This window comes from Mediterraneibacter hominis, from assembly GCF_014287475.1.
GTDB lineage: Bacteria > Bacillota > Clostridia > Lachnospirales > Lachnospiraceae > Mediterraneibacter > Mediterraneibacter hominis.
Genome location: NZ_JACOPF010000001.1, coordinates 1,787,818 through 1,845,488, shown reverse-complemented (window position 1 = coordinate 1,845,488; position 57,671 = coordinate 1,787,818). Strand labels below are relative to the sequence as shown.

The following is a 57,671-nucleotide window of genomic DNA, read 5'->3' as shown; positions in this document are numbered from 1 at the left end:
TGTGAAAAGGAGTCCTCTGTGCGGCAGAAATTTTGAATACTTTTCGGAGGATCCTTATCAGGCGGGAAAAATGGCAGCAGCCTATATACGTGGAATACAAAGCCAAGGTGTATACGCATGCCCTAAGCATTTCGCGGTAAATAATCAGGAATTACACAGAATGTCTGTGAATTCTGTTTTAGATGAGAGAACCTTAAGAGAAATCTATCTGACAGGGTTTGAGATTGCTGTCAAAGAAGGCAGAGCTAAGTCAATTATGACAAGCTATAATAAAATAAATGGCGTGTATGCAAACGAAAATTCATATCTGCTCAAAAAGATTCTTCGGGATGAGTGGGGATTTAACGGAATTGTAGTAACAGATTGGGGAGGCTCTAACGACCACGCAAAAGGGGTAAAGGCCGGCTCCAATCTGGAAATGCCTTTCCCGGGGCTGGATTCGGCGCGGCAGTTGGTTCAGGCAGTGGAAGAAAAGAAAGTATCTATGGAAGAAATAGATTTTTGTGTAGGGGGGCTTCTAAAAGCAGTAACAGAACTGTCTGGAAAGGAAGGCAGAAAAAAAGGTTTTGAGGCGGCACAACACCATGAATTGGCGAAGAAGGCGGCAAAGGAAAGTGCAGTACTTTTAAAAAATGAAGCGCACATTCTGCCGCTTCAAAAAAATACGTTGGTGGCTATAATCGGTGATTTTGCAGAGAATCCCAGATACCAGGGCGCAGGGTCATCTCTGGTCAATCCTACGTTTCTGGAAAATATCAAAACAGTAGTAAAGGATTATGAACTGGAGGTTTTGGGGTTTGCGAAAGGCTACAGACGGACAGGAAAAAAGGATGAAAAGCTGAAAGCGGAAGCTCTTGCACTGGCAGAAAAAGCTGACATTGTACTCTATTTCTTCGGGCTGGACGAAATAAGCGAGGTAGAAGGAAAAGACAGAGATCATATGAGACTTCGGCGGAACCAGACTGCATTATTAGAAGAACTTTGTAAAGTGAACTCTAATATTGTAGGCATATTAAGTGGAGGCTCCGCCATTGAGCTAGAATGGGAAGGCTGTTGTAAAGCGATTTTGCATGGATTTCTGGCGGGACAGGCAGGCGCGGGAGCTATACTGGATATTCTGACGGGCAGGACAAATCCGTCGGGAAAACTAAGTGAGACATACCCGATTCGCTGTGAAGATACTCCGGCTTATTTCTATTTCCCAGGCAAGGAATATTCGGCTGAGTATAGGGAAGGGCTCTATATAGGATACCGCTACTACGATACGGCAAAGATTCCGGTGTGCTATCCTTTTGGCTATGGACTGTCTTATACGACATTTTCCTATTCCGATTTACAGGTAAATACGACTGGAATTACATTTACAATTACAAACACAGGAAAATATGACGGGGCTGAAATCGCGCAGTTGTATGTCGGTCTGCCGGATAGTAAAATATTTCGCCCATTTAAAGAATTAAAAGGCTTTACAAAAGTATATTTAAGGGCAAACGAAAGTAAAAAGGCAGAGATACCATTTGATGACAAGACATTTCGATATTGGAATGTAAAAACGCAAAAGTGGGAAACAGAGGAAGGGATATACCGGATCATGGTAGGTGCCAATATAGAAGATATACGATTGGCAGGAGAATACAAAGTCCAGGGAACGACAGAGGAATATCCATATAAAAAAGAGGAGTTCCCTTCGTACTATGCTGGAAAGATACGTCATGTGGAGGATGCAGAATTTGAAAAGCTGTTAGGTTTTTCGCTTCCAGACAGCAGGTGGAAAAAAACGCTGGGCATCAATGATACTATTTCCCAGATGTACTATGCAAAGAGCATATGGGCGCGGCTGGTCTGGAAGTGTCTGGATCACAAAGAGAAAAGCAGCACAAAGAGAGGAAACCCCAATTTAAACATTCTGTTTGTTTATAATATTCCCTTTCGTGCTCTGGCGAAGATGACAGAGGGAATAGTCAGTATGGGTATGGCAGAAGGGCTTCTACAAATTGTAAATGGACATTTTTTTAAAGGCATAAAGAAAATAATTAGAGAATTTATAAAAAACCATAGGAAAAATAGGGAATATGAAGCATATTTAAAGGCTGCGGCAAAAGCACAGACAGGGGGCATAAAACTGGAAGAAGATGCCAAAAAATAGCAGAAAGTTGGGGAAGAAGCAAGTATGAGAGGAATATCAGGATGGTGGAAAGAGAAGTGGAAAGCGTTTGAAAGAAAATATCCTCGATTTTCAAAATGGCTGTATCAAATTTTCTGCTTTCTTGTGTTTAGCATGGGAGTGACGGTATTTCAATATCTGGTTTTTACCTTTATGCCGGGCATATTGGGGAAAGAACTGGCAGGAATAGAATTCATGTGGCCACAGATACCAGTGGATATCTGCAATGTAGAATTTACCTGGAGCCTTTTGGGATACAATATTCTTTACGACACGTCGGGGGCCGTTATGATCGGCGGGGGGCTTGGATATTTTATCAGTTATGAGACTGGTTCTTTCCTGGCACAGTGTATAAATTTTCCGTTACAGAGGAATATTACCTTTAAAAGTAAAGGAAATGTTTTTTACCAGGCGTTTTGGTATTTTTTTTCTTGGATTGTAATTTCGCTTATCTGTAATGGGTTTAATAATCTGTGGATGCCGGTTGCGGCTGTGTATGTATCGCCGGCAGTCTATAATATTTTAGTGACGGTGATTACCGGCGGCGTATCTATGGTGATTTTCTTCTTTGTATTTAAAATTATTTTTCCAGAGGGGAAAAAGAGATAAAAAGCATAAATAAAAAGAGGCTGCAGTTCTAGGGGAATTTCCCTAAAAGAGCTGCAGCTTCTTTTCACATAGGGAATAGCTCTGGCATATACTGTTTATATAATGTCTGAATGGAAGTGTGAAAGTATGAATCATAAACTGCCGTATTACATGGCATATCCCATGCCGTTTGCGTATGATGACGACAAGATTGAACAAAGAGACATGGACTATATGAAAAGTATGTACCCAGATATTCCCAAAAAAATTCTGCCTTACGTAGAAGAAGAATGTGATCGGCAAGAGTACGACAACAGTATGATATATGATGAATATCCGGATAAATTACAGCTGCGTATGATGTGCAGCCGCATTTATGAAAAAGTAATGAAAAATGAAAAACTATTTTACGGTACAGAATATGCTGAGATGGTTTCCAATGAGAGGCAAAAAGAACGTCCGCACCAGGGACCGCCAATGCCGCCTCCGAGGCCAGGACAAAACTGGCTGCGGGACATGGTAGAAGTGATGCTTTACCAGGAACTTTTCAGACGCCGTTGTGACAACCGCAGATGCAAGCGCAGATTTTACTAAACAAAAAAAATATGATATACTTACAATCAATGGTAAAATGCATATAAAAGGATGGAATACATATGAAGAGTAACCTTATCTTTATTGGAATGCCGGCGGTGGGAAAGAGTACGGTTGGCGTTGTGGTAGCGAAAAGGCTTGGCATGCAGTTTGTTGACACGGATTTATTGATACAGGAACAGGAAAAGAAACTGCTTCGTGAAATTATTGAGGAAGTAGGAGAAGAAGGCTTTTTAAAAATAGAAAATCAGGTCAATAAAAGTGTAAACGTGGAGAATTCGGTGATATCGCCGGGAGGAAGCGTTATCTACTGTGAGGAAGCCATGCAGCATTTTAAAGATATCGGTATTGTCGTATATTTACAGGCTTCTTATCAAACAATAAAAAGGAGGATACGAAACCCGAAAAAAAGAGGGGTCGTGCTGAGAGAGGGCCAAACACTGCGCAGTCTGTACAATGAGAGAGTAAAATATTTCGAAAAATATGCGGACATTGTAGTATGTGAGGACAGATGCAGGATTGAAGAAACAATCGAGAATGTCCTTGACAAGATTGCAAAATGTAAAAAATAGCCTGAAACGGTTACATTAGCAAAAATGATTTTACAAATGCCGTTTTTGTGGTATAATGTCACAGTGTATTATGAAATAAGACTGATAAGAGTTTACCTAAAGGGCATACCGTAATTTATTCCCTACGGGATAGCGGGCTTCGCTCGACAAGGTATAAGCAGATATAAAGAATAAAACGGGAAAATAGAATATACGACTATAATTTATAATATCGAATAATCGAGGTGCGAAATGGAGCAATATATTATCAAGGGCGGCAATCCGCTTGTTGGGGAAGTGGAGATAGGCGGCGCCAAGAACGCGGCTCTCGCGATTCTGGCCGCGGCGATTATGACGGATGAGACCGTTTTGATTGACAACCTGCCAGATGTAAATGACATCAATGTCATGCTGGAGGCAATCAGTGGAATTGGAGCGACAGTTCAGAGGATTGACAGGCACACAGTGAAGATCAACGGAAGTGCTATCGGCAATTTTAATATCGAATATGACTATATCAAAAAGATAAGAGCCTCCTATTATTTATTAGGGGCGCTGCTTGGAAAATATAAAAGAGCAGAGGTTGCACTTCCGGGAGGATGTAATATTGGAAGCCGGCCGATTGACCAGCACTTGAAAGGCTTTCGGGCATTGGGGGCGGATGTAGACATAGAGCATGGGAAGATTGTCGCGGATGCAGAACAGCTTCGAGGAACGCATTTATATTTCGATGTAGTTTCAGTGGGAGCTACGATCAACGTTATGATGACCGCTGCAATGGCAGATGGGATTACCATTATGGAAAATGTGGCAAAGGAACCTCATGTTGTAGATGTCGCGAACTTTTTAAACAGCATGGGTGCGAATATCCGCGGGGCAGGAACAGATGTTATTAAGATACGCGGAGTGAAGTCTTTGCATAAGTCAGAATATTCTATTATACCAGATCAGATCGAAGCAGGGACATTTATGTTTGCGGCGGCCTGTACAAAGGGTGACGTGACAGTATTGAATGTGATTCCTAAGCATTTGGATGCAACAATTTCAAAATTGATAGATATTGGATGCGAGGTAGAGGAATTTGACGACGCTGTACGTGTAGTGGCGACAAAAAGACTTAAGAGTACGCAGGTGAAAACACTGCCGTATCCAGGATACCCTACCGATATGCAGCCGCAGATTGGTGTGGCGCTGGCGTTAGCGGATGGAACCAGCACGATTACAGAAAGTATTTTTGAGAATCGTTTTAAATATCTGGATGAATTGGCGAGAATGGGTGCTGTTATTAAAGTAGAAGGAAATTCTGCGACAATAGAAGGTGTAGAAAAATTTTCGGGTGCAAGAGTAAGCGCACCGGATCTTAGAGCAGGGGCAGCTCTGTGCATTGCAGGACTTGCTACAGACGGTATTACAGTTATTGATGATATAGTTTATATCCAGAGAGGATATGAATGCTTTGAACAAAAATTGCAGAGCCTGGGCGGTATGATTGAGAAGGTGTCCAGTGAAAAAGAAATACAGAAATTTAAATTGAAAATAGGCTGAAAAGTTAATAAATAGCGGGTCTTACCCGATAAGGCAAATCATAAGCGTGCAGCATTAAACTGTGTAAATTCAGTATTATGCGGCACGTTTTATTGTATTTAGGAAGCTGCGTTCCCTATACGATAAAATCCTTCGCAAGACGCACACTGCGTGCAAGTGGGAACTGGCCGTTGATACAGCCGCACTTCGTCCGGCGGGCCGCGCGAAATGTCAGTCTATTACAGAGTATTGACTTTTATATACTGAAATGGGACAATCTATAACAAGGTATATAGACTAAAGAAAAATTTACGGGGAAAACAAATCGGAGGAAAAACATGAAGGGTGGAAGATACAACAGGCAGAGGCGCGAAGCAATGCGGCGAAGGAGAGCAAGGCAAGTCAGGAAACAGATAGCAGTGATAGGAGGAATTGCGATACTTCTTGTGCTGACGGTTGTTATTGTCAGTATAAATCTGTATAAGGATTCAAAAGAGAAAAAGCAGCGCGCCCTTGTAAAAGCGGCTGTGGAGGAATGCTATGCGGCGTTTGCGGCGTCAAAGGAGGAGGACGTTCCTGCAGCCGAAATAGAGAAAGAGCAGGCAGACTTTGCCAAGTGGTTTGTAAAGCATTATACAGACCAGACAGAGGGAGCGCTTTTGAAAAAAGCAGAAAAGGGAGAACTTACACAGAAAGATATATATGAAGCAACTGGAGAAACATTACAGGTGCTTACAGATAGGAAAAAGGGATGGCTTGATGATGAACAGACGGCGAAAGAACATCAGATTTACATAAGGGAAGGCAGAGAAAAAAAGCAGGCAGAAGTGACGATAGCTGGGGACATCTGTTTTGCGGAAGAAGGCTTTGTGCTGGATCATTATGATGAGACAGATGGGTTGGAAGAATGTATATCACCTGAAATTTTGGATATTACAAATCAGGCAGATGTATTTTACTTAAATCACGAATATTGTGTAAGTGAGAGAGGGACACCGCTTGAGGGAAAGCTCTATACATTTAGGGCAAAGCCGGAGCGCATGGAGCTTCTAAAGGAAATGGGGACAGACATAGTTTCGCTTGCGAATAATCACGTTTATGATTATGGGGAAGAAGCGCTTTTGGATACTTTGGATTATCTGGATGAAGATAATTTGCCTTATGTAGGCGGAGGGCGTAACAAAAAGGAAGCGGATCGTCCGGTTTACTTTATCGTAAATGGCATGAAGATTGGTTTCGTAGCGGCGACAAACGCGGAGATTGTATACTATACGCCTGCGGCAACAGAAAGCTCGCCGGGGGTATTAGAGGCATATGACACAACAGAGTATAACCAGATTATTAAAGAAACGGCAAAAGAGTGTGATTACCTGATTGCATATATTCACTGGGGGCCGGAAGATACAAATCAGTATGCAGAGTACCAGACAGAGCAGGGAAAAGAATTTCTGGCTTCAGGGGCGGATATTGTAGTCGGCGGGCATCCTCATGTATTGCAGGGGATTGAGTATGTGGATGGAAAGCCCATTATTTACAGTATGGGAGATTTTTGGTTCAATGATGAGACAAAATATACAGGGCTTTTAAAATTAGATATTACGTATGATGGTCTTGCGGGGATGTCCTTTGTGCCCTGCCTGCAGACAGGGTATACAACCCAGTACATAAGCGATAAGGCAGAACAGAGAGAAATGTACGATTTTCTGCAAGGCCTGTCACCAAATGCAGAAATAGATGATGAAGGAAGAATAACACAGAAAAATTGAGCTGGCACTGCGGAAAGTGACGAAAACGATCCGCGTAAGAGGGAGTATATTGCAACGTTCGTCAGGGCTTCGCCGGAATTCCTCACTTTTGCAACACACTCCCTCTTGCGCTTACACTTTTGTCAATTTCTGCAGTGCCATCTCAATTCCGCGTACGCTTCATTTCTCTATCGGCAGTTGCCGAATGAAAAGAAGCAGACAAACTTCTGTTTACATGCAAGCATGACACAGAGTTTGTCTGTTCTTTTCGCACTGCTTGTTGCTTCGTTAACTTTATATTTCTTTCATTTTATCTCCTAGTTTGGCAAGTGTATCTGTCCAGAGGCTATATATATGTAGGAGTTTTTCGTAATAAGTGCTGCGTGTTTCATCTGGAAGGGATAGTTCTTCTTGTTTGTGGATTGTGAGGATTTTATTATATCCCTGCCATAGTCCAACAGCGTTGGCGGCAAGCGCGGCAGCTCCTAAAGAGGCAGCGTCTTGATCGATATTTGTTTTCAGAACAGGCATATGATAGATATCAGCAAATATCTGGCGCCAGAGAGCACTTTTGCTTCCACCTCCACAAATTAACATTTCATTTTGTACATTTACTTGTTTCAATAGAATATCAAGTGCCTGCCTAAGAGCCATTGCTACACCTTCCATAGAGGCGCGTACCATATCCTCTCTTGTGTTTCCAAGAGTAAGCCCCATAAATCCACCGTTTAAATTAGGGCTAGGCTCTTGTGCACTACCTCCTGCCAGACTGGGATTAAAAAGTACACCATTTGCTCCCGGAGGTACAGACGCAGCCATTTGATTCATAATATCATAGGCGGCTACATCATTTTTTAAGTCGCGGCAAAGATTATCTCGTATCCATCGAAAAGAATTTCCAGCTGAGAAGATAGATACAGCAGAAGTATAATACCCTTTTTTCGCATGTGCGAATACGAAAGGCCTGGTTGAGACATCGATGACAGGTGTTTGAGAGGTAACGGCTATCCAACTGGAAGAACCAAGAGAAGTATAGATAACACCTTCTTCCATTCCACGAGCACCCAAGGCCATGCAAGTATTGTCTACTCCACCACATGCTACAGGAGTTCCTTTTGCAAGCCCGCTTTCCAAAGCTGCCTCAGAAGTAACATAGCCGATAATAGAATCAGATGGAAGTATTTCTGGAAAAATGTCCTGAGAAATACCTGCCGCTTTGAAAAAATCTGGTTCATATTCCCATTTTTTTAAATTAAATACTCCGAAACCAGAGGCATAAGACGGATCTGTACAGATACGTCCGGTAAGGCGGTAGTTTACATAGTCTTTGGAGCCGAGTATTTTAGATATCTCTGCAAAAATGGCAGGTTGATGTTCCTTCATCCACATAAGCTTTAAAATAGTATAACATTCCTCTGGATCTCCGTTACCTGTGGCAGAATACCATTTGTCGTACGGAAGATCATGAAAGAATTTTTGGATTTGGTCATCTGCACGCATATCACACCAGATTGGGACCTGTTTCAATAAAAGCTTTCCATCTTTATCCAGAGGGACAGCAACAAGACTGTGGCCTGATAAGGATACGCAGGCAATTTCTTCCGGCAGGCATTGACTATGTGCGAGAAGTTTTTTTGTCGCGGCGCATACATTGGTCCACCAATCTATAGGACGTTGTTCGCAGAACTTTTCTTTAGGAAAATAGGTTTCATATTGGTTGAATATTTCAGCATGTGAGATTCCTTCAGCATCAAAGAGAGATGCCTTGATCCCTCCAGTTCCTAAATCATATGCAATCAACTTATCTTTTTTCATAAATAAAATTCCTTTCTTCGTGATTATAATTGCTTGTATAAAGCTTCACTGGAAAGGTAGTCTGTAGAATAATTTCCAATCTGTTTTCCATCTTTAAAAAGGACGATTCGGCTGCACATTCCGATAAGCTCGGAAATATCGGAAGACAGAATTAATATAGATGCGTCCTTTAATGCAAGAGCATTTAAAATATTGTATAATTCCAATCTGCTTATGGAATCCAGATTTTTAGTTGGTTCATCATATATATACAATTTGGACTCGTTAAAAAGAGACCGGGCAATCAATAGTTTTTGTTTGTTACCAGAGCTTAAAAAACGTGTCGGAGTATGTACGGTGGCATTGTGAATACCAAGTCGTGTAATATAGCTTTTGGCATAACGCTTTTCTTTAGATGCAGAAACGAAATACTTTTTACGTGCCTTACGAAAATTAGAGGCTGTAATATTGAAAGGAATTCCTTGCGTAAGGAATAAAACCTCATCACTACTTTTCTCGGGTAACAGCCCGACATCCTTTAGATGTTTCACTATATAAGTTGACAGTGCTTTTCTCTGGGGTTTTGTAAGCCCGGTAATTCCAATAATTTCTCTTTCGTGTAGAGTGAAACAAATATTGGTGAGGGGGCAATCTGTACCTTCCACTTTAAGAAGTGTTTTGCCCTTAGAAAGAACAAGCCTGGGATAGCGGAAGTTCATATTTAAGTTTGTTATATGTGTAATAAATTCTTCCGATTCGAATTGATTCTTTGTAAAATTGGCTGTAATAGTTCCATCTGTAATAATAGAAACCTGGTCGCAATACCTTCGTATCTCCGAATAATTGTGTGTAATTAAGAGAATAGCTGTATTCTGCTCCTTTAAATTCATAAGAATATCAAAAATACGTGTTGTTTGTGTGTAATTCAAAAATGTAGAAAATTCATCTAAAATTAGCACTTTGGGATGGCAGATTAAAATACGCAGCAGTTGCAGAAGACGTAAATCTGCTTCTTCTAGTTCCCCTGCTCTTTGCCATAAATGAAAATGCAGATGATACATATCTAAAATTTTTTGACAACATTGTTCCATCTCTTTTTTAGATGGGGTGAATATGCGCTTTCCCCATATCAATTCTTCATTGCCGCAAATGAGATTATCACGCACGGAAAGTTCAGGGAAAATATGAACCTCCTGTGTGAGCATATATATACCATTTTTCTGAGCAGAAAGAGGACACGTGATGTTCAATTCGCGGTCGTCTAAGAATATCTGTCCGGATGTTTTGGGCCGTAAACCGGCGAGAACCTGGGCAAAGACAGTTTTACCTTCTCCATTATTGCCTATAATTCCATGTATTTCTCCGGAACATGCCGAAAAATGGATACCATCAATTAAAGTACGATCTGCCACCATTGTTAAATTTCGGGTACATAGAGTAAAATCTGTCATAGAATCCACCACTTTACTTTTTATAGCTTCCAGTTTTCTAAGTTATAGGAAGTATATACACCTATCTGATGTTCGAGATAATAGTTTTTATATTCGGCTGTGATAGTATCATTTGTAATAATAATATCAGGAAAATCTAAATCTCCGATTTTGCGGAAAGCGCGTTTTCCAAATTTAGAACAATCTATTCCGAAGATAATTTCTTTACATTTTGGAGTAATTGTACGAATTAACTCCTGGACAGATAAGTCCGAAAGTGTGTATCCCGCATCAAAGTCTACTCCATCCACAGAAAAAAAACATTTGTCCAGATAAATATTATGGAGTTCAGCAGAAATATCATCTGGATAAGAATAAAATCCGTTAGTGACAAGATGGCCGCCTAAAAATAGACACTGTATATTTGGAACTGCACTTAAAACTCCTGCTACCCAAAAATTATTTGTTAATACATTGATATTATTACGAGTGAGGAGTGCTTTTGCTATATAGTAAGAAGTTGTACCAGGACCTAAGAATATCCATTCACGTTCCTGAATGAGTCTGGAAGCTATTTCGCCGATTTCTTCTTTATCCTTATCATATACTGGCGCTGCTCCGGTAAAAGTCAGGGTGTTGTTTTCTTCTTCTTGTGCCGCGTTTAAGGTAGCGCCGCCATGGAAACGTGTCAGAAATCCTTCTTTTTCTAACTCCTCTAAATCATTTCGAATAGTTGCATCTGTAACTTCTAAAAGACTACTGAGAGTAGAAACGTCAATTTGCTTACAGTCAGCCAGAATTTCTTTGATTTTCCGGAGCCGTTCTATTTTAAACATGAAGGTGCCTCCATTTCGAGTATTTATAGTTACATAAATTATAATATCACAGGAAGTCGAAAATAACAATATACAAATGAAAAGAAACAAAAATGAATATGGAAAATATGAACAAAAATAGTCTGAAAGAAAAATAAATAAGACATATTTTTGAAATTAAACAAAAATAAAAGAAAATAAATAAAAATAAATGAAAAAATATTATAGACAAATACAAAAAACCATGATATATTATTATCAAAATAAAAAACGAGCTCGGAAAAAAGGTAGTCTGTAATAAAAAAGAATGAAAGGAAAAGAAAAAGTTATGAAAAAAAGGAAATTAATCTCTATGGGTTTAACGGTCTGTATGTTAGCAGGACTTATTGTCAGCGGGTGTGGAAAGAGCGAAGGTGAAGAAAAGGGAAAAGAAGGAGACTCTGAAGGAAAATATAAGATTGGTTTTGCAAATGCATCTATATCAAACAGTTGGCGTGTAAAAATGCGGGATATGTTAATGGAAGAAGCGGATAAACTTGGAGTAGAGATTGTAGAAACAGATGCAAATGACGATGCGAATACCCAAAACAGTAATATCGAGGCGATGCTGCAGCAGGACTTAGATGCAATTTTGATTACTCCATGTGTAGAGGATGCGGTAAATCCAGGAATTGAAGCAGCTTATGAAAGTGGAATTCCGGTAATACTTTTTGACCGTACCTGTACAACAGAAGATTATACACATTTTGTGGGATACTCAGATGAGAAGAATGGAGCGGCATGTGCACAGATGTTAGTGGATGCTTTGGAAGAAAAGAATGGAGAGGCGAAAGGGAAAATCATTGCGCTGGACACAATTGCGGGATCGAGTACAGACAATAATCAGAAAAAGGGACAGGATTCAGTATTTTCGCAGTATCCAGATATAGAGATTATAGAAAGACAGTATACCGATTTTGAAGCCAGCAAAGCAAAGACATTTATGGAAGACTGCTTAAGTAAATACGGTGAAGGAGAAATAGATGGAATTATTTCGCAGGATGGGGCTGTAACACTTGCGGCAGTAGATGCGATTGAAGAAGCCGGAAGAATGGAGGAAGGAATTCTGATTGTCAATGCAGACGGCATTAATGGAATCGCTAAGATGGTAAAAGAAGGAACCTGCGTAGGATTTACACAGTTCCCGTGTGCGGCAAGCGTGGACGCACTACATATGGCAATTGATACAATAGAAGGAAATGATCCGGAAGAAAAGGATATTATGATGGATTCAATCATTGTTACACCGGACAACGTAGACGAATATTTAATTCCAGATGGAGATGACTATGATTGGACTTACTAAGAGTTAAATCGGGAGGGCTTATAAATGAAAGTAGGATTTTGTGTTGTCAATTATTCAGAAAAACCTGTAGAAGAAGTAGTAAAATTAGCGGCCGCTAATGGATATGAAGCAGTAGAGCTTCCGGCATATAATGAGAACGGACAGATAGACGTAGATGAAATGCTGAAGGGAAATAATGCAAAAAATTTGAAAAAAATGGTGGAAAGTCACGGTATGACTATCGCCTCTTTGTCTAACCATCCAGATTCTGCGTTGATTATGGGGCCTTACAGCAAAGGAATGGATACGATCTGTGCAGGAACCAAAGAAGAAAAAATTAAATTTGGGACAGAGAGCATGATTAAAAGTGCACAGCTTGCGAATGTGTTAGAGGTGCCGGCGGTAGTCGCATTTTCCGGTATGGAAAATTATGGACATATTAATGATTGGCCAGAGCCAGATGGCTGGAAGGATGAGGAAGAACAATTTGCCGAAAAATGGGGCTATGTGTTTGACAAGTATAAAGAATATGGGGTAAAAGTGGCGTTTGAGCCACACCCCAATAATATTGTATATGATACGCAGTCTACTCTTAGATTACTGGAGGTAGTAGACTATCACGAAGCATTTGGGATTAACCTAGATCCGGCAAATATTTTATTCTCCGGTATCGATCCGCAGCGGTTTGTATATGAATTGGCAGACAGAATTGTGCTGGTACATGCAAAAGACTGTGAAATTATTCAACACCAGCTTGCCAAAGGTGGTCTGAATATGTATATGCAGGACAGATGGGGAAGAAAGGATCGCTCCTTCCGTTTCAGAATACCCGGCTGGGGAGATGTAAACTGGAAAGGCCTAATCAGTGAACTGTATTTAAATGGATATGACGGAGTATTTAATTATGAACATGAAGATGTTATTATGAGCCGTGCAGACGGAGTGAAGAAAACGATTGATTATTTGAAACCGCTTATGATCAGTGCGCCATATGAGGGCAGAAGTGACAAATTATTTACGAAATAATCGGGAGGATAAGATGATGAAAATGATGAGAGCGCAAGTTTTGACAGAACCATATAATTTTGATTTAAAAGAAGTGCCGATTCCAGAGATTACAGATGATGAAGTGTTGGTAAAAGTAAAATACTGCGGAATCTGTGGTTCTGACTGGGGATCCTATACAGGAAAATATGCGGATGAGGTAGCGTGTATTCCGCTGACAACAGGGCATGAAGTATATGGAACGATTGAGGAGGTCGGAAAAAATGCAAAAGGGTTAAAAGTAGGTGACAGAGTTACATATGATATTTGTAAACCGTGCGGAACCTGTTACCACTGTCGAATTGGAGAGCCACTTTTGTGTCAGGATTTTAAGCAAATAGGAATTCATATGGATGGGGGATTTGCAGAATATGTAAAAGTACCGTGGAAAAATATTTATCTTGTACCAGATGAGGTTTCCGATGAAAAGGCAGCATTTGTAGAACCACTTACTGCCTGCTTAAATGCTTCCAGGAAGATGGACTGCGTTATGGGAAGAAGCGTTGTTGTAATCGGAGCAGGGCTCGGAATCATGCATGCACAGCTTGCAAAATTGCGTGGAGCAGCGCCCGTCATCGTGATTGACGCTAATGCGGATCGTTTAAAAATGGCAAAAGAGGTTGTTGCGGATTATACAATCAATGTAAAAGAGGTAGATCCGATTGAAGAAGTTATGCGTTTGACAAACGGAGTCGGAGCCGATTTTGTACTGGAGGCAGTAGGAAGCTCAAAAACATATGAACAGGCATTTAAGATGATAAGAAGAGGCGGCAAGGTAGAAGCATTCGGCATCTGTGCGGATGATGATTACGCAAGCCTTCCACCGGTATCCTTTGTATTGGAGGAGAAAAAAGTCAGTGGAAGCTGTGCGGGAATCGGATATGACTGGGGAGATGCACTTACACTTTTGAAATATAATCGTGTAGATCCAATGCCATTGATTTCTATGATTGTACCATTAGAAGAGTTGGAAGATGCTTTAAAAGAAATACGCAAAAATCCTAAATTAATAAAAGTTTTAGTAAGCCCGCTCGTAACAGAGCGTACGGTCCTCTACGAATAAAACAGGGAATAGACTGGAGGAATTAAAGTGGGTAAAGAAACTGCAAATATAGCTGGGAAATCCAGCGTTATAAAGAGAATATTAAGGAATCCGATAAGCGGACCATACATTGCATTAATTTTGTTATTTATTATTTCTTCTATCGCGTCGCCGGAGATATTTCCGACCTTTTCCAATGTGGCGAATATCTTAAGACAGGCATCTGTTATGGGAATGGTCAGCATTGGGATGACGGTTGTTTTGCTGGTTGCGGGTATCGACTTGTCGGTTACATATATTATGGCGATCTGCGCTTGTGTTATGGCAAATATGATGGAGAAAAGCGCAGCGGCAGGAAATAATGGAATGGCGATAGGTGCATTGATCTTCGTTCTTTTGATTGGATGCCTTGTAGGACTGGTAAATGGCAGTATTATCGTACTGCGCGGAGCAGAACCTTTTATCATTACCTTGGGTACTGGTCAAGTAATTAAGGGAATCACTTATATTTATACCAAAGGAGCTCCGGGCGGGACTGTTACAGAGTTTTGGAAAAATTTTGGCTCGGAATCTTTTCTGAATTTGATACCCTATGCAGTACTGCTGTATGCGGTTATGATGGTTGTGTTTATGATACTGCTGCACAAGACAGTATATGGTCGGCACATATATGCAATCGGAAGCAATGAAGAAGCGGCAAGGCTGACAGGCATAAAAGTAAAAATTAATAAAATTATAGCATACGTATTGTGCGGATTTACCGCGGCATTGGCAGGGGTTATGCTGCTTGCCAGAGTTCGTGTAGGAGAGCCAAATGGAAGCTCTGGATATGACATGGATGCGATTGCGGCGGTTGTTATTGGCGGAACAGCTATGTCAGGAGGTCGCGGAAACCTGGCGGGCACCTTGGCCGGTGTTTTGATTATGGCAATCATGAATAACATTCTGAATCTAGTAGGAGCGGATCCGAATCTCCAGATTGTCATCAAAGGCTTGATTATCCTGGTAGCTGTCTTGATTCAGCGTAAAGATGATTAATGCTTTAGGAAAAGGAGAGTGACGGTATGAGTGAATATGCATTGGAGATGCAAAACATTACAAAAACGTTCTCGAAAGTAATCGCGCTGAATCAAGTGAATTTGAAAGTGCGTCCGGGAGAAATTCACGCATTGATCGGCGAAAACGGAGCAGGCAAATCTACTTTGATGAAAGTATTATCAGGAGTATATAAACCGGATGACGGGAAGATTTTGCTGAACGGTAAGGAAGTGGCGATGCACAATCCTAAGGACGCGATAAAAAAAGGTGTGGCAATCATTTATCAGGAACTAAGCCTGGTTCCGGAATTGAACGCGATACAGAACCTAATGTTAGGCCAGGAAAAAAATACCTGTGGATTTATTAAAGGAAAAGAAGAAAATCAATTCGCAAAAAGTTATCTGGATTATGTAAGTCATGGGGCGATTGACAGCTATACAGTACCGGTCAAACATTTAAGTGTAGCGCAGCAACAGATGATAGATATTGCAAAAGCGTTGTCCTATAATTCTAAGATTATCGTTATGGATGAGCCGACAGACAGCCTGACAAACAGGGAAATAGAAATTTTATTTGAGTGTGTGAGAAAGTTAAAGGAAGACGGCATTACAGTGATTTACATTTCACATCGTCTGGAAGAATTGTTTGCGCTGTGTGACAGAGTGACGGTACTCAGAGATGGACAATATGTGGCGGATGAGAATATCGCAGATATTGATAAGGATTGGCTTATCAGTAAAATGATAGGCAGGGACTTAAAGGATACTTTTCCGCCGCGTCATAGAAGTGACAGCCGAGAAGTCGTATTGGAAGTAGAAGGGCTTACCGGAGAATGGTTTCGGGACATTTCCTTTAAACTTAAAAAAGGAGAAATATTAGGATTGACCGGTTTGGTTGGCGCTGGGCGTACGGAGGTGCTGCGGACTATTTTCGGGGCAGATAAAGCAAAAAGCGGTACGGTAAAAATATGCGGGGAAAAAGTAGATATTCACCATCCAAGTAAGGCACTGAAATATGGACTTGGATTTGCAACAGAGGATAGGAAGGCCCAAGGATTGTTTTTGAATCAGAGTATTGAGAAAAACATTACAATGGCATCTTTGAACAAAATTTCCAAGGCCGGATTTCTAAACAAACCAAAAGAAATAAATATGTCGGCCTCATATTTTAAGAGCTTGAATGTAGCTGCCCCGGATACGAAAAAGTTGTGTAAATATCTTTCAGGTGGAAATCAGCAAAAAGTAGTTCTGGCGAAATGGCTTGCCTCAGAGTGTAAAATTTTGTTTTTAGATGAACCGACAAGAGGAATTGACGTAGGCGCAAAATATGAAATTTATCAGCTTATGGATCAGCTTGTGCAGCAGGGTGTAAGTATCGTCATGATATCGTCCGAGATGCCGGAAGTTATGGGGGTTGCGGATCGCGTTGTGGTGATGCATGAAGGAAACATGACGGGAGAAGTTATGCAGAAGGAATTTACAGAAGAAGGGATTATGAAGCTGGCAAGCGGAGAAAGAAAAATCGGATAAATTATACAGAACAAAAAATAGAAAGCATAAGGAGAAAAAAGATGGGATATAAAGAGACATTATTAAGTCCTATAAAAATAGGAAATAAGGAATGTGTAAACCGCTTCTTTGCGCAGCCGATGGAATGTGTGGATTCAGACGAAGAAGGAAACCCGTCTGATTTAACATATCAGCGATATGAAAATCTTTATAAAGGTGGTTTTGGGCTAGTTGACTTAGAAGCAATTACAGTTACAAATGAGAGCCGTGCGCGAAAGACGCAGCTTGAGATAATGCCGAGAAACGAAAAGGCGTTGGAAAGATTTATCAGGAAATTGAAAGAAGTAAATCCTCATACATTGATTGTGTTTCAACTTACACACTCTGGAGAAATAAGTGAACCAGATTTTTCTAGAAGGGTATGTGTAAAGCCTATGTATGGCTTGGGCGGCGATCTTCTTTCAGAAGAAGAAGTGGAACATATAATGGATCAATTTGTTTTAGCTTCTAAAATAGCTCAGGCAGTCGGGGCAGATGGGATCGACATGAAATTATGTCACGGATATCTGGGTTCTCAAATTATTCGTCCATTTAATGACAGAGACTGGAAATATGGCGGTTCCTGGGAAAGAAGATCTGCTTTTGCTTATGACCTGATGGAACGGATCCAAAAGGGAGTAAATGATAAAGACTTCCTGATTGGTTCAAAGATGTCCATGTGGGAGGGGCATCCAGGTGGATTTGGTTCTGCTGGACCGGAATCTCCGCTTATGGATATGACAGAGCCTTTAGATTTAATTAAAGGACTGGAAGAAAGAGGAGCGAGCTATTTTATAGAGTCGCTCGGGAATGTACATAGTGCAATGAATTATATGGAGGCACTGAAGGACGCACCGGAACTGTCCTATTTGCATATTTATTTTGCGAATATGATGAAGAAAGTGTTAAAACCAGAAACCGTTGTCATTGGTTCTCATTTCTCACCATTTAGGGGGAAAAAGAACAAGCTGTTGTCAGTAGACCCGGAAAAATCTTCTCTGTTTGCAATGGGCGCACATTGTATCGAAGAAGGCATGATGGATATGGTAGGCTTGGGAAGACAATCGTTTGCAGATCCGTTTACACCAGCAAAACTTGCGGAGGGCAGGGAAGACGAAATTCATTATTGTACACAATGTATGAATTGTGAAGAACTAATGATACGGCAACAGCCGGTGGGATGTGTAGCATATAATAGGCCCTATGCGCAGCGCCTGGTTGAAACAAGGAAGAAATATGGAAAATTAACAGAATTACATACTTGATATTCAAAATAGACATAGGCCTGAAAGAATGTGTTTAAACTGGCAGAAAGTTATGCTTGATTTGTATTTTTTAGATGGGAAATTTCTTACTGGCTGTAAGGAATATGAACCATAAATTTATTGTAGTAGAAAGGTGATAGATAAAGATGGAAGAAATAAGGAAAGATGTGTTGAGTAAAAGCGATATTGCCTATATGATGGATCCAAGTGTCCTGAAACTAGATACGACACTGGAAGATGTAGAGGCAATGGTAGAGCTGTGTAAAAAATATAACTGTGGGAGCTGCTTTTGCTGGCCGTGTTACTATCCGCAGCTAGTAGAACTTTTAAAAGGGACAAACACGAAGTTTGGCACATCCCTTGCGTTTCCTTCTGGACAGGAGGCAACGGAGACAAAGGTACAGATGGCAGAATATTTTATGACAATGAAACCGGCAGAAAATGATATGGTAATGAATGTGGGCTGGCTGAAATCTGGAAAATATGATCTGGTACTAGAAGATATTAAAGCAGTGAGAAAGGCCACAGAAGGAACATCCCTTAAAGTGATTATCGAAGCTATGCTTTTAACAGACGATGAAATCAGAAAGGCATGTGAACTGGTTATTGAAGGCGGTGCTGATTATGTAAAGACAGGAACAGGATTTTCAGCAGCACCTTCGACTCTGCATCATGTAAAAGTGATTAAAGACTGCGTTGGTGATAGAGTAAAGATCAAGGTCGCAGGAGGTGTGAGAAGTCTTGACACGTTGCTGAAAATGTATAAATTAGGGGCATGCAGATTTGGAATTGGGTGTAAATCAGCAGAAAAGATTCTCGCGGAAGCAGATGAACTTGGAGGAGATATCAATATAAATGATATTGTAATTGATGAATCTGAATTATAAAATAGATATTGACATTTTCTATCATACAGTGTAAAGTTCCTATTGAACCAAATAAAATGAAATAGTGTAAACTTTCTCTTATTCAGAGCAGTGGAGACACAAAGGGTCTGGGAAGCTGCGGCAACCCCTTCGTATTAAGGAAGGTGCCAACCTGAGCGAGTAATCGAACAATAAGAGGATTGTTATGAAATATCGACAGTCCGCTTTTGGCGGACTGTTTTCGTTTGGCACAGGCAGGTCATGTCTGGTATGTTTAAAAGAGCTAAAGAAACTGCCTGTATCCAGAGGAAAGCAGGATGCGCAAAAGAGAAAGTGCAGAAAGGAGCTGTATATGGAAAAATTATTGTTTACATCTGAATCAGTGACGGAAGGGCATCCGGACAAAATGTGCGACCAGATTTCAGATGCGATTCTGGACGCGTTGATGGAGCAGGATCCAATGAGCCGCGTGGCGTGCGAAACATGCTGTACGACAGGTATGGTGATGGTGATGGGAGAGATTACAACAAATGCGTATGTAGATATTCCCAAAATTGTGAGAGATACAGTGCGTGAAATCGGCTATACGAGAGGGAAATATGGCTTTGATGCGGATACCTGCGGCGTCATCACTACGATTGACGAGCAGTCGGCGGACATTGCCCTCGGAGTAGACAAAGCGTTGGAGGCAAAAGAGCATACAATGGCGGAGGATGACATTGAGGCAATCGGCGCCGGAGATCAAGGAATGATGTTTGGCTATGCCTCCGATGAGACAGAAGAATATATGCCTTATCCGATAGCGATGGCGCATAAGCTGGCCCGACAGCTTACCAAAGTGCGCAAAGACGGAACCCTGCCGTATCTGCGTCCGGATGGAAAGACCCAGGTGACAGTGGAGTATGAGGAGGATGGAACTCCAAAGCGTCTGGAAGCGGTAGTTCTTTCTACACAGCACGATCCGGATGTGACACAGGAACAAATTCACGAAGATATTAAAAAATATGTATTTGATGCGATTATTCCGGAAAATATGATAGATAAGGATACAAAGTTTTTTATCAATCCAACGGGAAGATTCGTGATTGGAGGGCCACACGGAGACAGCGGATTGACGGGGAGGAAAATTATTGTAGACACATACGGAGGAATGGCAAGTCACGGTGGCGGAGCGTTCTCTGGAAAAGACTGTACGAAAGTAGATCGGTCCGCAGCGTATGCGGCGCGGTATGCGGCGAAAAATATCGTGGCAGCAGGCCTGGCAAAGAAATGTGAGATACAGCTATCCTATGCAATCGGGGTGGCACAGCCGACTTCTGTGATGGTGAATACATTTGGAACTGGAACTGTGCCGGACAGAGATCTGGTAAAACTTGTGAGGGAAAATTTTGATCTTCGTCCGGCAGGCATTATTAAAATGCTGGATTTACGCCGGCCGATTTATAGACAGACAGCTGCCTATGGACATTTCGGCAGAAATGACTTGCAGCTGCCATGGGAAAAACTGGATAAGGCAGACGCACTGAAAAGATATATCAAGGAAATTTAACGTAACAGTTCAGCCATACAGTTTGCGGGAAGCATAAAACATGCCTGCATGTTTTTGCGAGCGTACATCTGTATGAGCTTAAGCGCCCAGCAATGAGTAAAACGGTGGCGGCAGCCACGATAAGCACGTAGTGCGGTTTTGCGAATGGCGCGGGCTGAACTGTTACAATTTAACCAACCGGCGTTTTATGAATATTGAATTTGGCACATCTGGTATGCTATACTAAACACGTTATATAGTGAAAGCAGGTGCAGATTTCGAAAAGCAGGCACCTTACCGGCGCCTGCTTTTTACTTATAGTATACCCTAAAGGGCATACCGTAATTTATTCCCTCCGGGATGGCGGGCTTTGCCCGATAAGGTATGGGAAACTTTGTTCCCTATACTATACAATAAAGCCCTTCGGTGAATGTGTACTGCAAGTGGAAAATGGCTGCTAATGCAGTCGCTGCGGCGAGGGAAAGGAGCCGGATATGAAATTAAAGACGAAACTGATTATTGCGTTTATGACGGTGATGATACTTCCTACTATTTTTACAACCGTTGCAATGTATACATTTGCGCCGCGCAAGGTAAATGAAATACAACAGGTGTATCTGCTGATTGTTTTTCTGACGGCGGCGCTTCTTATCTACTGGATTTATCGTACGGTGTCGGTGCCTTTGGCAAAGCTTCAAAAGGCAGCGAGAAATATAAAAGAAGGAAACTTAGACTTCGAGATTAAAAGGGAAGCGGACGACGAGATTGGACAGCTTTGCCAGGACTTTGAGGAGATGCGGCTGCGGCTGAAGGCGAATGCTGAAGAAAAGGTGGCGTATGACAGAGAAAACAAAGAATTAATCAGCAATATTTCCCATGATCTGAAAACACCGATTACGGCGATTAAGGGATATGTGGAAGGAATTATGGATGGAGTGGCAGATACGCCGGAAAAAATGGACAGATACATCAAAACCATATATAATAAAGCGAATGAGATGGATCTGCTGATCAACGAGCTGACGTTGTATTCTAAGATAGATACGAACCGTATTCCATATAATTTTACAACGATTTCAGCAGAAAATTATTTTGGAGACTGCGCTGAGGATTTACACATGGAATTGGAGGCAAAAGGGGTGGAGTTCACATACCGTAATTATGTGGAGGTGGATTCTAAAGTGATTGTAGATCCGGAGCAGCTTAGGCGGGTCATCAACAACATCGTCTCAAATTCCCTGAAGTATATGGATAAACCAAAGGGAAAGATTACAATGAATTTAAAGGATGTGGGAGACTTTATCCAGGTAGAACTTGGAGACAATGGAAAAGGGATAGCGGCAAAGGACTTGCCGTATATATTTGATCGATTTTATCGGACGGATGCATCTAGAAATTCGTCAAAGGGAGGAAGCGGAATCGGGCTTTCTATTGTCAAAAAGATTGTAGAAGAGCATGGCGGAAACATCTGGGCGACCAGTGAAGAGGGCATTGGAACGACTATGTATTTTGTAGTAAGAAAATATCAGGAGGTACCGATGGATGAGTAAACGCATTTTGATTGTGGAAGATGAGGAAAGCATTGCAGAGTTGGAAAGGGACTATCTCGAATTAAGTGGTTTCGAGGTAGAGGTTGCGACGGATGGAGAAGGAGGACTGAAAAAAGGGCTGGAAGAAGATTTTGACCTTATTATTTTAGACTTAATGCTTCCGGGGGTAGATGGATTCGAAATCTGTCGTCAGGTACGTGACCAAAAGAATACACCGATTATCATGGTTTCGGCCAAAAAAGATGACATCGATAAAATCCGTGGACTGGGTCTTGGGGCGGACGACTATATGACAAAGCCGTTTAGTCCTAGTGAACTTGTGGCGCGTGTAAAAGCGCATCTTGCAAGATACGAGCGTCTTATCGGAAGTAATGTAGAAGAAAACGAGATTATTGAAATCCGGGGGCTTAAAATTGATACGACAGCGCGGCGTGTATGGGTGAATGAGGAGGAACGTAACTTTACGACAAAAGAGTTTGATCTTCTTACTTTCCTTGCAAAACATCCGAATCATGTGTATACAAAAGAAGAACTGTTTCGGGAAATATGGGATATGGAATCAATTGGGGATATTGCAACGGTAACTGTGCATATTAAGAAAATCAGGGAAAAGATTGAGTATGATACCTCACATCCACAGTATATTGAGACGATCTGGGGCGTGGGATACAGATTTAAGGTATAATGGACGGAAGGAAATACAGCGATACGAAATACGGAAAGCAAAAACGAAGTATCAGAAAACTAAGATTTACTACCATGCAGAAAGTCGCGCTGGGATTTTTCGGGGTTATTTTTCTCGGTGGGGTTTTATTATGGCTGCCAATCTGTAATCAGAGGCCTGTCGCATTCTTTGATTCTTTGTTTACATCGGTTTCCGCAGTGTGTGTGACAGGGCTTGTGACAGTGATTCCGGCAGAACAGTTTACTCTGCTGGGAAAAATCATTTTAATGCTTTTGATTCAGATTGGCGGGTTGGGGGTCATTGCGTGTACAATGGCATTTTTTCTTGCACTTAGAAGAAAAATTACCATGAAAGACCGGGTGATGATACAGCAGGCATACGGGCTGGATACGCTGACAGGACTTGTGCGGTTTGTAATTCGAATTTTAAAAGGAACACTTTTGGTGGAAGGAATCGGAGCTATCTTGTTCTCTATAAAATTTGTGCCGGAATACGGGCTGTATAGAGGAATTGGCTATGGGATTTTCCACGCTATATCTGCATTCTGCAACGCGGGAATCGATATATTAGGGAACAACAGTTTTATAGATTATGTTAGTTCGCCACTTATGAACTTTACGACAATGTTTTTGATCGTCATGGGCGGTTTGGGCTTCCCAGTATGGCATAATATTCGAGTAAATACGCAGAAAGTATGGAGAGGAAAGGAGCCAAAAGGCAGACTGTGGAGCAGACTGGGACTTCAGAGCAAGATCGTGCTGTCTATGACGGCAGCGCTGATTCTCCTGGGTACCGTTGGATTTTTTCTTTTAGAGTATAATAATCCGGAAACGATGAAGGAGTTTAGTGCAGGGCAGAAGCTTATGGCGTCTGCTTTTCAGTCTGTCACAACTAGAACCGCCGGGTTTGCCGCTGTGCCGCAGTCCGAGCTTACGGAAGGTTCCAGGCTTTTGGGGTGTATTTTGATGTTTATCGGCGGTTCTCCGGCAGGGACAGCAGGCGGTGTCAAGACGACAACGATGGCGATGCTGCTTTTGACAGCGCTGTCTGTATTGCGGGGAAGAAAAGATACAGAGTGCTTTGGAAGAAAAGTAGATGATACGATCGTAAGATCTGGAATCACGATCACGTTGGTGACATTTTTATTCTGGCTGATAGGAATTGTGGTGATTACGGTATTGGAGTCGGGCAGAGATTATCTGAATATCATGTATGAAGCGACATCAGCGATCGGAACAGTGGGACTGTCTGCGGATCTGACGCCTTCACTTACGAGGGGAAGCCAGGTAGTGCTGATGATGCTGATGTATATCGGCAGAATAGGGCCGATGACAATGGCTCTGGTTTTTGCAGGGAAGGCAAGGGCAGGCGCGCAATTTAGAGAGCTGCCGGAAAAACGGATTATGTTAGGATAGGAGTATAGAAAGTATGAAGAAGCAATTTGCAGTGTTTGGGCTGGGCAGCTTTGGCTGGAGTGTTGCCTTGACGCTGGAAAGCCTCGGGTGTGATGTTTTGGTGGTGGATAAGTCTTATGAGAAAATACAGGAAATTTCCGATCAGGTGTCCTATGCTATGAAGGCAGACGTGTCGGATCCGGAGGCAATGCAGGCGCTGGGAGGCCGAAATCTGGATGGGGCAGTGGTTGCTGTATCAGAGAGCTTGGAGGCAAGTATCATGGCAACGATGCTCAGCAAGGAGATGGGTATCCCATATGTTTTGGCAAAAGCGAAGGACAGGCTGCAAGGGACGATTCTGGAGAAGGTCGGTGCGGATTCTGTCGTCTATCCGGAGCGGGAGATGGGAAGCCGGGTGGCGAAAAATCTTGTATCCGGTACGTTTTCTGATTGGATCGAGCTTTCCTCAGAATACAGTATGGCAGAAACAGTGATCCCGGCAAAATGGGCAGGAAGAAGCCTTTCTGAATTGAAGATCAGAGAAAAATATGGAATTAATGTAGTTGGAATTATTCAAGATGAGAAGGTGAATGTGATGTTCGATCCACAGGAGCCTCTCCCTGTAGATGGCATCTTGATCGTAATAGGAGCAAATTCTGTATTGGAAAAATTCCATACAGAATGATGTTAAAATAACAAAAAAGAGCGATGGATCAAATGCAGACAACTGTAAATGAACAAGGAGACAAAAAGGACAGTGATAATCACAAGTACAGGAAATCAAAGAGTAAAAGATCTGGTACAGCTTCAGAAAAAGAGCAGGATACGGAACAAAGAAGGTGTTTTTATCGCGGAAGGGCTTCGGATTGTGCGTGAAATGTCAGCAGAACGTATAAAAAGCCTGTATGTGTCGGAGAGCTGGTGGAAAAAACATAAAAAAGAGACAGACGGATTGGGAAAGAAAGCAGAGATTCTTTCAGATGCGGTGTTTGCCTATGTCTCTGACACAAAAACACCACAGGGCATACTGGCAGTTGTACGTCAGATGGAATATGGATTTGCAGATATTACGGGGGAAAAGAAACAGAAAAAGGCACATATCCTTGTACTGGATAATCTACAAGATCCAGGAAATCTGGGCACGATTTTTAGAACCGCAGAGGCTGCCGGTGCGACAGGTATCTTGCTGAGCAGCGACTGTGTGGATATATATAATCCAAAAGTGATTCGCTCTACGATGGGAGCCATCTGTAGAATTCCTTTTTATTATGCAGAAGATTTGTGTGCAGAGATTGCAAAGATAAAGGAGAAGAAGATACATGTATATGCCGCCCACTTAAATGGAAGGCGTTTCTATGATGAGGAAGACTATACAAAGCCTTGTGCGTTTCTGATCGGAAATGAAGGAAACGGATTGAGAAAGGAAGTAGAGGACTGTGCGGACTGCCAAGTGCGGATTCCGATGGAAGGGAAGGCAGAGTCACTGAATGCGGCAGTTGCCGCAGCAGTCCTGATGTTTGAGACAGGAAGACAGAGAAGAAAGGAAAGAAAATGTTAGATAAAAATATTTTAAAGTCGCAGACGGAGTTGGTTATCTTTGATATGGATGGGTTAATGCTTGACACAGAACGCTATTTTTATCTTGGCATAGAAGAGGCATTTTCCAGAGAAAATATACAGGTCAATATGGAAGAATATAAAAAAACACTTGGAACTGTAAATAAAGTGGAAATGCAGAAGTTCAACCAAAGTGCATATGCAGATGAAGAGATAGATAAGATGAAGGAAGATGTGGTTGCCCGTCTCCGTGAAAAGCTATGTCAGGATGGAGCTCCGGTGAAAAAGGGCCTCAAGGAACTGCTGGATGCATTGAGAGCAAGAGCGATAAAACGAGTAGTTGCGACGTCAACTCCGCGGGTATGGGCAGAGAAATATCTTGCGTCGGCAGAAATAGAAAAAGAATTTGCATATATCGTCACAGGAGAAGAAGTAAGAGCTGGGAAACCTCAGCCGGATATTTTCTTAAAAGCGGCAGAAAAAGCAGGTGTCGCACCGGAGAAGTGCCTGATATTGGAAGATTCTTATGCAGGTGGTCTGGCAGCGAAACGTGCGGGTATACCGTATATTATCGTACCGGATATCAATCCTCCTTCAAAAGAGATTAAAGGCAGCGCTCTTTTTGTGGCGGAGTCATTGTGTGAGGTGGCTGCATTATTCAAATAAATAAAAAAGCACAAGGGAAAACCATGCTTTTGTGGTCGCCCTTGTGCATAACAGATATATTGGGTACTGCTTGCGGAATGAGAAAGCCGGCAGCACGAAAAGATATTGTGATATGTAGAAGGCTAAATATTTCGTGCCACTTCGTATCCTTCCCAAATAGCATTGCGGATATTACGTACCTGTTTTGCGTCTCCCAGCAGATAGATATGTGCATAGTCAAACTGACAATCATCAAATACCGGCTTTATAGAACGATAACCGATCGACAAGATCGTTTGATCACAGGATAATGTTTTAACTTCGCCGTTTTTATCTGTTACTGTAATACCGTCTTGCGTTACCTCAGATAAATAAGCGTCCCGAATGATTTTTACATTGTTGTAAGCTAACAGATCACGCAGCATCCATTCATTCATCGGAGGGAGCATTGGACCAGACTTCAAGATATCCGATAATCCTTCTACAATAGTGACATTCTTTCCCTGCATAGCGAGATGAAGTGCGGTTTCACAGCCTACCAGCCCGCCGCCGACAAGGATCACGTTTTCTTTTGCAGGAACCTTTCCCGTTAAAATATCCTGAGCCAAAACAGCATTTTCAACACCGTGTACATTTGGAATAATCGGTACAGAGCCTTCTGCTGCGTAAATTACGTCAGGCTGTATTGCGTCGACGGCATCCTTATCAGCCTCTGTATTGGTAAGGACTTCAACGCCGAGACGCTTCAATTCCTGCTCATACCAAGCTACGAGATTTAAGTCATCTTTTTTGAAACTTGGAATACCCCCAATAATCAGAGCGCCGCCGATTCGGTCTTTTTTCTCAAATAGAGTGACCTTATGACCGCGCAGGGCGCTGACTCTGGCTGCTTCCATTCCGGCCGGTCCGCCTCCGATAACGACAACCCTTTTGGATTCAGCAGCTTTGGAAATTCCTTCGATTGTTTCACGTCCACATTCGGGATTCACCGCGCAGCTTCCCATACCATGCTCCAAAAGACGACCGAAACAGCCGTCGTGACATCCAAGGCAAGGACGGATCCTTTCTTCATGTCCTTCTCTTAGTTTATTGATATATTCTGGATCAGTCAACAAAGGTCTTCCGAGACCGACACCGTCAATGATGCCTTCCTGTAAAGCCTTTGCAGCCATGATTGGATCGTCCATCCGTCCTGCTACTATGACAGGAACTTTTGCAACTTCTTTCAGCCTTTTCGCCAAAGGCAGGTACATGCCCTTATTGAAATACATAGGCGGATGCGCCCAATACCAGGAATCATAGCTTCCGGCATCTGCGTCAAAGGCATCATAACCTGCTTCTTGGAGCATTTGTGCAACTGTCAGCGCCTCTTCGACGTCGCGCCCTTTTTCAGTAAATTCTTCACCAGGGAGCCCGCCTTGACGCAGCTCTTTAATATAACTCTTGATGGAAAAACGCAAAATAACGGGATAATCTTCACCGCAGCGTTTTTTAATTTCCTGAACAATCTCTATTGCAAAACGGAGACGATTTTCTAAAGAGCCGCCGTATTTATCATTTCTTTGGTTAAAGATGCTCATTGTAAAACAATCCAGTAAATATCCTTCGTGTACAGCGTGAACTTCAATACCGTCAAATCCGGATTGTTTTGCGACAGCCGTAGCATCTCCAAAACATTTTACGATATGCTCCACCTCTTCTGTTTTAAGTTCCCGGCAGATGATCCTTGGATCCCAACGATTGCTGATCTGGCTGGGAGCAACATAATCTTCTGCATTTCCCGGAAGAGTAGAACGTCCTGTACCTGCTGTGAGTTGAAGAAATATTTTAGCTCCAAAGGCATGACATTTATCTGTCATTTCTTTTGCTTTTTTGGTGTATTTGTCCGGCATTGTTGTAGGACAGGGAAACAGGCATTTTGCATGTGGTTCAACATCATTTTCAACCCAGTTTGCGCCGGTAATGATCAACCCCACCCCGCCTTTGGCTCTGCGGACAAAATATTCTACGCCTCGGTCTGTGTAACAGCCCTGTTCATCATTTTCTGCTAATGTTCCCATAGGAGCCATAAAGAATTTGTTTTTTATCTGGAGCTTTCCAATTAGCATTGGATTAAATAAAGGCTTTAATGCTTCATTCATACTTACTTTCTCCTTAATAAACCATATACTTGATCAGGGTATATGATATGTTTTAGGTTTGGTGTGAACGCGTTCACTGAACACGTTCATAATAACATAAAAGAAGCGTTCCTTCAAGCGATTTTTGACTTTTCACACGGATTCATGTATATTAAAAATACTTTAAAAAGAAAGAGGGATCATATAAAATGCCAAACCCTTTGCACATGCTTAAAGCACAATCTACAAAAGAGCAGATTTTAGTTTCCATCGAGAAGCTTGTACAGAAAAAATCTCTCGATAAAATAACGATCAGGGAAATATGTAAAGATGCTGATATTTCCATAGGGACGTTTTATTTATACTTTTCATGTAAAGAAGAATGTGTTTTAAATATATATCGGTCGGCTGATCAGGTGTTTCATAATCTGAAATTGTCAGAAGATGCAAGGAAAAATATATATGATATTGTTTATCATTTGTATGATATGGTTGATTTTGATAACATCTCGTTTACCAGACACATATATATGTGCCATCTTTCTTATTTTGACGATTATTTTTTCAGTGAGGAACGGGAGGTGTTCCAACTCTTAAAAAAGCAGATTCAGGCTATGGATTCAAGTTGTGATTGTGCAAAGCTCACATGGGAAATATTAGAGTTTTGCAGGGGCGCCATTTATAATTATAGTATCAATCCAAAGGAAAATGGGAGAATCTGGTTAAAGGAGACAGCGGAAAAGACAGTGGATTATCTGGAATTTCTCATCTGCCGGCAGTATGGAAGGAAGAAGAAATAGAGGTGTTTTGATTGTATTTTTATACAGATATATAGTATACTACCAACAGAGGTGAGGTTATGGAGCCATTATTGGATTTGACAAAGGAGTACGGGATTGTTTTAGACGGCGGGGGAGCACGCGGGGCCTATCAGATCGGAGCATGGAAGGCGTTGAAAGAAGCCGGAGTGAAAATCAATGCGGTGGCAGGCACTTCTGTAGGGGCGTTAAACGGTGCGCTTATCTGTATGGATGATATAGAAAATGCAGAAAAAATATGGAGTGAGATGACCTTCTCGAAAGTAATGGATGTGGATGACAGATGGATGGAGGAACTCTTCGCTGGAAAGCGGAAGATCGGGGATGTCATCTCAGAGGTATGGAGTACACTTTCAGAAGGCGGTGTGGACATCACCCCGCTTCGCCGTCTGATTCACGAGATGGTGGATGAGGAGAAGATACGACACTCTGGAAAAGAGTTCTGCTTGCTGACCTTCTCTCTTACAGATATGAAAGAGCTGGATTTGAGCATAGAAGATATTCCGGAAGGCATGCTGGAGGATTTCTTGTTGGCAAGCGCCTATCTGCTTGGCTTCAAGAACGAAAAGCTGCATGGCAAGCGGTATATCGACGGCGGAGTCGTCAACAATGTGCCGCTTCATTCTCTTGTAAAAAGAGGATATACGGATATTATTGAAATCCGGATCTACGGGCCGGGAAGAGTGCCCAGGGTGAAAATGCCAAAGGACAGCGAGGTCTATGAGATCGGGCCGAGGGTACGCTTAGGAAGCATTATAGAATTTGATGGGAAAAGGAGTCGGCAGAATTTAAAGATAGGATATTATGATGCCAAAAGGATGTTGTATGGTCTGGAAGGATTTATATATTATCTGGAACAGAACCATGAAGAAATATGGTATAATGAAAAAATGAGCAGCATTTCAGACAGAGAAAAGGCGGAAATGGCATTTGTGTTGAAGCTGCCGATTGGATTTACAGACAAAGAGCTGTACTTGGCTATGCTGGAGGCGAGCGCGAAGCTGCTGCGTGTGCCAAAGTATCAGATTTATACGGTAGATACGCTGGGCGGGATTGTAAAAGAGAGATATGAAGCGCTGGCGGATAAAGTGAATCTGCCGCGTTTTACACATGTATTTATAGATGTAGGAGAGGACAAAAAGATGAATTTAAAAGGAAGAAATTTTTTGACACTGAAGGACTTTACACAGGAGGAAATCACGTATCTGTTGGATCTGGCGGCTGATGTAAAAGAGAAAAAGAAAAACGGAATTCCAGTCGATCACTATAAAGGAAAGAATATCGCGCTGATTTTTGAAAAGACTAGTACGAGAACTCGCTGTGCTTTTGAAGTGGCGGCGCATGATATGGGAATGGGGACAACCTACCTGGATCCGTCAGGTTCTCAGATTGGGAAAAAAGAGAGTATCGAAGATACGGCGCGTGTGCTCGGACGGATGTACGACGGGATTGAATACCGCGGATTCGGTCAGGAGATTGTGGAGGAATTGGCAAAATATGCAGGAGTTCCGGTGTGGAACGGACTGACGAATGAGTACCATCCTACACAAATGCTGGCAGATCTTCTTACAATCCGTGAGAATTTCGGAACATTAAAAGGAATAAAGCTGGTTTATATGGGAGATGCCAGATTTAATATGGGTAATTCTCTTATGATCGCCTGTGCGAAGATGGGGATGCACTTTGTGGCATGTACGACAAAAAAATATTTCCCGAATGAGGAGCTGGTAAACCTGTGCAGAGGATATGCAAAGGAAAGTGGAGCTACCATTACATTGACAGAGGATGTGCAAGCCGGGACAAGGGATGCGGATGTGATCTATACGGATGTCTGGGTGTCCATGGGAGAGCCGGATGAAGTGTGGGAGGAACGTATTCGTGAACTGGCGCCGTACAAAGTCACGATGGAAGTTATGGAAAATGCAAAGGAGGAAGCGATTTTCCTGCACTGCCTGCCTGCCTTCCACGACTTAAAGACAAAAATCGGAAAAGAAATGGGAGAACGCTTCGGTATTCAAGATATGGAAGTGACGGACGAGGTATTTGAGTCGGAAAAATCAAAAGTGTTTGATGAAGCGGAAAATCGTATGCACACCATCAAGGCAGTGATGATGGCTACATTGTAAGAAATAAGAAGATTGCAAAGCCAGGGTGAGAACTTGTGAAAGCGGAAATTTTAAAAATGCTGCGGGAGAATGACGGCTATGTGTCAGGACAGCAGCTCTGCGAGAAATTTGGAGTTTCCAGAACCGCAGTGTGGAAGGTGATTGGACAGTTAAAAGAAGAAGGGTACCAAGTGGAAGCGGTCAGAAACCGTGGATACCGGATCATTGACAGTCCAGATGTGATGACAGAAGAAGAACTGAAAAGTCTGGTTCACACAGAATGGGCAGGACAGAATATTGTTTATTATGCAGAGACAGATTCTACGAATATACGGGCAAAACTTTTGGGAGAAGAAGGAGCACCACATGGGACGCTGGCTGTGGCAGATATGCAGAGCGCTGGGAAGGGCAGGCGCGGCAGAACATGGGCATCTTCACCAGGTAGAAGCATTTATATGTCCTTGCTTTTAAAGCCAGATATTTCTCCGGTAAAGGCGCCTATGCTGACACTGGTGGCAGCGTGTGCTGTGGCGAAGGCGCTGAAAACTTGCACAGGGCTGGAGATTCAGATTAAATGGCCCAATGATATTGTGGTAAATGGCAAAAAGCTGGCAGGTATTCTGACAGAGATGAGTACGGAGATAGACTACATCAATTATGTTGTGACGGGAATTGGAATCAATGTCAATATTGAGCAGTTCCCGGAAGAGATCAAAGATACGGCTACCTCCCTTTTTCTGGAAACTGGCAACACGGTGAAGCGGGCACTTGTGATTGCAGAAATTATGCGCTTTTATGAGATATATTATGCAAAATTTATGGAGACGAAGGACTTATCTTTGCTCCAGGAAGAATACAACAGGCTGCTTGTAAACCGGAACCGGGAAGTACGGATTCTGGGAGTAAAGGAAACATACAAGGCGTATGCACTGGGCATCAATCCGTCAGGAGAGCTTCTGGTGCGCAGACAAGATGGCACGCAGGAGGTCATATATGCCGGAGAGGTGTCTGTCAGAGGAGTCTATGGGTATGTATAAGGAAAAAAAGAGAAGGCATGCGGGAAGGAAAACAGATGGAGGAAGAAATTGTATTGTGCGCAGCGAGCGCTTATGAACAGAAATTTTATTTGAATCCAGAGTTTGACGCTCTGCCGGAGGAAATCAAGCAGGAGCTTCAAATTATGTGTGTGCTGTACACAGAGGACGTGGGAGGAATTCTTCTGCTCGTGTTTGATGAGGATGGGAATCTGGAATTGAAAGTAGACCATGAGGAGAACGACTTTACATTTGATGAGATTGGCAGTGTGCTGAAAATAAAAGAGCTGCAGCAGACGAAAGTAGAGCTGTTCGAATCATTAGAACTGTTTTTTAAGATTTTTTATCTAGGTGAAGAGTTCAAGGAGGAAGAAAATGCTGCTGACGATTGACGTAGGGAATACCAATATTACAATGGGCGTATTTGCGGGTGAGGTTCTGATCGGGACGTTTCGCATGACGACGAAACAGGCGCGGACATCAGATGAATATGGATTTACAATCTGTGGGATACTGGAACACAGGAATATATCGCCAAAGGACATCCACGCGGTAATAATCGCATCTGTAGTGCCGGATATTATGCATTCTCTGACAAACGGAATCATTAAATATCTGGAAGTAAAGCCACTTGTTGTATCGGCTGGTATTAAGACGGGGATCCGTATCGTAACGGAGAACCCGAAGGAAATCGGTCCAGACCGGATCGTGGACGCGGTGGCAGGATATGAGATTGCCAAGGGCGCAGTCATAGTAGTGGACTTTGGCACAGCAACGACATATGACTTGATCGGACCGGAGGGAACATTTGAGGCAGGTATTACGGCGCCGGGGATTGAGACGGCGGGACGTTCCTTGTGGGGCGTCACCGCGATGCTTCCGGCAGTGGAAATCAAAAAGCCGAAATCGATACTGGCGAAAGAGACCATTAGCAGTATGCAGGCGGGGCTTGTATACGGGGCAATCGGACAGACGGAGTACATTATACAGAGGATAAAGGAAGAAGCGCCGTATGAGTCGCTTATGGTGATTGCTACTGGAGGGCTGGGAAAGATTATCGCCGAATCGACAGACAGTATTGATGCCTATGTTCCGCAGTTGACGCTCAATGGGCTGAGACTGATTTATAATAAAAATAAGAAATAATGGGATAATAGAGATGAAACAGTTCACAATCGGAAATGTAAAGCTTGACAACTGTTATATACTGGGACCGATGGCAGGCGTGACAGACCTGCCATTTCGCTTGCTCTGCAAAGAAAAGGGCGCGGGTCTTTTGTGTATGGAGATGATCAGTGCAAAAGGAATATTATATAATAACAAGAATACAGAAAGCCTTCTGACCATTCACCCGAATGAGACTCCAGTTTCTCTACAGTTATTCGGCTCCGAACCAAAGATTGTCAGCGAGATGGCAAAGCGGATTGAAGAACGCCCTTTTTCCATTCTGGATATCAATATGGGTTGTCCGGTACCAAAGGTAGTGAAAAATGGAGAAGGCTCTGCCTTGATGAAAGAGCCGAAACGGGTGTACGAGCTTGTCAGCGCGACAGTGAAAGCGATTGAAAAACCAGTTACAGTTAAGATAAGAAAAGGATTTGACGAGGCACATGTCAATGCAGTCGAGATTGCCAGGATTATAGAAGAAGCCGGCGCTTCAGCAGTGGCGGTTCACGGAAGGACAAGAGAGCAGTATTACAGTGGAAAGGCTGATTGGGAAATCATACGGAAGGTGAAGGAAGCAGTGCGTATTCCCGTAATTGGAAATGGAGACGTCACATCAGCCGAGAAAGCGGTCAGTATGCAGCAGGCTACCGGCTGTGACGCAGTGATGGTTGCCAGAGGCGCACAGGGAAATCCCTGGATTTTTTCAGAATTAACCGCCTATGAAAAAACGGGAGAGATTCCGTCGCGTCCGAATGTAAACGAAGTAAAAGAAACAATGCTAAGACATGCGGCGCTTCAAATTAAGTACAAAGGAGATTATACCGGAATCCGGGAGATGAGAAAGCATGTGGCATGGTATACGAGGGGACTTCACGGTGCAGCCAGGCTGCGTGAGAAGATTAATAAAGTAGAGTCCTATGAAGAGTTGGTAAATCTCTTGACATCATTATAGGGATTGGTTATAATATTGAAATTGTGAAATATAATTGAAAAGAATGACAGCCTCTTCTGACAAGTAAGCGCAGGAGAGAAAATTTTATTATAACATATAACAAAAATACTGGAAAGAAAGGGAGCAAAGGTAACAATGGCAGAGGCAAAGAAAAGGCTGCTTACTTATGCGGGACTGAAAGCTCTGGAGGATGAGCTTGAGACTCTGAAAGTAGTCAAACGAAAAGAAGTTGCACAGAAAATCAAAGAGGCGAGAGAGCAGGGAGACTTGTCTGAGAATGCGGAATATGATGCTGCGAAGGATGAACAAAGAGACATCGAGGCGAGGATTGAAGAACTGGAAGGTATTCTGAAAAACGCAGAGGTCGTCGTTGAAGATGAAGTTGACTTTGACAAGATTAATGTAGGGTGCAAGGTAAAAGTATTCGATATTACGTATGATGAAGAGATGGAATTTAAAATTGTCGGTTCTACGGAAGCAAACAGCCTGGAAGGGAAGATTTCCAATGAATCTCCGGTTGGACAGGCGCTGTTAGGCAAGAGGGTCGGAGAGACAGTGGACGTAGAGACACAGGCAGGAATTATTCAGTATAAAGTGCTGGATATCAGCCGTTCCATGTAAAGAATTTTTCGAATCCAGCCTCCTTTTACAGGGGGCTGAATTGGCATATAAAGAAAGGAGAAAAGCAGTGTCCAAACAGCAGAATAATGTACAGGAACCAGATTTGAACCAGTTAAGAAAGGTGCGCCGTGAGAAGTTAGCGGAACTTCAGACAAACGGAAAAGATCCATTTGCTATCACAAAATATGAGCAGACAATCCACAGCCAGGAGATTAAAGATAAGTACGACGAGCTGGAAGGAAAACAGGTTTCCATCGCCGGACGCATGATGTCCAAACGTGTGATGGGAAAAGCATCTTTCTGTAATCTCCAGGATTTAAAGGGAAACATCCAGTCCTATGTTGCAAGAGACAGTGTGGGAGAAGAGAATTACAAAGAGTTCAAAAAAATGGATGTAGGCGATGTGATTGGTATTGTAGGTGAAGTATTTAAGACAAAAACAGGAGAAATATCGATTCACGCGTCCTCTGTTACACTGCTCTCCAAAAGTCTTCAGATATTGCCAGAGAAGTTCCACGGGCTGACGAACACGGATGTCCGTTATCGTCAGAGATATGTGGATCTGATCATGAATCCAGATGTGAAGGATACATTTATCAAGCGCTCCAAGATTCTAAGCGCTATCCGCCGTTATCTGGACAAAGAAGGATTTATGGAAGTAGAAACACCTATGCTGGTCAGCAATGCGGGAGGAGCAGCGGCAAGGCCCTTTGAGACTCACTTTAATGCGCTGGATGAAGACTTTAAACTGCGTATTTCCCTGGAGCTGTATTTAAAACGCTTGATCGTCGGCGGCTTGGAAAGAGTCTATGAGATCGGCAGAGTGTTCCGGAATGAGGGACTGGATACCAGACATAATCCAGAATTTACTTTGATGGAGCTGTACCAGGCATATACAGATTATAACGGTATGATGGATTTGACAGAAAATCTGTACCGTCATGTGGCACAGGAGGTACTCGGAACAACTACGATTGTCTACAACGGTGTAGAGATGGATTTAGGAAAACCGTTTGAGAGAATTACAATGGTAGACGCAGTAAAAAAATACGCGGGTGTGGACTGGAACGAGGTAGAGACGTTAGACCAGGCAAGAGCACTTGCACAGGAACATCATGTTGAATTTGAAGAACGCCATAAAAAGGGAGATATACTTTCACTATTCTTTGAAGAATTTGCAGAGGAGCATTTGATTCAGCCGACATTTGTAATGGATCATCCGATTGAAATTTCACCGCTTACAAAGAAGAAACCAGAGAATCCAGAGTATGTGGAACGTTTTGAATTCTTTATGAATGGGTGGGAGATGGCAAACGCTTATTCTGAGTTAAACGATCCGATCGATCAGAGAGCGCGCTTTAAGGCGCAGGAAGAACTGCTGGCGCAGGGAGACGAAGAAGCAAATACAACAGATGAAGACTTCTTAAATGCACTGGAAATCGGTATGCCGCCTACCGGGGGAATCGGATTCGGAATTGACAGAATGTGTATGCTGATGACAGATTCTGCGGCAATAAGAGATGTGCTTTTATTCCCGACAATGAAGTCACAGGGCGCTGCGAAGAATGCAGCGAACAACGAAGCACAGGGTGAAAAAGTTGTTGTAGAAGAAAAGACGGCGGAAAAAATTGATTTTTCCAATGTGAAAGTTGAGCCGCTGTTTGAAGAAATGGTGGATTTTGATACTTTTAGCAAGTCAGATTTCCGTGCTGTGAAGATAGAAGATTGCGAGGCGGTTCCGAAGTCAAAGAAGCTTTTGAAGTTTACGCTGAACGACGGAACAGACCGCAAACGCACGATTTTAAGCGGGATTCACGAGTATTACGAGCCGGAAGAACTGGTTGGAAAGACTTGTATCGCTATCGTAAACCTGCCGCCGCGGAAGATGATGGGAATTGATTCCGAGGGTATGCTGATTTCAGCAGTACACGAGGAAGACGGCAAAGAGGGATTGAATCTGCTGATGGTGGACGACAGGATTCCGGCAGGTGCGAAACTCTATTAAAGTGATGTAAGGATGTATCATTTTGCAGGACAAGTGGGCAATCCCAATTGGGATTGCTCATTTTCTGAATGGACGGAAACGCAAATCCATATCTTTGGCGAAGGTAATACGAGAACGACGGCAGTGTTCTTCATCAAATATTTGAGGACACTTGGCTTTTCTGCAACAAATGATATTTTTGCAGAAAATGCATGGTATTTCAGAAATGCACTTGTTCGTGCAAACTACACGAACCTGCAAAAAGGTATTCACGAAACGACAGAATATCTGGAAGCGTTTCTTAGAAACCTGCTTTTGAATGAGAAAAATGAACTTCACAATCGAAATCTTCACATAAGTGAACTTTTGAATGAAGAAAAAGTGGACATTGGAAATATAAAAGTGGATATTGAGAATGAAAAAGTGGACATTCAAGACAAAAAAGTGGATATTGAAAGTGTACTTTCCGAAAAAGATAGCGATTTCTCAGCAAAAACGACAGTCCATATCCATAGACTTTTTGAGAAGTTTGGTTTTGATGAAGTTTTTGGAAGAAGTGCAGTTATGGAACTTCTTGAGCTGAAAGGTTCTGGTGCTTCCAAACTTCTTTCCAATCTGGTGCAGGCAGACATTATTGAACCGGTATCCGGTCACGGAAAAGGAAAATATAAATTCAAAAAGTAATTTAAAGGAAAACTTCTTGGAAATGTAAAGAGAGTGCTGATTAGCTGGATAAGTAGAGTGAACCAAAAAGCCTTTATGGGCGGAAACTTGCAATGAAAATATTGAGAAATACTGAGGTGTTAGCAAATTGCGACACCTCTTATTTTTAGAATAATGAGAAATACAAAAAAATGAGTATTTTACTCAATGTTAAAATACATTGCTTGCATCAACGGGCAGTTCTGTCTACAATGGAGATAATCTATTGGAAGGAGACTATCCGAATGTTAAATGAAAATATTAAAGCAATCAGAAAATCAAAAGGACTTTCACAGCAGCAACTTGCTGTTAAGCTGAATGTGGTACGGCAAACTATCTCTAAATGGGAGCAAGGCTTGTCAGTTCCCGACTCTGATATGTTGGTTTCCATATCGGAAGCGCTTGAAACACCTGTAAGCACGTTGCTTGGAGAAACTGTTGCAGATACAGAGGCGAATAATTTAAAAGCGATTTCCGAAAAACTAGAGGTAATAAACTTACAACTGGCACAAAGGAAAATTATGAGAAGAAAGCTCCTTCATTGGCTGCTTATCTCCTTGTGTATGGCTATAATAGCAATTTTTACAGTTCTAACAGTAATAAACAGTCCATATTTGGGTTGGGATTACAGTGACCCGGAAATTGCTGTCTTGGGAGTGGCTTTTCATTCATTGGAATGGCTGTTTGTCAGGGTGGCGCCGGTTATCTTTATCGGTGCAATTATTGGGATTTTCTTGACAAGGAAGAAGGTATAAAGATAATTCTTGCATACCACAAAAGTACACTTAAAACAGGTATGTAGTATTGTTCTATTCGAATAGTATGAGGAAAGAGAAATGGTTTTCAGAGATTTTTTATTTTATAGGTATTGACTTAGAGTATACTCCAGGATTTATGATAACTTAGTAACGTAAGGCAAAGAATCATATAGGAGGGAAATGAATATGCAGAATTTTGATTATCAGACACCGACCAGACTGATCTTTGGAAAAGGAGTGATTTCCAATCTGCCAGAGGTGATGAAACCACTTGGAAAAAGGATTCTTTTGACATATGGATCGGGAAGTATAAAAAAGTTAGGATTGTATGACAAGGTAAAAGAGCTGCTTGCAGAATTTGAAATCTATGAGCTTTCTGATATCCAGCCAAATCCGAAGTATGATCCGAGTGTACTGGATGGTGTACGTATCTGTAAGCAGCATGCAGTAGATGCTATTCTTGCGGTGGGCGGCGGCAGTGTACTCGACTGTTCCAAAGCGATTGCGGCAGGGGCGAAATATGACGGCGATCCGTGGGATTTGATTTCCTATAAGGTATCCGCGAAGGACGCTCTGCCCATTGTAGACATCCTGACGCTGGCGGCTACCGGAAGTGAATACGACTGTGGAGGGGTAATTTCCAGAACAGAGACAAATGATAAAATCGGTTATGTCGATCCACATTTATTTCCGGTATGCTCTATTCTTGATCCGACGTATACATTTTCGGTATTGAGAAAGCAGACGGCAGCAGGCTGTGCGGACGCGATGAATCATGTTATGGAGCAGTATTTCACGGAGGATACGACATTGTTGAATGACGGCTTCTGTGAGGCAGAGCTAAAAAGTCTGATGACGAATACTAAAATTGCCCTGGAGAATCCGGAAGATTACAGGGCAAGGGCAGAATTGATGCTCTGTTGTACATACGGCTGCAACGGTATTCTTGCGTTGGGAAACAGTGCTTCTGGCTGGCCCTGCCATGGTATGGAGCACGCACTTAGCGCTTACTATGATATTACGCATGGAGAAGGACTTGCAATTCTTACACCGAGGTGGATGAAGCATATCCTGAATGATAAAACAGTAGGGCGTTTTGTAAAGTATGGAGTCAATGTATTTGGAATCGACGAAAACCTTGACAAATATGAGATAGCAAATAAGGCTATTGAGGAAACGTATAAATTTTTTGAGTCCATAGGGCTTCCCATGCATTTAAAGGAAGTAGGTATTGACGAGAGCAGAATCGAAGAGATGGCACATCACATTGCAGTGAATGAGGGCTTGGAAAATGCATATGCACCTTTGACAGAAAAAGACATTACCGCTATTTTGAGGGATTCTCTATAAAGTGTATATAGATACAGCCGATCCGAAGGATTTTTGGATCGGCTGCTTTATCGTATAGGAAATTTGGCCGCTATACGATAAATATTTTGAAATTAACGTTCGCCTGGAACAAGACTTAAAAACCATTCGACTGTGTCCGGATCATAATGGGAGAAAAACAGGCTTTTCCCCGTATCTAAAGCGGATATTTCCGCCATTTCTTCTTCTGTAAGTGTAAAGTCAAAGACCTGGAAGTTTTCTTCCATGCGGTTCCTGTGCACAGATTTTGGGATAACGACAACATCCTTTTGAAGCAGAAAGCGAAGTGCGGTCTGTGCGGCGGATTTTCCATGTGCTTTACCGATCTTCTGTAATACAGGATTCTGGAAATATGCGTTTTTTCCCTCCGCGAACGGTCCCCAGGACATGATCTGTGTGCCGTTTTTCTGCATGTAGAGGATAGCGTTCTTCTGCTGCTGGAATATATGTGTCTCTACCTGGTTGACTGCCGGCTTGATTGTAGAGAAATGAAAGAGATCCAGATAACGATCCGGATAAAAGTTAGAAACGCCCAGAGCCCGGACTTTTCCGGCTTTATATGCCTCTTCCATCGCGCGGTAGCTCCCATAATAATCGCCGAAGGGCTGGTGGATCAAAAGCAGGTCTATATAGTCTGTTTCCAGTTTCTTCAAAGATTCCTCAATAGAAGCCTTTGCCTTTTCATATCCCGCGTTGCTGATCCAGATTTTAGTGGTGATAAAAAGTTCTTCACGGGGAATACCGCTCTTGGTTATAGCGCTGCCTACTCCTTCTTCATTATTGTATGCCTGGGCGGTATCAATACTGCGGTATCCTATTTGCAGCGCTTCGAGAACACAGCGCTGCGTATCTGCCGGCGGCGTCTGGTAGACTCCGTATCCTAACTTTGGCATTTTTACTCCGTTATGTAATGTAACATATTCCATAAATAGTACCTCCTTTTGGTATTTACATTTTGAATCGTTATTTTTACGTGATAGTTCTTATAGTTCATAGTTTACAGATAAATAAAGTAAAAGTACAATAAAAATAGTGGAATATAGATTTCATTATATGAATAGTAAAGAGGAGAAAGTAAAATGTTAAATCTTTCGGAGCTAGAGCAGCTGACTGCTTTTGCTGATTTAGGGACACTCTCAAAGACAGCGGAAGAGCTGCACATTTCTCAGCCTACGCTCACCCGGACTATGAAACAGATAGAAGAAGCGTTTGGCGTACCCTTGTTTGAGAGAGGGAAAAACAGAATTTACCTAAATGAAACAGGGCTGAAAGCAGTAGAGTATGCCAGAAAGCTTCTGTATGATGCAGAAAATGCGGTGCGGCAGGTACAGACGTTTCATGCAAGGCTCCACACGATTCTAGTTGAGTCCTGCGCTCCTGCGCCGCTTTGGACGCTGCTTCCGCTGCTCTCTGAAAATTTCCCGGAACAGACGATTTCTTCCAGGCTGGTGGAAATACCGTCAGTGATAGAAGATGTTACGGCAGGAAAATGCGAAATCGGAATACTTCCTTTTCCGATAAATGAAAATACGGTGGCATGCAGACCGATCATCCGGGAAGAGCTTTTTGTCTGTGTCCCCAAAGAACATGAGCTTGCAAAGAAACAAAAGCTTACCTTGTCCGCACTCAATGGATTTAATTGTCTGCTCAGGTCGGAAATTGGTTTTTGGAATGAATTGTGCCGTGAAAAAATGCCTGCTTCCAGGTTTCTTGTACAGACGGACGAGTTTGCGTTTGAAGAGCTTGCCAGGGAGTCTTCTCTTCCTTGTTTTACAACAAATCTGGCAGAAAATATGTATGATATTTTAGAAGAAAGAAAACGGATTCCGGTTATGGATAAGGAAGCCAATGTGACGTATCATATGATTTATAAGAAACAGAAAAAAGAGTATCATACAATCGAGGAACAGCTTAGAAAGAAGGATAGGCAATGATATTAAGTGTGAGCAGAAGGACAGATATACCAAAATATTTTTCCGACTGGTTCTTTCAACGGATAAAGGAACAGTACGTCTATGTACGTAATCCGTTCAATCCGCATCAGATCAGTAAAATCGATATTTCACCGGAGATAGTAGACTGTATTGTGTTCTGGACGAAGAACCCGGAAAATATGATGAAGCGGATGGATGAATTAGCAGGATATACGTATTATTTTCAATTTACACTGACAGGCTATGGAACAGATATAGAGGCAGATACCGCACATAAGAGAGAACAAATCATACCTGTATTTCAAAAGCTGGTGGAAAAAATAGGCAGAGAAAGGGTGATATGGAGATATGACCCGATTCTTTTTACAGAACGGTATACAGAAGAATACCACTTAAAAGCATTTAGACAAATAGCAGAGGCGCTGAAAGGTTATACAGAAAAATGCGTGATCAGCTTTCTGGATATGTATCCCAAAATCAAAAAAAATATGGAAGATATAGGGAGAAGGAACCCCAGTTACGCAGAAGCAATCGCCCTTGCAGATGCGTTTAGACAGATCGCAGAGGAAAACAGTATCTGCTTATATTCCTGTGCAGAAAAAATCAATCTGGAACCATGTCGTATCTACCCGAACTGCTGTATTGACAAAACACTGATTGAGAGGCTGACAGGATACAAAATAAAGGCGCAGAAGGACAAGGGGCAAAGAGAGGTATGTGGGTGTATGGAGAGTATTGATATAGGCGCCTATGATACCTGTTTAAACGGCTGTAAATATTGTTATGCAAATTCCAGCCTGGGAACAGTCAGAGTAAATGTAAAGCAATATGATCCACTGTCGCCTCTTCTGTGCAGCCGTGTCACAGAGAAGGACAAAATCACAGAGCGTAAAGTAAAATCCTTGAAGGAAGAACAGATAAGCTTGTTTATTTAAGAAAAACTTTTTTGGGCACCAGAGCCGGCTTTTACGAGAAAGACGGCAATTCCTAAGAGGAGGGCCGCGCCTGCGGACATACACAGGAAGGTGATATTTAACCCATGTATACCGGCACTGTTCCCATATTGAGAGACGGAATTGTCAGCGATTACTGTCATAATGCCGACGAAAACGGCAGAGCCTACCGCACCGGCAATGGTGCGCAGGGAAGTTAAAAGGGCAGTCGCATCTGCCACCTGTGTATTTCTGACATAGGAGGTCCCCCATGTTATAAGCGGCATCATAAGACAGCCGATTGCAATACAGCGGATGACATTATAAGATGCGGCGATTATGACAGAAGTATGCATTGTAATGAAATACATTCCCATATTACTGATGATAAGAAAAGCTGCGCCGCATATAAAGAGCTTTTTCATTCCCATCTTGTCGAAGATTTTCCCGGCGAGTGGGCTGACGATCGCCATCGCGAGGGAACCAGGCAAGGTGACAAGTCCGGAAACTGTGGCGGAATATCCCATTATGGACTGTACATATAAGGGCATGATGACAGAAGAGCCCATCATAATAAAATACAGCAGCATGCTTCCGATGACGCTTAAAGCGTACTCTCTGCTTTTTAATATACCGAGTTCGAGAAATGGTTCTTCTATATGGAGCTGCCTGTATGTAAAAATAACAGAGGTAATGATGCCGGTTGTCAGAGGAAGGAAAACAAGAGGGGCGGTAAGCCCGTAAGTGCCGATATTTCCAATACCGAGAGTGACCCCTCCGAAAGCAAATACACTTAAGATAAAAGAAAGCGTATCAAATTTCTTTTTATACGTTTCCAGAACATCATCAAATACAAACCATGCAATTATAAGGGAGAGGAGCATAACTGCAAGCGCCAGCCCAAAGATTGCCCTCCAGTTGATAATATCTACAAGAATGCCTGCCAGTGTAGGGGCAATGACAGGTGCAGTACCGCATGCCAGTCCATACCAGCCCATGACAGTGCCTTTTCGTTCTACAGGGTAGATGGAAAGGATGACGACCTGGGCGATAGACATTAAGATTCCGTTTCCACATGCCTGCAATATCCTTCCCGTCATCATAACAGAGAATGTGTTTGAAAAAAGGCTGACTATCAGACCTGCGATAAAAATAGAAATTCCGCCCAGATATAATTTTTTTGTGGGGAGCCTCCGGATCAGAAAGGCAGTGAGGGGCATAATGATCCCCATTGCCAGAGAATATCCGCTTGTCAGCCACTGCCCTGTCGTGACACTGATAGACAGATCCGCAGCGATAGGAGGCAGAGCTGTCGTCATTGCTGTGGAAAGCATAGAGGATGCAATGGTGGAAACCAATATGTTCATAAATATAAATGTTCTTCTCCGGTCTGTTATTTTAGCTGTATCGTACAATTTATATCTCCTCCTGTTTTGTATAATATTCTTTTATTTTTCCCAGAATTTCATAAAGAGCAAGTTTATCATTATCAGACAGTGGGTCTGTCAGTTCATGATGCTCTTTTAATCGTATACTTCTCACACGTTGCGCCTCTTTTTTCCCGTCTGGTGTGACAGAGATCATGTAAGTTCTTTTGTCCGTTTCTGAAAGCGCTCTTGTAATGTATCCTTTTTTCTCCAGCTTTGACAGTATTTCACTCAAGGAGGTGGAACGGATCTCAAGAATATGGGAAAGCCTTCTTTGTGAGATTGTGCCTGCCTCATCCAGGAGAAAGAGACACTTATACTGTCCGGAAAAAAAGTTCAGATTTTTATGGCTGGATTTTGCCAGGTTTTCCAACTGCCGGACAACCTGGTAAAAAAGTTCAGTCAACTCGTGATCATTGGGATAACGCATGATTGTGCTTCCTTTCTTTTTTAAGAGGTACCTCTAAAATAATACAAGAGGTACCTCCTGATGTCAAATAAAAAATTTTGAATAGTGTATAGGATAATATAATATAGTTAAAAAATAGCACGAACCTCTTGTTTACTGTGAATGGTTTCCGCTTTGTTTTATAGAGTGGCGTAACGGCTTATTTTCAAGGAATCTGCGATATTTGAGATTTTGTGTATGGATGTCAAATACCGTCTTAAAATGAAAAAATGGTGTAGTAGATAGCTTGTCAATTACTTTACCGCAGGCACTCTGAAAAGGGGAGGTTACAAGTGGCAGTTGATTCATCTAATAACCCAAAATGGAAAAGTGATACTCCAATTCAGTTTTTTGGAATATCCTTTGATTATTGTCATAAAATAGCTGTCTGTATCTGTATTTAGTATTGATTTTTTCGGGGGGGGGGGGGGAGGGGATGCGATATAATCAAAGCATCTGTTAATGGAAAATTTTTAACAGAGATAAGATAAAATGAAAAAGGAGAGCAATAAGAGCAGTCTTTACTGTCTTTTAGTTCTCAGACCTGATTGAAATAATCCAGAAGCTTATAGAGGGAGGAATCCGGAGTATCTTTTGTCTCGTAGACAAAAAGCTTACGGTCGATATTCTGTGAGGAAGAATAGTTGCCAAGAAAAAGATCCGTGGTATTTCTTCCGTCGAGGAGATACATCGTTTTATCTATGGTCAGATATTTGTCATGCAGGTGCGCCTGAAATTATCAGAGCTTAAAAAATTGACAGGGTTATACACACAGATTTCAATGTTCGGATGAGATACTGTAGCCTGAAACTACGTATCGCCGCGAAGATTGAGGAATTCGATGATGCCGTCTACGATGATGCGCACAGAGACACCGCGGTCAGCGGTATCTATCAGGGGGGAAAGGATATCTCTTCCGGCTTTGTCAGAGTTAAAAGCAAAAGAGGAGAGGATGAGCTCTGGCTGTGCTTCCGCTATCATGCCTAGGCGGTATAAAAGCGTCTTGGCGCTGTTATCAATATAAAACGTATGTTCTGTTCCGGCAGAGTCTGAGTAGAATTGAGCTTTTAAAATAGTGTTTGACTTTCATTTTAAAATACTATAATGTAAAAATATGCCATAAAAAGGAGAGGATATATGTGGCGAGCATTAAAGATGTGGCAAAAAGAGCCCATGTGGGAGTAGGAACAGTATCCAGATTATTAAATGGGAGCGGCTATGTATCTGCTGAAACCAGAAACAAGATTGAACGGGTTATGAAGGAATTGAACTATACTCCGAATGAACTTGCAAGAAATCTTTATCATAAAAAGACAGGGATTATCGCGGTTTTAGTGCCGAATGTTCTGAATCCATTTTTTGCAGAGTTTGTGGACTATGTGGAAAGTGAACTGTATCATGCCGGTTTTAAAATGATGTTGTGCAATACCGTAAAAGAAGTCAATGCCGAAATGGAATATTTAGATATGCTTAACAGGCATATTGTAGATGGGGTTATTACGGGTGTTCATTCTTTAGATGTGGAAGAATATAAGAAGATACAAAAACCTATCGTAGCGTTAGACCGATATTTGGGGGAGCATATTCCCGTGGTAACAGCGGACCATAGAAATGGCGGACGTCTGGCAGCGCAGATCTTGATAAAAAACGGGTGTACGAAGATTTTACATTTTAAAGGCGCGACAGAAGTGGAATCTCCTTATCATGAGAGACATTTTGAATTTGAACGTATAGCGCAGAAGAACCATATCCGGATACATTCCTATGAGTTGGAAAGGAATCGGTTTGATTCCGAATACTATGTGGAAGTAGTGCAGGATGTTTTTTCAAAAGATATAGAATTTGACGGGGTGTTTGCAGTGGACAGACTTGCGATCGAATGTATGAACGAGACGATTCGAAGAAATAGGAAGGTGCCTCAAGAAGTTAAATTTGTAGCCTATGACGGAACGTATATTACAGAAATGGTAGAGCCGAAAATGACAGCAGTGGTTCAGCCGATAGAAAAATTGGCAAAAGAATCCGTGAATTTGATATGTGATCTGATCAGTGGAACATCTTATGTAAATAAGCAGATTATGTTAGATGTAGAAATAAGAAAAGGGAAAACGACTCTTATATAAGATACATGGCGAATTGCACAAAAAAACTGGAACAAATCTGACATATTATACAATGTGAATCCGAAATGGAAAATTAGCATTGACATATGGTATAAAGAGGATATAATTAAATTATCAAGAGAGAAAACTCTCTAATTTCTTTTCTAATATATGGAACCCGTTCCATATATTAGAAAAAGAGAATGCTTTTATTTTTTTAAAGTATATGGAACGGGTTCCATGTCAAAAAGGAGGATGAAAAATGGATAAAATATTCTCAAAAAAAGAACTATACGACAGAACTCCACGTGTTTACAAACGAGATGCATCTGAAGTGCGTTTCCTTTTGGGAGGAATCGGAACAGGTAATTTTTCTGTAAATACAAGAGGAAAATTTTTGGATTGGGAAATTTTTAACTGGCCTGCTAAAAACACAAAATTTCCATTATCATTTTTTGCTATCCGAGCGGAAAATAAAAGTTTGGAGAAACCGATATCTAAAATATTAGAAGCAAGACTTTTGCCTCCTTATACAAGTTCGCACGGTTATTTGCAGGCAGAGTTGGTGAATCTTCCAAGAATGGAAGACTCGGAAATGATATGTGAGTATCCGTTCGCTAATGTGAGGTTCTTTGATTCGGAATTGCCGGTGCAGGTGAGTATGGAAGCTTTTACACCGTTTATACCGTTGAATGAAAATGATTCTGGTATTCCGGGGGCTATAATCAGATATCATATCAAAAACACATCGGATCATCCTACAGAAGTAAGTTTGGTAGGGACACTTCCCAATGCTTCCGGATTTGAGGGATACGATGTTATCGAAAATTTGAAGTTGGCAGATAGCGTGAAAAATACATACCGTGAAACAGGAAATATCAAAGGACTTTACTATGAACCGGAACATTTAGAAGAGACACATCTTAGATATGGAAACATGGCGATCATGACTACCGGGGAGAATGTGACTTATAAAACGCAATGGTTTGATGGAGAGTGGGTTGATGGACTTCAGGATTTTTGGGATGACTTTACGGAAGACGGACGGTTGGAGAAAGAAACGATTTCAGACAGTGTCGGTTGCGAGTTTGCTCAATTCCATAATTTCAGTTTTTTGAAAAGAAGAGAAAAAATCGGCTCCATCGGTTCTTATTGTACGCTTGCTCCTCAACAAGAGAAAACATTTGAGTTTGTTATCACGTGGTATTTCCCGAATCGTGTAAAGGCATGGATCGAATTTGATGAAGATTATGAAAATTTTAAAAATGGGAAATACGGAATTGTAAAGAATTATTATGCAACACAGTTTTCCGACGCATGGGAAGTGGGAGAGTATATCTATGCGGAAATGTCCAGATTGGAAAAGGGCAGCAGAGATTTTGCTAATGCAATGTTTCATCAGACAACGCTGCCTTACTATGTGATCGATGCTTTAACAGCGAACATTACAAATTTAAGAAGTAATCTCTGTTTTAGGCTGGAAGATGGGACTTTTGGAGGATTTGAAGGAATTCGAGACGATATCGGGTGTGGATACGGTAGTGTCCCGCATGTATGGAATTATGAACAGACGGTTGCTTTTTTGTTTCCGGAATTGGAAAAAACGATGCGTAATGTAGAATTTTTGCAGGAAACAGATGAAAATGGGTGTATGTCTACAAGAATGTTTTCTGTATTTGGACAGAAACGTTATGAGATGGTGCCGGCGTGTGACGGGCAGTTAGGAAGCATTGTACGTATTTACCGTGATTTTAAAAATTCCGGAGATTTGAAATTTTTAAAAGCAATATGGGGAAAAGCAGTGCAGGCAATAGATTATGCGATAAAACAGTGGGATACAGACGGAGATGGTGTGCTAGACGGACAGCAGAATACCACTTACGATATTGAGTTTTACGGTTTAAATCCGATGACGGACGGTATATTTCTTGCAGCTTTAAAGTGCTGTGAAAAGATGGCAGCTGTTTTGGGTGATCAAGAACATGAAAAGACTTACGGACAGCTGTATAAGAAAGCCGCCCAATTGGCGGATGAGCTTTTGTTTAACGGTGAATATTATGAACAGATTTTGGAGGATGTGGATAGATATAAATATCAGTTTGGAAAAGGATGTCTGTCAGATCAATTGTTGGGACAGTTCTTGGCATATATGTCAGGGATAGGAGAAGTACTACCGAAAGATCATATGAAAACAGCTATGAAATCGGTATTTAAGTACAACTATAAAACAGATTTTTATCATACGGATAGTGTACATCGTGCTTATGCGATCAATGATGAAAAAGGTATGGTAATTGCAACATGGCCAAAAGGCGGGAGACCTAAATTTCCCCTATCATATGCCGGTGAGGTGTGGACAGGTGTAGAATATTCGGTGGCAGCGAATTTGATCTATCTGGGCTGTGTAGAAGAAGGACTGACGATCGTAAAATCTATCCGGGATAGGTACGATGGGTACAAGAGAAATCCGTTTAGTGAAATCGAATCCGGACATCATTATTGCAGAGCAATGGCAAGTTGGGGGATTTTACAGGCGTTGCTGGGACAAAAGAGTGACATGTATAAGAAAACGCTATCTATACACCCTGTAATAGAAGAAAATATGTCCAGCTTTTTTATCTGCGGAAATGCATGGGGAGTATATAGACAAGAAAAGCAGGAGGGAAAGTGGGTGAAGAAGTATGATGTATTATATGGTACTTTAGATGAAATTCAGTTAGATGATTAAAGGAGGATGATTATGAAGAAAAAAGTATGGGAAAAAGTGACAGCAGTTGTAGCGGCAGGAGTCTTGACAGTTTCTATGACAGGATGCGGAACAAGTGGGAAAGACGAGCGCTCGGGAAATGAAGATACGATTACGATCGAATTTGCAGAGCATGTAGCAAATATTGAAGAACAAGAACCTCATATGATGAAAATTATTGAAGCATTTGAACAACAACATCCAAATATCAAAATTGATATAAGCGGAAAGGAAGTATCTGAGCATAACAAACAAATGACACTATTAGCAGATGAAAATAAATTACCGGATATTTTTTGGCTTGAACAGGCTCCGGCGAAAGAATTTGCACAAAACGGATACTTATATGATATGACAGAAGCGTTGGATGAATATGGGATTAATGAAAGCCTGTTATCCGGATTGGTTAATTCCTGTACGGTTGACGAAAGAGACTTTGGACTTCCGAGCGAAGTGATGATGGCTGGTTTTTTCTATAATAAAGCACTTTTTGAAAAAGCCGGAATTGAAGAAGCACCCGAGACTTACGAAGAATTTACAGAGGCTGTCAATAAATTAAATGCTGCGGGTATTGTGCCGCTTACGGTAGGGGCACAGGATAATTACAGTATATGGGCTTTTGAAACTATGCTGGCACGTTACGGATTCTTTGAAAAATTGGAAGGGTTGAATGACGGAAGTATTTCTTGGAATAATGAAGATTTTATACATTATTTTGAAAAGGTAGAAGAAATGCGGGATAATAAAACCTTTACAGAAAACATTGCAAATATGGGGTATTTTGAAGCAAAAGAGCAATTCCTTGGCGGACAAGCAGCTATGTTTAATTCTGGTGCATGGGATATTGGAGATTTTGAAGCTAGTGATATAGCACAGGATATTGGCTTTTTCTGGGGTCCGACTTTTACAGACAGTGAGTATCCGCAGCAAATCGGGATAAAAGCGTCAGGCGGAGTATATGTGGTTTCTGCGAAAGCGGCAGAGGATAAAGAACTATTGGATGCAATTATGCAGTTCTGGCAATTTTATTATGGAGAAGAAGGAACAAAAATCATTGCCGAAGATACAGCAGCTCTGCCTTGCTCTCAGTATGAAGGCGAAGTAAATTCAGAAGAGCATCCGGTACTGGCAGCGATGATACAGGCTTTAAATGATGATTGGGAAGCTGTTCGTGAACCCTTTAATTCTTTATCTTCTACTGTAGCTTATGGATACTTTGACGCAACATTTGGTATTATGACAGGAGTATATACACCTGAGGAGGCCGCAGATTATGTAGAAGATCTGCACAGTGCAGAGCGGTAAAAGAAAACAGATCTTAGATTTATACAAAATTTGGAGGATATTATGCATTGGGTGAGTACAAAAAAAGCAAAAGCAGTTATGCTGATTCCAACATTACTTGTATATATAGTGTTTATTATCATTCCTGTATTGGTTGCAGTTTACTATAGTTTTACAGACTACAGCGGTATGGGAAAAGCAGAATTTAAAGGTTTTGACAACTATATACGGATGTTTGGGGATGAATTGTTTTTGATTGCTTTAAGAAATACATGTATTGTTCTGGTGTGCAGTCTCGTATTTCTTCTTGTGGGTTCATTTTTAACAGCTATGTTGATGAATAGGGCTTTTAGAGGAAATGCATTTTTTAAAATGGTCGTATTCGCGCCTTATATCATAGCCCCCATTATTATCGGTATCATATGGGGATATATTATGAATCCACAGTACGGACTGATCAATAATATCCTCCGAAATATAGGGTTGGATGCACTGGCTATTGAATGGATCGGGGGGACAAAATGGTCGCCTCTGGCGCTTGCTATAGTATTTACATGGCAGGTCATGGGCTTTCATGCAACAATCTTTCTTTCAGGGATAAAAACGATTCCGGGAGATATATACGAAGCCTGTGCAATGGACGGAGCGAATGTGTTGCAAAGATTATTTTATGTGACAATCCCTATGTTGAAAGAGACATTTATTATTAATATTGTTTTGATTATAACCGGAGTATTCAAAATATATGAATTAGTATATCAGATGACGGGAGGAGGTCCAGCGCATCAGTCGGAACTTCTTACATCTTACATGTATTTTACCGTGTTTAGTTCGAGAAAGTATGGATATGGCATGGCTATCGCTGTCGCGATACTTGTACTTTCTATTACGGGTTCGTTTGCCTATATTAGAATCACAACGAAAAAGAAAAGGAGAGAATCATGACAAGAAAAAGAAGATTGATAAAAAAAGTTGTTTTTTACATATTTGTCGCAGCTCTTGCACTTATTCTGTTGATTCCTATCATATGGGCAGTTCTGCTTTCTTTTAAAACAAATAACGAAATTGTGAACACGCCGCTATCATTTCCTGTATCATGGGATTTTGAAAATTATGTAAGAGCGTTAGAGACGATCGACTTTGGAAGTATGTATTTTAATACTCTGCTCTTGGTACTTGTTAGTACATTTTTCAGCATTGTGATTACTTTTATGAGTTCTTTTGCTATTGCAAGACTTACTTTTAAAAAAGAGCAGACAGCGGAACATATCTATCTCTTCTTTTTGGCAGGTATAGCGATTCCGATATACGTACTGATATTCCCTGTTTACCGTATTGATTCTGCAATGGGAATATTAGGAACGAGATTAGGATTGATCATACCGTATATTGCCGTTAACATTTCTTTTAATACACTGTTGTTTACCGGGTTTTTAAGAGAAATTCCTGGGGAATTAGAGGAAGCTGCACTGATTGATGGATGCAATCTCTTTAAAATATGTACCAGAGTAGTAATTCCTGTTATGAAACCAACATTTGTAACAATTATTATTTTTAATGCAGTATACATATATAATGAATTTCCTTTTGCTTCTACTTTTATACAGGACAGCCGGCTGAATACGGTTTCATTGATGACTTCTATGTTTAAAGGACAGTATTCAATGGATTACAGCGCAATTATAGCAGCGAGTCTGCTTATTATGCTGCCGGAGCTGATTTTCTATATATTTCTGCAAAAATATATTATCAGTGGGATGACATCAGGGGCTGTAAAGGGATGATATTTTGAGTATAAAAGCCAGAAAGCACGTGTGGAGGAACATATGTCAAGAGAATTAATGTTGGAAAATATCAGAAGGGCGCAAAAGGAAATAGATAAGAAGAAAGAACAGGTAAAGATGGGAGCGATGCGACAGTATTACCATTTCATGCCACAGACAGGATGGCTTAATGATCCCAATGGACTGATATATTTTCGTGGGAAATATCATCTTTTTTATCAGTATAATCCATATTATGGATTTTGGGATTATATCCATTGGGGACATGCTGTCAGTGAGGATATGGTTCATTGGCGATTTCTTCCTTTGGCTTTAGCCCCTAGTGAACCATATGATGATTATATAAGAGGTGGGTGCTTTTCGGGAAGCGCTATTGAACATGAGGGAAAATTATTTTTAATTTATACAGGAGCTGCAAATCATGGAAACGGCAATGAGCAGACGCAGTGTATTGCATACAGTGAAGATGGGATTCATTTTGAAAAATATGATGGGAATCCTGTCCTGAAAGCTCCGCAAGGCATACCAAGTTCTCAATTCAGAGATCCTAAGGTGTGGAAACATGAAGACACTTATTATATGGTATGTGGGGCCAGCAGGGAAAACAAGGCGCAGGTGCTTCTGTATCGGTCTAAGGATATGTTTCACTGGGAGTATGTTAACGTACTAGCGGAAAGCAGAGGAGAATGGGGCTTTATGTGGGAATGTCCAGATTTTTATCAGTTGGGAGATAAATATGTACTGACAGTTTCTCCAATGGGTGCGGGCGAGCATACAGCAATATATTTTGTAGGAGATTTCGAATATCATACAGGAAAATTTATTTATCACACAGTAGGGGAAATTGATTGGGGACTTGACTATTATGCACCACAGTCTTTCCTTACAGAGGATGGAAGAAGAGTCATGATCGGATGGGCGAATGAGTGGGAATGGATGTCCTCTTGGAAGGATTGGGGACCTACCTATAAAGAAGGATGGTGCGGTTTCTATAGTATTCCGAGAGAAGTACGTCTTATGGGAGATTATACTCTACAGTTTATACCGATCGAGGAATTGCACATGCTTAGGGCAGATGGCGCGAAAAAAGAACAGTTGGTTGTTTCGCCGGAAGGTAAAGAATTATCTGCTGGGGATGGAGTTTCTTTTGAAATGAAAATGAAGGTAATTCTTGAGCAGACGGATGCAGAACGTATGGAATTGAATCTGCGGTGCGGAAACGGAAAACGATTGATTTGTACGTTTGATTTTAAACACGCAGAAATTATAATAGACAGAGACCACGCAGATGGATGGAGCAAAGGAAGATCGAGAAGTGCAATCAAAATGAATGGGAAAAAAGAATTAGATATTCATATTTTCTCAGACAAAAGTTCAGTGGAAATATTCACAGACCAGTATCAGAATAATCATTCTAATAATATTTTTGCGCAAGATGTTCAAAACCGTATTCAAATCCGTACATATGGTGGTAATGCAGTAATTAAAGAGTTTGAAACCTATGGAATGGAAAAAACTATGTAACAGAATCAAATATATATTACGGGACATAGTAAAAATTGTATAATCTTCAAACTGATGTAAGATAATCTTACCAGATTTAGAGGTCTATTTTAAAATAGGAAAAAATAGAATTTATCTTTCGTTTAAAGCGTCAAAAATACAGTATGTAGACCTGTATCACTATACCGTACCAGCGGATGCTCAAAAGAAAACGGTGGTGCAGGATGAAGAGATTGATAATCTCTATCGGCTGTTTGACGGAAAAGGTCAAAGCAAGAAAAGCAGAAGATGATACAGCAGACGGCGAAACAGAGGGGGATATGAAATAAAATTAAAAATAAAAACCAGTACTTACCTCTTGGCTCGTTTAGGGTGATTTTATCCTGTGGTGTCAGAGCCCGTAAAGCTTTATTTTACACAATGTCATTAACTTAAGGAATCTTTTACATTTTAAAATGTAGAAGGTTCCTTTTTTCTATACTCTTGCTGGATAATTAAAATAGATAACTGATATTTTCTGTGTTCTTTAAGACAGGTGATCTTATGAAAAATTCTTAAAAATGGGTCTGTTGTGATATCAGTTTGATCCATCAGGGTGACTTTCAGAATTTTTGTAGAAATGGAAACCCGTTATCTTTTATAAGAAACCGAAAAATGCCTTTAACAGATCTTTTGTTTACCATGCTGAACCGAAGGGGGAGCACATTGAGTCTGGAACTGCGTAATTATATGAAGACTGCACATCCGGGAAGAGAGATATCAAAGCCTGGTTATCTAAAACAGCGTATGAAATCTAATCCATTAGCCTTTAATGAAATTTATCACTATCATAACAGAAATTTTTATGCGGAACCGGGATTTTCTGCTTTTCAAGGATATTTAGTTCTGGCTGCGGACAGTTCCGGGCTCAATATCCCAACTACCAGAGAAACTCTGGAAGAATTCGGAATTTCCAGCAGAAAAGATACAAAACCGCAGGCTTCCATTGGCTTGGGCTGCCTTTATGATGTTATGAACCGTATGATCCTGGAGAGCGGCTGCTGTAAATGTAAGTTTGATGAAATGCGCCTTGCAGAAGAACAGATTGCCCGTGTGCAGGAAACTATCGGTACATTCCAGCCCTTTTTGGTTGTTATGGACATGGGATACTCATCCACAGTATCATTCATCCGCATGATTTTTGTTTCTTGTACGTTTGAAATCCAGCGATTATAAAAAAGAGCAGGCCGCCTTGACAGGAGCAGAGGGAAGAAATGCTGATTACGAATCTTCCATCAAAAACCTTTGACCGCTTTCAAATTGCAAAACTCTATCAAATGAGATGGGGAATGGAAACCACATATGAAACTCTAAAAGACTGCCTTCAGATAGAAAACTTCACAGGGACAAAGCCAACATTACTGCTGCAGGATATTTACAGTATGATCTACATCAGCAACCTGGCAGAGGACATCATCCGAGACGCAGTGACAGAATTGGACGAAAAAGAGAAACACAGGAAACATAAAATGATGATCAACCGAACATTAAGCATAGGAATACTGAAGAATGATCTGATATATATTTTGTTGGAAAGAGACGCTAAAAAACAGGATAAACTATTCCAACAGATCTATGAAGACATCATCAAAAATCTGGTTCCAATAAGAACGGATCGTCATTACCACCGGACAAAGGGGCAGCTTGCGGGAAAATATTCAAACACGCATAAAAGAGCCTATTGAAAAGATAGAATAAATCGCCATGAAGAAAAACGTATAAAATGATCTGAAACATCGAAATTCGTTTTCCAAAAAATATTAAAAAATTAGCACTCACATCTTGTTAGCTGTGAATGGTTTCTGTCTTGCTTTATAGAGTGGCGTAACGCCCTATTTTCAGGGAATCTGCGATATTTGAGATTTTATGTATGGGTGTCAAATATCGTCTTAAAATGAAAAAAATGGTGTAGTAGACAGCCTGTCAATCCCTTTACCGCAGACACTCTGAAAGAGTGGGGATTTACAGGCGGCAGTTGATTCAGCCAATAACCCAAAATGGAACAAGGGATATTCCCAAAAAACTGCATTGGAATATTCCTTGATTATTGTCATAAAATAGCTGTCTGTATCTGTATTTAGTATTGATTTTTTAGGGGGGGGGGTGCGATATAATCAAAGTATCTGTTACTGGAAAACGCTTTAACAGAGATAAGACAAAATGAAAAAAGGAGAAAAGGGAAATGAAGAAAAAAATTTTATGTCTGCTGTCAGTGCTTACGTTGAGCCTGTCCATGGCACCATGTGTTTACGCGGCGAATGCAGATACAGAGCAGACAGAGACCACTTCTGTTATAACAGAGGAGCAGACAGAAAACGAAACAGGTCAGGAGCAGGAAGAGGTGTCAGAAGAAGATATACGGATGAGCGTATCTTTTGAGGGTTCGTGGGAAAATGATGTTCTTGAAGTGATTCAAGGAACAAATTTAGACCAGTATGAGGTAGAGGTCGCTGTCAGTAACTTAAGTACAGGTACGAGTGATTACAGCCCTCTATTGAATAGTATGGTATCAGGCTTTGATAATATGCAGTTAGGGCGGCAGGATGTTACAGTCACATGGAAAGGAATGTCATGCACGCTAAAAGTGAACGTGGTAGAAGGAGAAGTTCCAAAGCCTGCAAAAATAGAAGCAAAGTTAGGATTGAACAGTCATTATTCAGGAAATACACTTCCGCTTGGGATTTCAGAAGATAAATTAAGAGATTTTCTATACGTAGATTTTTATGATGAAGCAGGAAGCCTTATCAACGTAGGAGAAGAGCCTGTGCTTGAAATTTCTGCGTTTGATACAAATGTAAAAGGGGAACATAAAGTGACGGTAACTGCGGCAGATTTTGAGTTGTCGACAGAAATTACAGTAAGGATTGTACCTGTTAAAGTCCTTGTCGTTAATCAAGGATTTTCAAGTGGGAGAGATACAGATGTTATCAGTATACCTGTAGGAGGTTATACAAGCAGATCATTAGAGCTTACAGCGGTAAATAAAGATAATCCGGCGGAAGTGATTGCGCCTCTTGGCGCAGGTTTAGTCTCACTGACATATTATTTCCCTGATATTGACGTATCAAAGGCGGGAGTACGGGAATATAGTGCGCCTTACTACGACGAATATTTGGGAGTAAATACAACAATAAGTGTAAAAATCAAGGTAGG

49 protein-coding genes, 1 pseudogene and 1 riboswitch (2 of these 51 only partly in view) are annotated in these 57,671 nt (G+C 41.5%); of the genes and pseudogenes, 43 read left to right on the top strand and 7 right to left on the bottom strand.

The genetic code is table 11. The annotated features are described in order from the left end of the window. The 6 genes from H8S37_RS08975 to H8S37_RS08950 all read left to right on the top strand — a co-directional run. Window positions 1-2,146 carry the 3' portion of a glycoside hydrolase family 3 C-terminal domain-containing protein gene (locus H8S37_RS08975; protein ID WP_186875629.1) on the top strand. 329 nt of this gene lie to the left of the window's left edge, so 2,146 of the gene's 2,475 nt are visible here — the last part of the coding sequence; its start codon lies beyond the left edge, outside the window; its stop codon occupies window positions 2,144-2,146. Window positions 2,147-2,170: 24 nt separating this feature from the next. Beyond that, the gene (locus H8S37_RS08970) at window positions 2,171-2,773 is read left to right on the top strand and encodes a hypothetical protein (protein ID WP_186875628.1); all 603 of its coding nucleotides are present in this window, start codon (window positions 2,171-2,173) and stop codon (window positions 2,771-2,773) included. Between the two features lie 126 nt (window positions 2,774-2,899). Continuing rightward, a complete protein-coding gene (locus tag H8S37_RS08965) occupies window positions 2,900-3,346 on the top strand; it encodes a hypothetical protein (RefSeq protein ID WP_186875627.1) in 447 nt (148 codons plus the stop codon). 62 nt (window positions 3,347-3,408) lie between these two features. Beyond that, window positions 3,409-3,918, top strand: a complete 510-nt coding sequence (locus tag H8S37_RS08960) for a shikimate kinase (RefSeq protein WP_186875626.1) — start codon at window positions 3,409-3,411, stop codon at window positions 3,916-3,918. 231 nt (window positions 3,919-4,149) lie between these two features. After that, window positions 4,150-5,442, top strand: coding sequence for a UDP-N-acetylglucosamine 1-carboxyvinyltransferase (locus H8S37_RS08955; protein WP_186875625.1), 1,293 nt, complete (start codon window positions 4,150-4,152; stop codon window positions 5,440-5,442). Window positions 5,443-5,759: 317 nt separating this feature from the next. Then, complete coding sequence (locus H8S37_RS08950; protein WP_243207098.1) at window positions 5,760-7,187, top strand: CapA family protein; 1,428 nt, start codon at window positions 5,760-5,762, stop codon at window positions 7,185-7,187. A 273-nt stretch (window positions 7,188-7,460) separates the two neighbouring features. On the opposite strand, the gene H8S37_RS08945 is transcribed toward H8S37_RS08950, so the two are convergent. The 3 genes from H8S37_RS08945 to H8S37_RS08935 are packed head-to-tail and all read right to left on the bottom strand — an operon-like array spanning window position 7,461 to window position 11,226. Then, window positions 7,461-8,981, bottom strand: a complete 1,521-nt coding sequence (locus tag H8S37_RS08945) for a xylulokinase (protein ID WP_186875624.1) — start codon at window positions 8,979-8,981, stop codon at window positions 7,461-7,463. Between the two features lie 23 nt (window positions 8,982-9,004). Then, window positions 9,005-10,411 (bottom strand): ATP-binding cassette domain-containing protein, encoded by a 1,407-nt coding sequence (locus H8S37_RS08940; protein WP_186875623.1) that lies wholly within the window; start codon window positions 10,409-10,411, stop codon window positions 9,005-9,007. A 20-nt stretch (window positions 10,412-10,431) separates the two neighbouring features. Beyond that, entirely contained in the window at window positions 10,432-11,226 is a 795-nt protein-coding gene (locus H8S37_RS08935; RefSeq protein ID WP_186875622.1) for a DeoR/GlpR family DNA-binding transcription regulator, read from the bottom strand. Between the two features lie 307 nt (window positions 11,227-11,533). Here H8S37_RS08935 and H8S37_RS08930 point away from each other — a divergent pair, with 307 nt between their 5' ends. From H8S37_RS08930 to H8S37_RS08865, 14 genes are all read left to right on the top strand, one after another. Next, the gene (locus H8S37_RS08930) at window positions 11,534-12,550 is read left to right on the top strand and encodes a substrate-binding domain-containing protein (RefSeq protein ID WP_186875621.1); all 1,017 of its coding nucleotides are present in this window, start codon (window positions 11,534-11,536) and stop codon (window positions 12,548-12,550) included. A 24-nt stretch (window positions 12,551-12,574) separates the two neighbouring features. Continuing rightward, entirely contained in the window at window positions 12,575-13,555 is a 981-nt protein-coding gene (locus H8S37_RS08925) for a sugar phosphate isomerase/epimerase family protein (RefSeq protein ID WP_186875620.1), read from the top strand. A gap of 13 nt (window positions 13,556-13,568) precedes the next feature. After that, a complete protein-coding gene (locus tag H8S37_RS08920) occupies window positions 13,569-14,636 on the top strand; it encodes a zinc-dependent alcohol dehydrogenase (RefSeq protein ID WP_243207097.1) in 1,068 nt (355 codons plus the stop codon). 27 nt (window positions 14,637-14,663) lie between these two features. Continuing rightward, complete coding sequence (locus tag H8S37_RS08915; RefSeq protein WP_186875619.1) at window positions 14,664-15,653, top strand: ABC transporter permease; 990 nt, start codon at window positions 14,664-14,666, stop codon at window positions 15,651-15,653. A gap of 26 nt (window positions 15,654-15,679) precedes the next feature. Further along, window positions 15,680-17,182, top strand: coding sequence for a sugar ABC transporter ATP-binding protein (locus H8S37_RS08910; protein WP_186875618.1), 1,503 nt, complete (start codon window positions 15,680-15,682; stop codon window positions 17,180-17,182). Window positions 17,183-17,223: 41 nt separating this feature from the next. After that, complete coding sequence (locus tag H8S37_RS08905) at window positions 17,224-18,465, top strand: oxidoreductase (RefSeq protein ID WP_186875617.1); 1,242 nt, start codon at window positions 17,224-17,226, stop codon at window positions 18,463-18,465. Between the two features lie 146 nt (window positions 18,466-18,611). Beyond that, window positions 18,612-19,352: a deoxyribose-phosphate aldolase gene (deoC, locus tag H8S37_RS08900; protein WP_186875616.1), complete on the top strand. Its 741-nt coding sequence runs from the start codon at window positions 18,612-18,614 to the stop codon at window positions 19,350-19,352. A 75-nt stretch (window positions 19,353-19,427) separates the two neighbouring features. Continuing rightward, a riboswitch (SAM riboswitch) is annotated at window positions 19,428-19,529 on the top strand. A gap of 154 nt (window positions 19,530-19,683) precedes the next feature. Beyond that, on the top strand, window positions 19,684-20,880 hold the full coding sequence (gene metK / locus H8S37_RS08895) for a methionine adenosyltransferase (protein ID WP_186875811.1): 1,197 nt from the start codon (window positions 19,684-19,686) through the stop codon (window positions 20,878-20,880). A gap of 473 nt (window positions 20,881-21,353) precedes the next feature. After that, the gene (locus H8S37_RS08890; RefSeq protein WP_186875615.1) at window positions 21,354-22,409 is read left to right on the top strand and encodes a sensor histidine kinase; all 1,056 of its coding nucleotides are present in this window, start codon (window positions 21,354-21,356) and stop codon (window positions 22,407-22,409) included. Continuing rightward, a complete protein-coding gene (locus tag H8S37_RS08885; protein WP_186875614.1) occupies window positions 22,402-23,094 on the top strand; it encodes a response regulator transcription factor in 693 nt (230 codons plus the stop codon). The genes H8S37_RS08890 and H8S37_RS08885 overlap by 8 nt, the downstream gene beginning before the upstream one ends. Next, window positions 23,094-24,509, top strand: coding sequence for a TrkH family potassium uptake protein (locus H8S37_RS08880; protein WP_243207096.1), 1,416 nt, complete (start codon window positions 23,094-23,096; stop codon window positions 24,507-24,509). Before H8S37_RS08885 ends, H8S37_RS08880 begins: the two co-directional genes overlap by 1 nt. Window positions 24,510-24,522: 13 nt before the next feature. Continuing rightward, window positions 24,523-25,173: a potassium channel family protein gene (locus H8S37_RS08875; RefSeq protein WP_186875613.1), complete on the top strand. Its 651-nt coding sequence runs from the start codon at window positions 24,523-24,525 to the stop codon at window positions 25,171-25,173. A 75-nt stretch (window positions 25,174-25,248) separates the two neighbouring features. Beyond that, entirely contained in the window at window positions 25,249-26,046 is a 798-nt protein-coding gene (locus tag H8S37_RS08870) for a TrmH family RNA methyltransferase (protein ID WP_186875809.1), read from the top strand. Beyond that, on the top strand, window positions 26,040-26,711 hold the full coding sequence (locus H8S37_RS08865; RefSeq protein ID WP_186875612.1) for an HAD family hydrolase: 672 nt from the start codon (window positions 26,040-26,042) through the stop codon (window positions 26,709-26,711). Before H8S37_RS08870 ends, H8S37_RS08865 begins: the two co-directional genes overlap by 7 nt. 122 nt (window positions 26,712-26,833) lie before the next feature. Here the strand turns inward: H8S37_RS08865 and H8S37_RS08860 are convergent, their stop codons facing one another. After that, window positions 26,834-28,831: an oxidoreductase gene (locus tag H8S37_RS08860; protein ID WP_186875611.1), complete on the bottom strand. Its 1,998-nt coding sequence runs from the start codon at window positions 28,829-28,831 to the stop codon at window positions 26,834-26,836. 188 nt (window positions 28,832-29,019) lie between these two features. Between H8S37_RS08860 and H8S37_RS08855 the strand changes: the two genes are divergently transcribed. The 11 genes and pseudogenes from H8S37_RS08855 (at window position 29,020) to H8S37_RS08805 (ending at window position 40,301) form a co-directional block, all read left to right on the top strand. Then, window positions 29,020-29,610: a TetR/AcrR family transcriptional regulator gene (locus H8S37_RS08855; RefSeq protein WP_186875610.1), complete on the top strand. Its 591-nt coding sequence runs from the start codon at window positions 29,020-29,022 to the stop codon at window positions 29,608-29,610. A 59-nt stretch (window positions 29,611-29,669) separates the two neighbouring features. Then, window positions 29,670-31,754: an ornithine carbamoyltransferase gene (argF, locus tag H8S37_RS17635; protein ID WP_186875609.1), complete on the top strand. Its 2,085-nt coding sequence runs from the start codon at window positions 29,670-29,672 to the stop codon at window positions 31,752-31,754. 35 nt (window positions 31,755-31,789) lie between these two features. After that, window positions 31,790-32,770 (top strand): biotin--[acetyl-CoA-carboxylase] ligase, encoded by a 981-nt coding sequence (locus tag H8S37_RS08845; RefSeq protein ID WP_186875608.1) that lies wholly within the window; start codon window positions 31,790-31,792, stop codon window positions 32,768-32,770. Between the two features lie 35 nt (window positions 32,771-32,805). After that, on the top strand, window positions 32,806-33,159 hold the full coding sequence (locus H8S37_RS08840) for a DUF6145 family protein (RefSeq protein ID WP_186875808.1): 354 nt from the start codon (window positions 32,806-32,808) through the stop codon (window positions 33,157-33,159). Further along, window positions 33,143-33,913 (top strand): type III pantothenate kinase, encoded by a 771-nt coding sequence (locus tag H8S37_RS08835; RefSeq protein ID WP_186875607.1) that lies wholly within the window; start codon window positions 33,143-33,145, stop codon window positions 33,911-33,913. Before H8S37_RS08840 ends, H8S37_RS08835 begins: the two co-directional genes overlap by 17 nt. A 13-nt stretch (window positions 33,914-33,926) precedes the next feature. Then, window positions 33,927-34,886: a tRNA dihydrouridine synthase DusB gene (gene dusB / locus H8S37_RS08830; RefSeq protein ID WP_186875606.1), complete on the top strand. Its 960-nt coding sequence runs from the start codon at window positions 33,927-33,929 to the stop codon at window positions 34,884-34,886. A 135-nt stretch (window positions 34,887-35,021) separates the two neighbouring features. Continuing rightward, complete coding sequence (greA, locus tag H8S37_RS08825) at window positions 35,022-35,507, top strand: transcription elongation factor GreA (protein ID WP_186875605.1); 486 nt, start codon at window positions 35,022-35,024, stop codon at window positions 35,505-35,507. A 67-nt stretch (window positions 35,508-35,574) separates the two neighbouring features. Further along, window positions 35,575-37,512, top strand: coding sequence for a lysine--tRNA ligase (gene lysS / locus H8S37_RS08820; protein WP_186875807.1), 1,938 nt, complete (start codon window positions 35,575-35,577; stop codon window positions 37,510-37,512). A gap of 81 nt (window positions 37,513-37,593) precedes the next feature. Next, window positions 37,594-38,175, top strand: a pseudogene (locus H8S37_RS17270) (Fic family protein); the annotation flags it as partial. 263 nt (window positions 38,176-38,438) lie between these two features. Then, on the top strand, window positions 38,439-38,948 hold the full coding sequence (locus H8S37_RS08810; RefSeq protein WP_186875604.1) for a helix-turn-helix domain-containing protein: 510 nt from the start codon (window positions 38,439-38,441) through the stop codon (window positions 38,946-38,948). A 189-nt stretch (window positions 38,949-39,137) separates the two neighbouring features. Beyond that, window positions 39,138-40,301, top strand: a complete 1,164-nt coding sequence (locus H8S37_RS08805; protein ID WP_186875603.1) for an iron-containing alcohol dehydrogenase — start codon at window positions 39,138-39,140, stop codon at window positions 40,299-40,301. A 92-nt stretch (window positions 40,302-40,393) separates the two neighbouring features. Here the strand turns inward: H8S37_RS08805 and H8S37_RS08800 are convergent, their stop codons facing one another. Next, window positions 40,394-41,245, bottom strand: a complete 852-nt coding sequence (locus tag H8S37_RS08800) for an aldo/keto reductase (RefSeq protein WP_186875602.1) — start codon at window positions 41,243-41,245, stop codon at window positions 40,394-40,396. Between the two features lie 153 nt (window positions 41,246-41,398). Here H8S37_RS08800 and H8S37_RS08795 point away from each other — a divergent pair, with 153 nt between their 5' ends. Continuing rightward, complete coding sequence (locus H8S37_RS08795) at window positions 41,399-42,253, top strand: LysR family transcriptional regulator (RefSeq protein ID WP_186875601.1); 855 nt, start codon at window positions 41,399-41,401, stop codon at window positions 42,251-42,253. Beyond that, window positions 42,250-43,188, top strand: coding sequence for a DUF1848 domain-containing protein (locus H8S37_RS08790; protein WP_186875600.1), 939 nt, complete (start codon window positions 42,250-42,252; stop codon window positions 43,186-43,188). Before H8S37_RS08795 ends, H8S37_RS08790 begins: the two co-directional genes overlap by 4 nt. Here H8S37_RS08790 and H8S37_RS08785 read toward each other — a convergent pair. Then, window positions 43,185-44,600, bottom strand: a complete 1,416-nt coding sequence (locus H8S37_RS08785; protein WP_243207095.1) for a DHA2 family efflux MFS transporter permease subunit — start codon at window positions 44,598-44,600, stop codon at window positions 43,185-43,187. The two genes, H8S37_RS08790 and H8S37_RS08785, sit on opposite strands and share 4 nt — an antisense overlap. A 1-nt stretch (window position 44,601) precedes the next feature. Beyond that, a complete protein-coding gene (locus H8S37_RS08780; protein WP_186875599.1) occupies window positions 44,602-45,042 on the bottom strand; it encodes a MarR family winged helix-turn-helix transcriptional regulator in 441 nt (146 codons plus the stop codon). A gap of 807 nt (window positions 45,043-45,849) precedes the next feature. Here H8S37_RS08780 and H8S37_RS08775 point away from each other — a divergent pair. The 10 genes from H8S37_RS08775 to H8S37_RS08730 form a co-directional block, all read left to right on the top strand. Further along, window positions 45,850-46,047 (top strand): hypothetical protein, encoded by a 198-nt coding sequence (locus H8S37_RS08775; RefSeq protein WP_186875598.1) that lies wholly within the window; start codon window positions 45,850-45,852, stop codon window positions 46,045-46,047. A gap of 152 nt (window positions 46,048-46,199) precedes the next feature. After that, window positions 46,200-47,183 (top strand): LacI family DNA-binding transcriptional regulator, encoded by a 984-nt coding sequence (locus H8S37_RS08770; protein WP_186875597.1) that lies wholly within the window; start codon window positions 46,200-46,202, stop codon window positions 47,181-47,183. 241 nt (window positions 47,184-47,424) lie between these two features. Beyond that, the gene (locus H8S37_RS08765) at window positions 47,425-49,890 is read left to right on the top strand and encodes a GH116 family glycosyl-hydrolase (protein WP_186875596.1); all 2,466 of its coding nucleotides are present in this window, start codon (window positions 47,425-47,427) and stop codon (window positions 49,888-49,890) included. Between the two features lie 12 nt (window positions 49,891-49,902). Then, window positions 49,903-51,213, top strand: coding sequence for an ABC transporter substrate-binding protein (locus H8S37_RS08760; protein ID WP_186875595.1), 1,311 nt, complete (start codon window positions 49,903-49,905; stop codon window positions 51,211-51,213). A 42-nt stretch (window positions 51,214-51,255) separates the two neighbouring features. Next, window positions 51,256-52,137, top strand: a complete 882-nt coding sequence (locus H8S37_RS08755) for a carbohydrate ABC transporter permease (RefSeq protein ID WP_186875594.1) — start codon at window positions 51,256-51,258, stop codon at window positions 52,135-52,137. Next, a complete protein-coding gene (locus tag H8S37_RS08750; RefSeq protein WP_186875593.1) occupies window positions 52,134-52,976 on the top strand; it encodes a carbohydrate ABC transporter permease in 843 nt (280 codons plus the stop codon). The genes H8S37_RS08755 and H8S37_RS08750 overlap by 4 nt, the downstream gene beginning before the upstream one ends. Before the next feature lie 42 nt (window positions 52,977-53,018). After that, complete coding sequence (locus H8S37_RS08745) at window positions 53,019-54,500, top strand: glycoside hydrolase family 32 protein (RefSeq protein ID WP_186875592.1); 1,482 nt, start codon at window positions 53,019-53,021, stop codon at window positions 54,498-54,500. A gap of 684 nt (window positions 54,501-55,184) precedes the next feature. Beyond that, window positions 55,185-55,694, top strand: a complete 510-nt coding sequence (locus H8S37_RS08740) for a hypothetical protein (protein ID WP_186875591.1) — start codon at window positions 55,185-55,187, stop codon at window positions 55,692-55,694. A 38-nt stretch (window positions 55,695-55,732) separates the two neighbouring features. After that, window positions 55,733-56,203 (top strand): hypothetical protein, encoded by a 471-nt coding sequence (locus tag H8S37_RS08735; RefSeq protein WP_186875590.1) that lies wholly within the window; start codon window positions 55,733-55,735, stop codon window positions 56,201-56,203. 497 nt (window positions 56,204-56,700) lie between these two features. Further along, window positions 56,701-57,671, top strand: partial view of an LPXTG cell wall anchor domain-containing protein gene (locus H8S37_RS08730; protein WP_186875589.1) — the 5' portion only. Its footprint extends 481 nt past the window's final position; 971 of the gene's 1,452 nt are visible here — the first part of the coding sequence; its start codon is at window positions 56,701-56,703; its stop codon lies off the right edge, out of view.

What these genes read in the sequence shown, in the direction of transcription:
- H8S37_RS08865 (WP_186875612.1), top strand. Translation starts at nt 26,040, where the DNA reads ATGTTAGATAAAAATATTTTAAAGTCGCAGACGGAGTTGGTTATCTTT.
- metK (WP_186875811.1), top strand. Translation starts at nt 19,684, where the DNA reads ATGGAAAAATTATTGTTTACATCTGAATCAGTGACGGAAGGGCATCCG.
- greA (WP_186875605.1), top strand. Translation starts at nt 35,022, where the DNA reads ATGGCAGAGGCAAAGAAAAGGCTGCTTACTTATGCGGGACTGAAAGCT.
- H8S37_RS08860 (WP_186875611.1), bottom strand. Translation starts at nt 28,831, where the DNA reads ATGAATGAAGCATTAAAGCCTTTATTTAATCCAATGCTAATTGGAAAG.
- H8S37_RS08755 (WP_186875594.1), top strand. Translation starts at nt 51,256, where the DNA reads ATGCATTGGGTGAGTACAAAAAAAGCAAAAGCAGTTATGCTGATTCCA.
- H8S37_RS08790 (WP_186875600.1), top strand. Translation starts at nt 42,250, where the DNA reads ATGATATTAAGTGTGAGCAGAAGGACAGATATACCAAAATATTTTTCC.
- H8S37_RS08910 (WP_186875618.1), top strand. Translation starts at nt 15,680, where the DNA reads ATGAGTGAATATGCATTGGAGATGCAAAACATTACAAAAACGTTCTCG.
- dusB (WP_186875606.1), top strand. Translation starts at nt 33,927, where the DNA reads ATGAAACAGTTCACAATCGGAAATGTAAAGCTTGACAACTGTTATATA.
- argF (WP_186875609.1), top strand. Translation starts at nt 29,670, where the DNA reads ATGGAGCCATTATTGGATTTGACAAAGGAGTACGGGATTGTTTTAGAC.
- H8S37_RS08945 (WP_186875624.1), bottom strand. Translation starts at nt 8,981, where the DNA reads ATGAAAAAAGATAAGTTGATTGCATATGATTTAGGAACTGGAGGGATC.
- H8S37_RS08735 (WP_186875590.1), top strand. Translation starts at nt 55,733, where the DNA reads ATGCTGATTACGAATCTTCCATCAAAAACCTTTGACCGCTTTCAAATT.
- H8S37_RS08930 (WP_186875621.1), top strand. Translation starts at nt 11,534, where the DNA reads ATGAAAAAAAGGAAATTAATCTCTATGGGTTTAACGGTCTGTATGTTA.
- H8S37_RS08925 (WP_186875620.1), top strand. Translation starts at nt 12,575, where the DNA reads ATGAAAGTAGGATTTTGTGTTGTCAATTATTCAGAAAAACCTGTAGAA.
- H8S37_RS08780 (WP_186875599.1), bottom strand. Translation starts at nt 45,042, where the DNA reads ATGCGTTATCCCAATGATCACGAGTTGACTGAACTTTTTTACCAGGTT.
- H8S37_RS08935 (WP_186875622.1), bottom strand. Translation starts at nt 11,226, where the DNA reads ATGTTTAAAATAGAACGGCTCCGGAAAATCAAAGAAATTCTGGCTGAC.
- H8S37_RS08905 (WP_186875617.1), top strand. Translation starts at nt 17,224, where the DNA reads ATGGGATATAAAGAGACATTATTAAGTCCTATAAAAATAGGAAATAAG.
- H8S37_RS08795 (WP_186875601.1), top strand. Translation starts at nt 41,399, where the DNA reads ATGTTAAATCTTTCGGAGCTAGAGCAGCTGACTGCTTTTGCTGATTTA.
- H8S37_RS08805 (WP_186875603.1), top strand. Translation starts at nt 39,138, where the DNA reads ATGCAGAATTTTGATTATCAGACACCGACCAGACTGATCTTTGGAAAA.
- H8S37_RS08810 (WP_186875604.1), top strand. Translation starts at nt 38,439, where the DNA reads ATGTTAAATGAAAATATTAAAGCAATCAGAAAATCAAAAGGACTTTCA.
- H8S37_RS08750 (WP_186875593.1), top strand. Translation starts at nt 52,134, where the DNA reads ATGACAAGAAAAAGAAGATTGATAAAAAAAGTTGTTTTTTACATATTT.
- H8S37_RS08950 (WP_243207098.1), top strand. Translation starts at nt 5,760, where the DNA reads ATGAAGGGTGGAAGATACAACAGGCAGAGGCGCGAAGCAATGCGGCGA.
- H8S37_RS08885 (WP_186875614.1), top strand. Translation starts at nt 22,402, where the DNA reads ATGAGTAAACGCATTTTGATTGTGGAAGATGAGGAAAGCATTGCAGAG.
- H8S37_RS08955 (WP_186875625.1), top strand. Translation starts at nt 4,150, where the DNA reads ATGGAGCAATATATTATCAAGGGCGGCAATCCGCTTGTTGGGGAAGTG.
- H8S37_RS08765 (WP_186875596.1), top strand. Translation starts at nt 47,425, where the DNA reads ATGGATAAAATATTCTCAAAAAAAGAACTATACGACAGAACTCCACGT.
- H8S37_RS08840 (WP_186875808.1), top strand. Translation starts at nt 32,806, where the DNA reads ATGGAGGAAGAAATTGTATTGTGCGCAGCGAGCGCTTATGAACAGAAA.
- H8S37_RS08970 (WP_186875628.1), top strand. Translation starts at nt 2,171, where the DNA reads ATGAGAGGAATATCAGGATGGTGGAAAGAGAAGTGGAAAGCGTTTGAA.
- H8S37_RS08855 (WP_186875610.1), top strand. Translation starts at nt 29,020, where the DNA reads ATGCCAAACCCTTTGCACATGCTTAAAGCACAATCTACAAAAGAGCAG.
- H8S37_RS08960 (WP_186875626.1), top strand. Translation starts at nt 3,409, where the DNA reads ATGAAGAGTAACCTTATCTTTATTGGAATGCCGGCGGTGGGAAAGAGT.
- H8S37_RS08920 (WP_243207097.1), top strand. Translation starts at nt 13,569, where the DNA reads ATGATGAAAATGATGAGAGCGCAAGTTTTGACAGAACCATATAATTTT.
- H8S37_RS08760 (WP_186875595.1), top strand. Translation starts at nt 49,903, where the DNA reads ATGAAGAAAAAAGTATGGGAAAAAGTGACAGCAGTTGTAGCGGCAGGA.
- H8S37_RS08745 (WP_186875592.1), top strand. Translation starts at nt 53,019, where the DNA reads ATGTCAAGAGAATTAATGTTGGAAAATATCAGAAGGGCGCAAAAGGAA.
- H8S37_RS08835 (WP_186875607.1), top strand. Translation starts at nt 33,143, where the DNA reads ATGCTGCTGACGATTGACGTAGGGAATACCAATATTACAATGGGCGTA.
- H8S37_RS08880 (WP_243207096.1), top strand. Translation starts at nt 23,094, where the DNA reads ATGGACGGAAGGAAATACAGCGATACGAAATACGGAAAGCAAAAACGA.
- H8S37_RS08890 (WP_186875615.1), top strand. Translation starts at nt 21,354, where the DNA reads ATGAAATTAAAGACGAAACTGATTATTGCGTTTATGACGGTGATGATA.
- H8S37_RS08800 (WP_186875602.1), bottom strand. Translation starts at nt 41,245, where the DNA reads ATGGAATATGTTACATTACATAACGGAGTAAAAATGCCAAAGTTAGGA.
- H8S37_RS08965 (WP_186875627.1), top strand. Translation starts at nt 2,900, where the DNA reads ATGAATCATAAACTGCCGTATTACATGGCATATCCCATGCCGTTTGCG.
- H8S37_RS08775 (WP_186875598.1), top strand. Translation starts at nt 45,850, where the DNA reads ATGAGATACTGTAGCCTGAAACTACGTATCGCCGCGAAGATTGAGGAA.
- deoC (WP_186875616.1), top strand. Translation starts at nt 18,612, where the DNA reads ATGGAAGAAATAAGGAAAGATGTGTTGAGTAAAAGCGATATTGCCTAT.
- H8S37_RS08875 (WP_186875613.1), top strand. Translation starts at nt 24,523, where the DNA reads ATGAAGAAGCAATTTGCAGTGTTTGGGCTGGGCAGCTTTGGCTGGAGT.
- H8S37_RS08940 (WP_186875623.1), bottom strand. Translation starts at nt 10,411, where the DNA reads ATGACAGATTTTACTCTATGTACCCGAAATTTAACAATGGTGGCAGAT.